The following is a 56,657-nucleotide window of genomic DNA, read 5'->3' as shown; positions in this document are numbered from 1 at the left end:
CGGTCAGACGGTTCGTTTTGGGCGATGAAACGGGGTTTTGTGCGGTGGGAGTGGAGACACTGCTGCTTCGGACACTCCTTACGAAGGCGGGAATCCCGTTAACGGAGTTTCCTCAGCTCTTCGAGAGCGACATCCAAATTCTCAGACATCATCGTTATCGAGGTCTTTATCGGCGAAGGTATAGGCTCTCCATTGTAAATCAAAGTTGATCCAAGCTCCAATCTCGTAAGTGCCAATCGAAATTCAGGATCGATCGTCTCAATTTGAGAGATTCGCGAACTGAAGTTGCGAACACACGTCGCATATACCCCCAGCTCCCGACGGAGTTGCGGCTTATTTAATTTCGCGGAATCACCGATCAGCTCGGACGCAGCGCTATGGAGCCTTTCCGCAAGGCTGATACAATCTTCGATCAAACGTGATCTGCGAACAGCTTCGAGTTCTGCCTGCTGGTCTTCTATCCTATCGGCACGCTTGGACTGACTGATCGCGATCCACGAAGCCGCAAAGACTGACAACAGACCGCCAGCTGCAGAAATCCACGCTGGCAGATCTGAACTCACTCAGCGGCATCCCGCACGAAGTAGCTCGCCAGTTCGACGTGGGTGGACCAGCGGAACTGGCCGACGGGGCGCAGTTCGACGAGGCGGAAGCCTGCCTCGATCAGGCGCGCGCCGTCGCGTGACCAGCTCGACGGGTTGCACGAGATGTAGACCACGCGGTTCACGCTCGAATCCGCGATGCACTCCACCTGCTCGCGCGCGCCGGCGCGGGGCGGGTCGAGGAGGACGGCTTCGAACTTGGACAGTTCATCGGCCATGAGCGGGTTGCGGAAAAGATCGCGGTGGGCGCTGAAGACCGGGCACTGGGCGCGGTCGGCGCCCGACTTGCCGGCAAGATGCACGTCGCGCGCGGCTTCGGCGGCAAAGACCTTGCAGGTTGGCCCCGCCAGCGCGAGGGCGAATGTGCCAAGGCCGGAGAACAGGTCGGCCACGGCGGCCGCATCGCCGATCCATTCGCGCGCGGCCGAGACGAGCGCGTCCTCGCCGTCCTTGGTCGCCTGAAGGAAGGTTCCGGGCGGAAACGGCACCGGCGTATCGCCCAGCGTCACAGTGACGGGCGCGGGCTCCCACACGGTCTCGTAGCCATAGCCACCGTCCATGGTGAGGCGCGCGAGGCCGTGGCTTTGCGCGAAGTCCAGCATCGCCTCGGCCGCGGCCAGGCCCTCGGCGGTGAGGCCCTTGACGCCCAGGTCCACGCCCTGGTCGACCAGCGTCATCTCGATGTCGCAGGCCATGCGCGGCATCGCGTTCGGAGAGGACTTGGCGTTCTTGCCCCCCTTCCCGCGCGGGCCCTTCTTGACCGGCGCGGCCTTGCCCATGGTGATGAGCAGCTTGCGGATCGGGCCCAGCAGCGCGGTGATCTCGGGGACGAGAACCGGGCACTCCTCCAGCTCGACGAGCCGGTGCGACTTGGCTTCCCGAAAGCCGATGACGATGCGCCCGCCCGAGCTTTCGGCGCGCAGCGACGCACGGCGGCGCGCGCCCGGCGGCGAAAGATAGGGCGCCGTAATCGTCTCCGCGCCCAGTTCCTGAGAGGAGGAGGCGTTGGCCACGCGCGCCTCGACGAAGCCCTCCAGCGTTTCGGCATCGAGCTGCTGGAGCTGGCAGCCCCCGCAGCGTCCGAAGTGCTTGCAGGCTGGCTCGATGTGGTGCGGTCCCCATTCGAGGGTACCATCGGCGCGCAGGATATCGCCCGGCGCCGCGCCCCAGGCAAAGCGGCCCGAGGCGGTTACACCGTCGCCCTTGGAGGCGATTCGCAGGATTTCTTCGTTTTGCTCGTTCACAGGCAGGCCGCTAGCGCAGCCTGTATCGTTTCGGCAAGCTGCGATGCGGTGAAAGGCTTGGGCGCAAGCCGCGCGGCCTCGCCGTGGAGCCATACGCCCTCGCACGCTGCCACGAACGGATCGAGGCCCGTCGCAAGGCGGCTGGCGATGGTACCCGCGAGCACGTCGCCGGTTCCCGCGGTCGAGAGCCAGGCCGAGGCGCGCGGTGCGCAGGCCAATTGCCCCTCCGGCCCGGCGATCACCGTGTCCGGCCCCTTGGCGACAATCACCATGCCGCTCGCGCGGGCCAGCGCCACGGCGCGTTCGATGCGGGTGGTGCCTTCCTCGCACGCAAACGCGCGTTCGAGCGCGACCAGTTCGCCCTCGTGCGGGGTGGCGATGAGCGGCGCGCTGCGTTCGGCGAGAAGGCGCGGGCCCAAGAGCACCAGCGCATCGGCGTCGAGGACAACCGGCACCGGATCGGCCAGAGCAATGGCCAATCGTTCCCGCGCCGCGCCGTCGCGGCCAAGACCGGGGCCAACCAGAATCGCGGCGTTGCGGTGGTCGGAGAGAAGGTCCGAAACAGGTCCGGTTTCGACGACAAGATCGCTCGGGCAATTGCGCTTGTCGGCGGCGAAGAGCTTGACGTAGCCCGCCCCGGCCCCTTGCGCGGCGGTGCTGGCAAGGATCGCCGCGCCCGGCATCGCGCCGCCCACGACCGCAAGCAGCCCGCGCGTGTACTTGTGCGCGTCGGCCGGGGGGGCCGCAATCTCCGGCCGCGCGATGGCCTGCGCCGCGTCCGCAACCGGCGTCACACCGATGGGTACGAGCCGAAGTGCCCCCATGCGCGCGCTTGCGGGCATCAGGAAGTGCGCAAACTTCCACGCGCCAAGCGCGAGGGTCAGGGTGTAGGCGGGCAGATCCTCGTTCAAGAGCAGGCCGGAATCGGACGCAATGCCGCTGGGCATATCGACCGCGACCGCCTTGGCATGGCGCGCGGCAAGATTGGTTACAAGCTCGCGGTGCGCGTCCTCCAGCGGGCGCGAAAGGCCGCTGCCGAAAAGGCAATCGACGAAGACCTCGCCGCGCGGAAGGTCGCCCTCACCCTCGTGCACCTCGCCCTGGTAGAGCGCGCGGGCGATCTTCGCCGCTTCGGTTGCGGGCGCCATCGGCGCGATGACCACGACCTGGCCGCCGCGCCGCCGCAGGCTTTCGGCGATGACATAGCCATCGCCGCCGTTGTTGCCCGGCCCGCACAGCACGCTCACCGCATTGCCGCCCGAGACGCGCCAGACCCAGGCCGCCGCGCCCTGCCCGGCCCGCTGCATCAGTTCATCGACCGAAATGCCGTCAGCGATCAGCGCCTCTTCGGCGGCGCGCATCTGCGCAACGGTCAGGATCTGGTCGGAGGAGGCGTAAGTATCAACGTGGGTCATGGCTCTTCATCGTTACCGGAAAGAGATAGCGGTCGGCCCCCAGCGTCACTTCCATACGGTCCTCGCCCAGCCGCGCGACGATGGCGTCAGCCCCGTCGCTGGGGGCAAGCCCGGATCCATCGGTCTGGACGTCGAACCGGCGAAAGCCCCCATCGGGGTGGCGCACCACGAGGGTGAGGACACCGCCGCGCACCACGCGCTCGACCGCGCAGACGGGTTTGAGCTCTGTCGCCCCCGCCAGCGCGCAGGGGATGTGCTCCTCGCCCTCGGCCACCTCGGGCGGCGTATCGGAGGAGGAACAGGCCGCAAGCCCGCCCACGGCAAGCAGCAGGGCAATCATGCCCCTGCCGCCTGCCCTGGACCGGCTGCGTGCCATGCGCGTTATCCTCAGCCGCGCTTGAGCTGGGTGACGTCGCGCACCGCGCCCTTGGCGGCGCTGGTGGTCATCGCCGCGTAGGCCTGCAGCGCGGCGGAAACCTTGCGCTTGCGCGGGTGGACCGGCGACCAGGCGTCCGGCCCGCGGGCGTCCTGCGTGGCGCGGCGCGCGGCCATTTCCTCGTCGCTCACCATCAGGTTGATGGTGCGATTGGGGATGTCGATCTCGATCGTGTCGCCGTTCTCGACAAGGCCGATCTCGCCGCCCTCGGCCGCCTCGGGCGAGACGTGGCCGATGGAGAGGCCCGAGGTGCCGCCCGAGAAGCGCCCATCGGTGAGGAGCGCGCAGGCCTTTCCGAGGCCCTTCGACTTGAGGTAGCTCGTCGGGTAGAGCATTTCCTGCATGCCCGGCCCGCCGCGCGGACCTTCGTAGCGGATCACGACGACGTCGTTTTCCTTGACCTGGCCGCCCAGGATCCCGGCCACGGCCGCGTCCTGGCTTTCGTAGACGCGTGCGGTGCCGGTGAACTTGAGGATGCTCTCGTCCACGCCCGCCGTCTTCACGATGCAGCCATCGCGCGCGATGTTGCCGAACAGCACGGCAATGCCGCCATCCTGGCTGAAGGCGTGCTCCTTCGAACGGATCACGCCGCCTTCGCGGTCAAGGTCGAGTTCCTTCCAGCGGTTGGCCTGGCTGAACGCGGTCTGCGTCGGCACGCCGCCGGGCGCGGCCTTGTAGAAGTTCTGCACGCTTTCATCGTTGGTGCGGCTGATGTCCCAGCGGTTGAGCGCATCGCCCAGCGTCCGGGCGTGGACCGTCGGGCATTCCGAGTGCAGCAGGCCCGCGCGGTCAAGCTGGCCCAGGATCGCCATGATGCCGCCTGCGCGGTGCACGTCCTCCATGTGGACGTCGGCCTTCGCGGGCGCGACCTTGGAGAGGCAGGGAACCTGGCGCGAGAGACGGTCGATGTCGGCCATCGTGAAATCGACGCCCGCTTCCACGGCGGCGGCCAGAAGGTGCAGCACGGTGTTGGTCGAACCGCCCATCGCGATATCGAGGCTCATCGCGTTCTCGAAGGCTTCGAAGCTGGCGATGGCGCGCGGCAGGACGCTCTCGTCATCCTGCTCGTAGTAGCGCTGGCACAGGTCGACGGCGAGACGGCCCGCTTCCTTGAACAGGCGCTCACGGTCAGCGTGGGTGGCGAGCGTCGAGCCGTTGCCCGGCAGCGAAAGGCCCAGCGCCTCGGTCAGGCAGTTCATCGAGTTCGCCGTAAACATGCCCGAGCACGACCCGCAGGTCGGGCAGGCCGAACGCTCGATCGCGGCGACTTCCTCGTCGGAATAGCTCTCATCGGCCGCGGCAACCATCGCATCGACGAGATCGAGCGCGGTTTCCTTGCCCTTCAGCGTCACCTTGCCCGCTTCCATCGGGCCGCCCGAGACGAAGACGACGGGGATGTTGATGCGCATCGCGGCCATCAGCATGCCCGGCGTGATCTTGTCGCAGTTGGAGATGCAGACCATCGCATCGGCGCAGTGCGCGTTGACCATGTACTCCACGCTGTCGGCGATGAGATCGCGGCTGGGCAGCGAATAGAGCATGCCGTCATGGCCCATGGCGATGCCGTCATCGACCGCGATGGTGTTGAATTCCTTGGCGACACCGCCCGCAGCCTCGATCTCGCGCGCGACCAGCTGGCCCAGGTCCTTGAGGTGGACGTGGCCCGGCACGAACTGCGTGAACGAGTTGACGACAGCGATGATCGGCTTGCCGAAGTCGCCATCCTTCATGCCGGTCGCACGCCACAGGCCACGCGCGCCTGCCATGTTGCGGCCGTGGGTCGACGTGCGGGAACGAAAGGCGGGCATGGGTACACTCCGAAAGGTCTGGCCAGCTGCCTGGCCGCAAGGTCTGGGCTATGCGCGCCGGGACGATCTCCCGCGCGCGGATCATGGGGCGCCCCTACGCCAAAAGGTGGAGCGCCGAAAGGCATAAAATTTCACACGAAGGGCCGAAGGCTTGCCGGATCGTACACAAGCCCCCTACCACCACCGGGCCCCGTGCCTAGCTCTCGGGCGCGTCTCCGAAGCGGTTGGGGCCCGCCGTCCCGGGCAGCGCCAAGAAAATCAGCAGCGTTGCCAGCGCACCCAAGTAGCCCAGGTTCGACAGCATCAGGAGCGCGAAGCGACCAAATCCCGGCACCTCCCCCTGCCGCGCGGCGGAAAACAACGGATAACTGAGGGCAAGTCCCATGACATAGAATGGAACCGGAAGGAGCGCCCAGCGGCCCGTCCGGTTGCCGTCATGGAGCCGCCGCACCACCGCCGCCCCAAGCAGGATGACCGCAATCAGCGTCGCGACGGCCCCCAAGGTGAGCACCGCGGCCATGTCGGGCATGAATTCGGGGTGCGCCCCCTCGATCTCTATGCGCACGTGCCCCGGCCCGCGCGAGATCGTGGAGCTTTCGGGATGTTCGCGGGCAAAGCGCTCCATGCGCGCGAATGTGGCGGAAAAGATCGGCACGGCCACTGCGGCGGCCAACGCGACAAGGCCTGCAGCGACAAGCGCGAACCACAGCCAGAAGCTGCGCTGCCCCTCACGCCCGGAGAGACGCCCCAGGTTGCAAATATGATAGGCTATCATGGATGCCCCTCGTCCGATGCAAGGCAGGGTTAGCGGGCCCCGGCTGCACCGTCCAACGCTTTCGCATTCCTAGGGAATGTCGCGCATTTTGCATCGCAGCAGATAGTTCGCTATCCTTCCTCCATGGAACCCGTCGATCGCCTCGTACTGGAACCGGAAGAGCAGGAGTGGCTGGACCTTGCGCGGGTCTGGATCAAGGGCCACTTCGCCAGTGATCCCGAAGATGCCTATTCCTCGGTTGACGGAAAGCTGGCCGTGGTGCGCGCGAACCTTGCGCAAGGCTGGGTCGGCCCCGACGACACCTGGAAACTGCAGTCGCTGGGCATCGCGATGGGCGATGCGCTCGCGCAGGATCTCATGCTCGACTGGGTGACCATCGACGACGAGTTCGGACGCCAGCCCGCGCTGCACTGGCCGGGCACCTCGATCGTGTGCTTTCCCCTCACCATGATCGCCCAGCGCGTCGAAGAGGGCGAGCATGTCGATATCGACACCATGTACGAGACGACCCGCGTGCAATTGAACGAAATAGCGTTCTCGGGCGATGTCGAATAGGCATTGCGATATACCGGCACTTGTATTTTCGCATGCTTCGTGTATATAAGGCGTCAAGTCGCCAATAATCGCGGTGACGATTGCCGAGACATCTCACGATTTCGGCTTTCCCCTCTCGCCAGTTGAATTTGCCCTGGAGCCAAGCTCCTCGCAGATTTTTCATCTGCCACGGCAACCACTTGGCGACAGACGCGTTCACAACACGCCGGAGCCTGATCCACCCGGACAGCTCCACCTTCCAGCGGACGTTCCGACCGTTTGCGCAGCGCTTTGCGTGCCCGACCGCACCAGATGGGTCCATCCCGGTTCGGCTCGGTCTTGCAACACAGCTGCAAACAGGCTGTCATCCAAACGTCCACGAAGGCTGCTACACAGTCCTTGAAGACACCCGCGCCCGACACGGCGCACAGACCATTGAAGAAGGAGGCAGGACGAACCTGCCGCACGAAACGAATATGAAGTACAAGAACATGCACCTCGAGAGGAACTCCGCCCTGCCCCACCACCGCGCGATGGTTCGCGCCAGTGCGGCGCAGGATTCCAAGGGCAGCCCCGCGCTGATCCCGACGTCCGAACTCCAGCGGCTCGTCGCCGGGATGGTCGACTGACCAGGCCCAGCACCTGCCCCCTCGGACACAGCCGCTTCATCCGCCCATCCCGCCCCGCCAACCAGGAGAACACGACATGGACCTCAACAAGGCCTACGCCGCGCACCAGCGCGCCCTGATGGCGGCGGGCATGGCCACCGACCCGCAGGCGCGCCGTGAACGCCTCGCCGATGCCGCGCGCATCGCGACACGCATCGGCAGCTTCCAGCAGGACCTCGGCGCCGCCGCGGCCCAGGCCTGGATGCACACGCCCAGCGCCGCACCGGCCCACCTCGAAGCCGGCCTGCACGGCGCCGCCGCGCGCTAACGCACGGCCGGAACCTGCAAAGACCAGAAGACGCGGACGGCCCGACCGGCCCCCGCGTCGCTAGCGGCACGCCCTGACGCAGTATCATAAGGCGCCGGAAGCACGACTTGCCGGCGCCTTATTCGTGCCGTCTGCACACCCGCCTAGTACAGATCGCTGCGCAAGCGGCCGGAATGGCGCGCCTCCTCGAGCCAGTCCTCGGACATCGATGCACGCAGAACCGCAAGCGCGGCCTCTCCCATGGCAAGCCGACCGCACAGCACCACGGCCCCAGCAGGGGTCAGGAAATCGCGAAGATCGGCGCTGTTGGCGGCAAGGATGTCGGGAACGCGCACACCGTCCTGACGCGAGAGAGCCAGATCGAGGCGGTGAAAGCGGCCCTCCTCGTGCCACGCGCGCATTTCGCCAAAAAGACCGGAGGCATCCGCCTCACCCCGCTCACCAAAGATGAGCCAGCACGCCCGGCCACTCGCCATGGCCTCGAGCAGGTGCGGGCGCAGCCCCGCCCAGCCCGAGCCCGCGCCGATAGCCAGGAGTGGGCCTGTTCCCGGCGGTGGCCGGAAGCCCGCATGAGCGCGTATCCGGGCGCGGACACGGCCCGTCCCCACAGGCAGCGAGGTCAGCAGCCCCGAACCGCGCCCGGGCACCCCCTTGTCGATCACACGGCGCACAAAGAGAACTAGCTCCTCTCCGCCGCACCGGTTGGCGATCGAATAATCCCGCAGGTGCCCATCGGGCGTATGAAGTTCGAACAGGTCGCCGATGCCCCACGCGGGAAGGAGGCCATCTTCGGGGCGCAGGGTCAGGCGAAACAGACCTTCGCTCGCGCCTGTTTGCGCCCCCTCGCCGACGGGCCCGGCCACGCACGCACGCGAGTCGATCCGCCATTCGCGCGGCGCGCTATCGAGTTGACCTTCGGCCATACCCCCGACACCTTCGCGCCGCAGCACCGCGTCCCACTGCGCCAGGTCATCGGGGGCAAGATCGTCCACCGTGACATAGGCGGTCACCTCGGCAGCCATGGCCTCGCACCAGGTCCTGAGGCGCTCCCCGAAGGCGCAGAAGTGCGTATAGCGTCGATCCCCCAGCGCCAGGATGGCCACCTGCACTCCGGTCAGATCGACGTCGTCCTCTGCAAGAGCGCGGTCAAGATCCCCCGCATCGTCGGGCGCATCGCCGTCGCCACTCGTCGCGACCACGAAGAAGACCCGGTCTGCTCCGGCAAGATCGGCCAGGTCGAGACGGTTCGCACACACGAGCCGCGCCTCCGGGTCCACACGAAGCACGGCCGCGTGCGTCGCCTCGGCTATTTCCTGCGCATGCCCGGTCTGGGAGGCGTAGACGACGAGGTGGGATGCCCCGCCAAGCGCCACGCGCGGGCGCTTGCGCAGGCACAGCCAGGTCAGGCCCAGCCATGGAGCGATCAGGGCAGCGAGAATGAGCCAGTCGGTGAAGGTGTCACGCATGGGCCGGAAATGTCCTCAAGGCAGGAGCGCAAGGGTGCGGTGGCAGGCGATCAGCCCCTCGGGGAAACACGAACATGGCCCAGCTCGCGGTGGCCCTGCGCGGAGGCGGCACGGACCTGACCGCCCCGGATGACAACGGGCACGTTCACGACTTCGCGGCCCGCCTTCTCGCGTGCGGCCTCGACCACAAGTCGGTAGGTGCCGTCGCCCAGCCCGGCGAGGCCCTTGATCGCGATGGTATGGCGTCCCGCCGCGCGGGTAGGCGCGGAGATGCCGTCCGCCGGCATGGTCATGTCCCGCCCGCGCTTGCGCCACCACGTGCGCAGTTCAGAGAGCCAGCGCGACCCGATTCGGCTCTGGTCATGGAGTACCGCAGAGACCGCCAGGGGCTTGCCGCTGGCCTCCTCCAGCCAGGCCGCAAGGTAGGGCTTGCGATAGTTGGGGTCCGAAACGCGGGGAAGCTCAATCGTGACCGCCCCGCTCTGCGCCTGAACACCGGCAGGAAGCGTGAATGCGGCCGCCGTCAGGGTCGTGGTGGCCAGGGTGGTCTTACGCATCGAATTGCTTTCCTTGAATTTTTGGTGAAGCCGGAGCGGTGCGGAGGCGCGGAATGCCCCGGCCGAACATGGCGTGGAGACGCCCGGGTGCCCCGCTGCCGTTCTCACCCAACTGGCGCGGCCCACCCTTAATATGCAAATGCGAGTCACTTGCATTAATGCAAGGTAGCTATCCAGAGCTGGAATTGAAGTCAACGTCCAGCCGGCCCACGGCGCAGCAGACCCACCCGCCTGAGCCTGTCGCAATTTCGGTGCGACGCCATCACTTGGGCCCGGCAGCTACCTCCCGAATACTTCCCGGCGGCTCCTAACAGCGTGACGCGCGAAAGCGGGCCCTGGTATTCGCGCCTCCTGCAAGACCGGCTTCGTCGGGAGCTCCCGGCACCAGCCCAGCCGATTGGGCAATCGCCATAAATGCTCTTGCGAGTCATTATCACATATGTGTACGTGAACGCCGCTAATGCGAATCACTTGCACTATTTTGACAGCCCGCCAGCATTCGGGCTCAGGGGGAAACACATTGCGACCTGACCTTCGTTCCGCCGCCACTCTTGGCGTTTCGGTTCTTGCTCTCGCGTCCATCGCGGCGCCCTCGCTGGCCCGCGCCCAGGACACGGACGAGCGGTCTGCCGAGCAGGCACGCGAGAAGGCGGACGGCGAATTTCTGGGCACGATCGACATCGGCGAAAGCACGCGGGCCATCCGCACCGACACCGCCACGCCTATCACCTCGATCAATCGCGAGGAAATCGAGGATCGCCAGGCCAATACGATTGCGGAGCTGATCGATTCGATCCCCGGTGTCACGATCGTCAACGGCTCGACACCGATCGGCTCGGGCATCAACATCCGTGGCTTCGGCGCGACCGGCACCTACGGCACCGACCAGAAGGTTCTCGTCCTCGTGGACGGCGCGACCAATGGTTCCGAAGAGCTCTACCGCATCGGCACCCAGCTCTTCACCGACCCGCTCCTCTACAAGAGCGCCTCGGTGCTGCGCGGGACGGTGGGCAGCTTCGAGTACGGGTCCGGCGTGATCGGCGGCACCGTGATCCTCGAGACCAGTGACGCCTACGATTACCTCGGCGGAAAGACCGGCTTCACGGTCAACCAGAACCTTTCGGGCGCCAGCAACGGCGGCGGCTTTGCCACCTCCACCACACTGGCCGCGATGCCCAGCGAGAACGTCGAGTTCCTGGCCAACTACAGCTACCGCACGAGCGGCAACCAGGAAGATGGCCACGGCGAGCGGATCGAGAACAGCGCCTTCTCGCTCCCCAGCTTCCTTGTGAAGGGCGCGGTCCACTTCGGCGCGGACAACGCGCATACCCTCAAGGCCAGCTTCAGCCAGACCACGACGGCCGAGCGCGACAAGCCCTACGACAGCTTCGGCACGACCGGCGGCGTCTTCGGCAACGTCGATCGCGACACCAAGTCCAGGAACCTTGTCGTGGGCTACTACTACGAGCCCCTCGGCACCGACGCGATCAACCTCAGCCTGGTCTACACCCGCGCGCAGCAGGACATCGAACAGTCCTACATTCCCTACTCCTCGCCCGTCTTCGGAGAGGTGGGGACCCCGGTGACCGATGCCGACCAGCGCTATGTCACCTCCAAGGTGACGCTCAAGAACGCGGCGCTCTTTGCAACCGGCAGCGTCCGCCACAACCTGCGCGTCGGTCTGGAGTACATCGACAAGGACCGCCTGGACGCGAGCTCCGCGCCGGGGGGCACGGACCGGCGCATGGCGGCCTTCGCCGTCGATGAAATCGGCCTCTTCCGCGGCTTCACGGTGACGCCTGCGGTCCGCTGGGAAACCTCGAACGTGAAGGGCGAGCTCGATGACGGCTCGAACGCCAGCTACACCAACGAGGGCCTGATGGGCGGGGTCTCGGCGCGTTACGAACTGCCCTTCGGATTCTCCGTCTTCGGGTCCTGGGCAAAGACCCGTTCGATGCCGATCATCGATGACCTCGAAAACGTCGCCTACATGAACCAGCCGGAAAAGAGCCGGAGCTGGGAAGCGGGGGCGGCCTTTGACCGCACGGGCATCTTCACGCCGAATGACCGCTTCGCCATCAAGGCCAACTATTACGACACCGACCTGACCGACAACACGTCATACTCGGGCGTGGCCGAAGTCTATCTCGAGGGTGTCGAGATCGAAGCCTCCTATGCAACGCCGAGCGGCTTCTATCTCGATTTCAATGGCAACATCGTAAGCGGCACCCAGCTTTCGACCGGGGGCGCGCTGAGCGACTGGGGCAACCTGCCCCAGAACACTTACCAGCTCGCCCTGGGCAAGCGCTTCGGGGACCACCTCGACGTGCGCTGGGAAGGCGTGCTGGCCGAGGATCTCGATACCGATGGAACGGTCGAGCAGGGCTACGACGTGCACAACCTGCGCGCCTCGTTCTCGCCCGAAGTCGGCTTCCTCAAGTTCCTCACCTTCCGGGTCAGCGTCGAGAACATCTTCGACACCTACTACGTGCCCGCGCTCGCCACGCGCCCGGCCCTGGGGCGCAATTTCAAGGGCGCGGTTTCCGTCCAGTTCTGAGCGACAAAGGAGGCGCAGGCGATGTATCCGGCACAGGCATCACGGTGGGATCGGCAGCGACTGGCGGGGCTTGCCGGCTCGGCGCTGGTCAACGGCGGGATCCTCGCGATCTTCGTCGGCCTTGCGAGTGGGGCCGTGCACGATACCGGCGCGGGCCCCTCGCTGACCGTGATCGCCTTCAGCCAGGCCGGGGAGACACAGGGCGCGGCCCAGAGCGCCGAGACATCTGCCGCCGAGCCCTCCGCGCCGCGCCCTCCGCGCCCGCAAATGGCGCAGCCGGAGGTTTCCCAGACCGCTCCTGCCCGCAGCGCGCAGCCCCCTGCCCTCCCCGACCGGGCGCACGAGGCCCCGCAGCGCGAAGATCGACCCGTGCGCGCGGACCTCGCTCTGACGCCCCCCGCCGTGCGGATCGCAGCTCCGGCCCCTTCACCAGGTTCCGCCAGCCCGCACGAGGCCGACGCCAAGCCCTCCGAGCCCGGAGCGGCCAGCAGCCGCGCACAGGTCAGCACGAACCCAGGCGAAAGCCGGGCGCAGGTCGGCGGCGGCGCGGCGAAATACGCAGCTGCCGTCATGCGCCACCTCATGCGCTACCGCAGGCAGAACACGGTCGGGGCGGGCGCGGCCTACATTCATTTCACCGTGATCGAGGACGGGCGCTGCCGCGACATCGGCGTGGCGCGCAGTTCCGGCTCGTCGCGCTTCGATCACGCCGCGATGCAGCTGGTGCGCCGCGCCGCGCCCTTCCCCCAGCCCCCGCACGGTGAGCCCCGCAGCTTCAATTTCGAGATCACCGGCTCGTGAGCCGTCCCCCAACACCAGGAGGTTTCCCATGACAGTCCCAAGAGGCACCCGCTCCGCGCGTACGCCCCTGGCGCTGGCCGCCTTGGCCGCGCTTCTTCCTCTTCCGGCGCTGGCCCATACCGGGTTCATGCTGCCCAATGTCTTCGTCGCCAACACCGAGCGCATGGTGACGCTGGAAAGCGCCTTCACCGAAGACTTCTTCCATCCCGAGATCGCCCTGGAATCGGAGGATTTCCATGTCATCGGGCCCGACGGCGAACGCACCGCCTTCGACCGGATCTCGGGCCACAAGCAGGTCACGATCCTCGAGGCCGGGATGGAGGGCGAAGGCACCTATCGCTTCACCAGCGGCGTGCGTCGCGGTCGGACCGGCAAAATGGCCATGGCCAAGGGCGAATGGGTGCCGGTGCGCGGGGACGACCTTCCCGAAGGCACCGAATACGTGAAGACCAGCCAGACCGAGACCGTCTCGGACGTCTATGTCTCGAAGAAGGGGCCGACCCGCGCGCCGGTCGATGTCCATGTCGGGCGCCTGGAAATCCACCCGATCACGCATCCCAGCGATCTCTATGTCGACGGACCCTTTGCCTTCGAGGTGCTGTTCGATGGCAAGCCGCTCGCAGGCCAGGAACTGAGCCTGGACAGGGGCAACGCGCGCTACGAACAGGTCAAGCCGCACAGGGCCCTGACCACCGACGCGGACGGGAAAGCCGAACTCCGCTTCGAGGCCCCCGGTGTCTACATCCTGATGACCCGCCACCGCGCCGATGCCCCGGCGGGGGCCGAGACGGATATCCGCAGCTACACCACCAGCCTCACCTTCGAGGTCCAGTCCTGATCCTTTTGCGCACGGCGCGCCCCCACACACGAAGGAAGTATCCCATGACAACGAAGACAACCAAAGCGGCGCTGGCCGCCCTCACCGCCCTCGCAGCCCTGAGCGGGCCTGCGCTGGCCCAGGACGGCGACAGCGTCACCATCGGCACGCGCGCGACCGCCAGCGGCCACAGCAAGACCAGCTTTCTGGAGACCTATGACACAAATGGCGACGGCAAGGTCTCGCTGGCCGAGTTCACCGCCGGGCGCGAGGCGAAGTACAAGTCCTTCGATCTGGATGGCGACGGACAGGTCTCCGAGGCCGAGTACGTCGAAGAGTATCGCGCGCGCCTCGATGCCGAACTGGCGCGCCGCCGCAGCCTGCAGATCCGGCAGACATACGTGCGCTACGGCGTGCTCGACACCGATCACGACCAGAACATGAGCCTTGCGGAATTCCAGGAATCCGGCAGCCGCATGTTCAAGCGCCTCGATACGAACGGCGATGGCGTGATCGACGAAAAGGACACCTCGGACCACTACTGATACCAGCCATCGGCGCACGAACGGCGTCCTGCCGGAGCCCCGGCCCTGGCAGGACGCGAGGAGACTGTCCGGCCCCGAAGCGGCCGTCGCGAGGCCTATTGCTTGGGAAGATAGCGTTTCAGGCGCTCGGGCCGCTGCGGGATCGGGACATCGGGATCAAAGACCGCCACCTTTGCCCCGCTCCTGGCGAAGATCTCCTGCAGCAGGGCAAGCGGGTTTCGTGTCATTTGACCCGTCGTCAGGCGATCTCGAGAGCCACCTGGTTGCACACCCGGATAAGGCGTTCGGCCCATTGCGCCTGCCCCTGCTCGTCCGAAATCAGGTCCTGCCGGATCTCGAGATAGAGGTAGGGGCGCCCTTCGCTTTCGACGTGGCGTTCGATGGCTGCGTTGTAGATCTTGCCCGAGTAGGGCTCCTGATCGCCAACGACGAGCCCCTCTTCCTCGAACAGGCGCGTGGCGATGCGCGCGCCGCGATCGTCCACATCGTAGAGAACTCCGCAGTGCCAGGGCCGGGTCTCGTCGGGCCTCGTTGCCATCTGCGGGGTAAAGCTGTGCAGGATCAGCGTGAGCTGGGGCGGTTGCTCGTTGAGGAGCGCAGTCAGCGCGTCATGGAAGGGATGGTGGAAGCGCGCGAGGCGCGCCTCGCGGTCGATGCCGACATTGCCGGGAATGGCGCGGCCATCGCTCGTCTCGGGGATCGCGGCGGGATCGTCCACGGTGCGGTTGGTGTCGCAGACAAGGCGGCTGACATTGCCGAGCAATGCGGCGGTGCCGGGCCGCGCGCACATCCGCTCGGCAATCTCGGCAACGCCGATGTCGATGGCGATGTGCTCGTCCATCAGTTCAGGCGCGATGCCCAGGTCAATATCGCCGGGCACGCGGTTCGAGGCGTGATCGGCAACGACAAGGATGCCCCCGAAGCGGGGCGTGCCGACGATGCGGTAGCTTTCGGTCTCGGTCGTGGTCTGCATGGCTCTGTCCTAACGCAGCTTGCCCGCCATTTGCCACCAGTTCCCGTGCATTTGCGCCAGTTTTTCCGCCGCTTCGTCGCGCGCATCAAGACTGTCGTAGAGCGCAAAGCAGGTCGCGCCCGAGCCGGACATGCGCGCAAGGAAGGGGCCCGTCGCCTCCAGCGCGGCCAGCACGTCGCCGATCACGGGGCATATTTCGAGCGCGGGGCCTTCCAGATCGTTGCGGCCCTCAAGGGCAATCGCGCGCAGGGAACCTTCGGTCGGCATGGCGCCCCGGTCCACGCCGTCCCAGGCCTTGAACACAGGCCCTGTCGGCACCGCCTCGCGCGGGTTGACGAGAAGCACCGGACAGCCCGCCAGGTCGTTTTCGTCAACTTCGGCAAGGTCGGTGCCCGTGCCCGTCCCGATGCAGGCGCGCGAGAGGACGCAGGCGGGCACGTCCGCGCCCAGCTTTGCCGCGCGCGCGTGCCAGTCTTCGGGCAAGCCGTGCGCGCGCTCGACCATGCGGAACACCGCGCCCGCATCGGCGGAACCACCGCCCAGCCCCGCCGCAACCGGCAGGCGCTTTTCCAATGTCACCGACCACCCCTTACCGTGCGGCAAGGTGCCCAGCGCCTGCGCGACGATGTTGTCGAACGGGTTCATCAGGCTCCCGACGAATTCACCGCGCACTTCCAGCAGGTCCTCGCCCGCCGGGGTCACGGACAGCCGGTCGCCATCGTCGACGAAGGCGAAGAGCGTCTCCAGTTCGTGGTACCCGTCCTCGCGGCGGCGACGCACGTGGAGGGCAAGGTTGATCTTGGCGTAGGCGGTTTCGTTCATGCCCCTGTCCCTGAAACGACAGGAGCGCCGGGGCAAGCCCCGACGCTCCACAATCGTCCGTCATCCGGCGATAGGCCCGATCACATGTTGGGATAGTTGGGCCCGCCCCCGCCTTCCGGCGTGACCCATTCGATGTTCTGGGTCGGGTCCTTGATGTCGCAGGTCTTGCAGTGGACGCAGTTCTGCGAATTGATCTGGAGCTTGAGGGCATCGCCGCCCGCGCTCTCATCCGCCACGAACTCGTAGACGCCTGCCGGACAGTAGCGCGCCTCGGGCCCTGCGTAGACCGGCAGGTTGACCTTGGTCGGGATCGCCGGATCCTTGAGCTGCAAGTGGCAGGGCTGCTCTTCCTCGTGGTTGGTGAACGAGTAGGAGACGCTGGTCAGGCGATCAAAGCTGATGACACCGTCGGGCTTGGGATAGTCGATCGGCTTGTAGAGGTCCGCGCGCTGCAGGCACGAGGCGTCGGTGTGGTGCTTCATCGGCTTGGTGATGCCAAAGCCGAAAAGCGTGCGCAGCCACATGTCCGCACCGGCGAGCACCGTGCCCATCTCGCCGCCCCACTTGGCGACGAGCGGCTCGGCGTTCTGGACGAGCTTCAGCTCATCGGCGATCCAGCTGGAGCGAACGGCATCGTCGTAGTCCTGCAGCGTGTCGTGCGCGCGCTCGGCCTTCACCGCCGCGGCGATGCTTTCGGCCGCGAGCATGCCCGACTTCATCGCGGTATGGCTGCCCTTGATGCGCGGCACGTTGACGAAACCGGCCGAGCACCCCGCCAGCACGCCGCCCGGGAAGGCCAGCTGCGGGACCGACTGCCAGCCACCCTCGTTGATGGCGCGCGCGCCATAGGCCACGCGCTTGCCGCCTTCCAGGATCGCCTTGATCTCGGGGTGCTGCTTCCAGCGCTGGAATTCCTCGAAGGGGTAGATGTAGGGATTCTTGTAGTCGAGCGCGGCAACGAAGCCCAGGGAGACCTGCCCGTTGGCCTGGTGGTAGAGGAAGCCGCCGCCCCAGGCATCGTTCTCCGACAAGGGCCAGCCCTGCGTGTGAATGACGCGGCCCGGCACGTGCTTGTCGGGATCGATGTCCCACAGTTCCTTCATGCCCAGACCATAGATCTGCGGTTCGCAGTTGGCTTCGAGGTCGTACTTGGCCTTGAGGCGCTTGGTCAGGTGCCCGCGCGCGCCTTCACAGAAAACGGTGTACTTGCCCAGCAGGTTCATGCCCGGTTGGAAATCGCCCTTGGGTTCGCCATCGCGGCCCACGCCCATGTCGCCGGTCTGCACGCCAATGACCGCGCCATTGTCATCGTAAAGGATCTCGGCGGCGGGGAAGCCGGGGAAGATCTCCACCTCCAGCGCCTCGGCCTGCTCGGCCAGCCAGCGGCACAGGTTGCCCAGCGAACCGGTGTAATTCCCGTGGTTCGACATGAACTTGGGCTGGATCGCGTGGGGGATCGAGAACTTCTTGCCGCGCGTCAGGTGCCAGTGCCAGTTATCGGTCACCGGAGTTTCTGCCATCGGGCAGTCCATCTCGCGCCATTCGGGCAGCAGTTCGTCGAGCGCCTTGGGGTCGAACGTCGCGCCCGAAAGGATGTGGGCGCCGACCTCGGAGCCCTTTTCCAGCACGCAGACCTGAATTTCGGGATCGACCTGCTTCAGCCGGATCGCGGTCGACAGGCCGGCAGGCCCGCCGCCGACAATGACGACGTCATAGGGCATCTCTTCGCGTTCAATCATGGGGTCCCCTGATCCAATACACCGTTTTTGTTGCGCGCTTTACTCCCTTTGCCTTGATTGCTCGGTGCCGACAGGTCAATACCCCCCGCAATGGATCACGGGTCAAACCAGCACTTTCTGTCAGATATCACGAGCGCGCTCGACTGGTGGAGACTGGCGGGCGTCGATTGCGATTATGTCGACGATCCGCAGGACTGGCTGGCGCCGCCCGAAGAGGAACTCCCTCCGCCCAGCGAGTGGAGCATCGCGCGCGCCGAGAACGAGGCGAAGGCCGCCGCCGCGCCCGAGAACGCCAGACGTATCGACACCGAGGCTCTGCCTGCAACGCTGGAGGCCTTCGCACCCTGGTGGAAAGCCGAGCCGCTGCTCGCCCCCGGCTCGCTGGAAACGCGCATCGCACCTGTCGGCAAGGCGGGCGCGCAGGTCATGGTGATCGTCGAGGCTCCCGAGCGCGAGGACCGCGAAGGGCTGCTCACAGGCCCCCAAGGCCAGCTGCTCGATGCAATCCTCGCCAGCGTCGGAATTTCCCGCGAGGACGCCTATCTCGCCAGCGCCCTACCCCGCGCGATGCCCGCCCCCGACTGGGCCGAGGCGCACGCACTGGGCCTGGGCGATGTGCTGATGCACCACATCGGCCTTGTCGGCCCGAAACGGCTTTTCGTGCTAGGAGGGAACGTTCCGGCGCTTTTGGGCCACGAATCACCGCAACGGGCTGCCGTTTCGCGAAAATTTAACCATCAAGGAACATCGATACCCTTGCTCGCTTCCTGGGGTCTGGACTCGCTGCTCAACCGGCCGCGCACCAAACCGGTCCTGTGGAAGGCGATGCTCGACTGGATCGCCACCTGACAGGCCCTCCCCGCGACATGAAAGGGGAACCGGCAGGCGGCGGGACAGGGCAAGGCGAAACACGCCGCACGAGGCCCCACAAGGACCCGGCGGCACATATGCGAAACGGCATTTTTTCGGGGTACGCAACGTGAAACGAGTTTGGGGAACAGCACGCAGCCAGGCACAGGTCCGAAAGGCCGCCGGTGCGCGTGATGCGAACGCAGGCACGATGACCAGGACGCTCAACACGGCGGCGCTGGGCGCCGCAGGGCTTGCCGCGCTGCTGTGCAGCGTGGGCACCGCACACGCGAACAGCGCCGCGGTGGACTATTTCCGCAGCCGGGGGACCACCAGCGTGGTGCCCTCGCTGCTCAGCCACGACGACCGCGACTACTACCGCGAGTACTTTGCGGCGGTCGAGGCCAAGGACTGGACCAAGGTGCAGCGCATGCTGGCCCAGCGTCCGGAGGGTCCGATGCACCAGGAAGCCCGCGCCGAGTACTACCTCGCCGCCGGCTCGCCGAAGATCGAAGGGGCCGACCTTGCCGCCTGGCTGGCCGAGGGCACCCAGCTTCCCGGCGCCGACCAGATCACCCGTCTCGCCCAGCGCCGCGGCATCTCCTCCACGCCCGCGCTTCCCAGCGAGCAGAGCTTTGCGCGCCTGCCCACCCTGCCCAAGCGCGTGCGCCCCTCCTCGATCAGCGACGGCACCATGCCCGAGGCGATCTCCTCGGCCATCGTCGACCACATCAAGGCCGACGATCCGGCGGGCGCGCGCATGCTGCTCGACGGGGTCGATGCCAGCCTGTCGGGCTCGGCCCGCGCGGAATGGCGCCAGAAGGTCGCGTGGAGCTATTACATCTCCAACCAGGACGCGCCCGCCTATGAAATGGCGCAGTTCGCCACGCAGGGCGTTGGCCCCTGGGTCGGCGAGGCCTGGTGGACCGCCGGGCTCGCGGCCTGGCGCATCGGCGACTTCGACGGCGCGGCCGACGCCTTCGCCAACTGCGCCAAGTCGGCCGAGAACGACGAACTCAAGAGCGCGGGCTACTACTGGAACGCCCGTGCGCTCACCCGCGCGCGCCGCCCCGAACAGGCCGCCGATGTACTGCGCATGGCGGCCGCGCGCCACGAAACGCTCTACGGCATGCTCGCGGCCGAGCAGCTGGGCATGCAGCTTCCCTCCCAGCACGCGCAGGCCGACTTCTCACAGGCCGACTGGCAGAAGCTGCGCTCCGTTCCCAACGTGCGCACCGCCGTCTCGCTCGCCGAGATCGGTGAGGATGGCCTTGCCGACGAAGTGCTGCGCCACCAGGCCCGCATTGGTGAGGCTTCGCAGTACGCCCCGCTTTCGCGCCTCGCGCGCGATCTCGGCCTCCCCCAGACCCAGCTGTGGATGGCCTACAACGCCCCGCGCGGCGGCCACCCGGACCCGGCTTCGCGCTTCCCCACGCCCAAGTGGACGCCCGCCAACGGCTGGCGCGTCGACCCGGCGCTGGTCTACGCCCACGCGCTGCAGGAATCGATCTTCCACGCCAGCATCGTCAGCCCGGCGGGCGCGCGCGGCCTGATGCAGATCATGCCCGCCGCCGCGCGCGATCACGCCGCTTCGCTGGGCGTCTCGGGTTCGGCGAGCGACCTCAACAAGCCCGACATCAACCTTGCCTTTGGCCAGAACCACCTGCTCATGCTTCAGAACGACAGCGGCACGCAGGGGCTGCTGCCCAAGGTCATGGCCGCCTACAACGCCGGGCCCGTGCCGGTCCGCCGCTGGAACAGCGAAGTGCGCGACGGCGGCGATCCGCTGCTGTGGATGGAGTCGCTGCCCTACTGGGAAACGCGCGGCTACGTGAATATCGTCATGCGCAATTACTGGATGTACGAGCGCCAGGCGGGCGGCGAATCCGAAAGCCGGATGGCGCTGGCCCAGGGCATGTGGCCCACCTTCCCCGGCCTGTCGGGCTCGAAGGGCGTGCGCATGTCGGCCAAGGGCGAGCTCGACACACCCCAGTCGCTGCACACAGGCTCCGTGCGCTTTGCCGACAGCCGCCGCTGACACTCGCTGAAACACCAGGACCCGTACCGCCTTGGCCATCGACACCGACCGCACCTTCAAGCCCATCAACATCGCGCTCCTGACCGTCTCGGACACGCGCGGCCCCGAGAATGACACCTCGGGCGACATCCTCGCCGAACGGATCAAGGGCGCCGGGCACAAGCTGGTTGCCCGCGCGATCGAGCGCGACGATGCCCAGCGCCTCGTCAGCCGCCTCAACGACTGGATCGACGACCAGGGCATCGACGCCATCGTCTCGACCGGCGGCACCGGCCTTACCGGGCGCGACGTGACCCCCGAGGCACTCGACAGGGTGAAGGAAAAGGACATCCCCGGCTTTGGCGAGCTGTTCCGCTGGATCAGCTACCAGACCATCGGCACCTCGACCGTGCAGAGCCGGGCGATGGCCGTGCTCAGCCGCGGCACCTACATCTTCGCGCTTCCCGGCTCGAACGGCGCGGTCAAGGACGGCTGGGACGGCATCCTCGCCGAGCAGCTCGACGCGCGCAACCGGCCCTGCAACTTCGTGGAACTGATGCCGCGCCTGCGCGAAGTCTGAGCAGACCAAAGAGATATGTCCGAGGGCCATCGCCCTCGGGCTCCCCGAACTGTCCACCTCACCTTCCACGCTCCACCGTGGCTGAGACAGGTGAGGTCGCCCATTTTGGGGGCAAGGGGTAATAACCCCTTGGAAAACTTCCCTTACTCCCTTTTAGCGCACAATTAAGTGCACCGTGTCCTCGTGGCATCCACCAGCGCAAGCGGCCGAGCCCCGACCTGGCGGTGTTGATATGGCTGTGGATATCCAGTTGATGACACGAGGATAGCGTGTCGATAGCAGGGGATAACCACGCGCCCGGCATGGCCGCCTGCGCCGATCAAGACGATTGCCGATCCCCCCTGATTGCAGGTAGGCTTGCCCCGGCGCCGCCTGGCGCTGTGGCTGGAGACCGCCTTGGAGCCTTCCCCCGACCCGTGCGCCCCTGCTCCCGATCCGGGCGATCCGGCCTCCTCGCTCCATGCGCTTGCGCAGGCGCTCGGCCTTTCGCGGCACTGGCGCGATGTCGAGGGCCGTGACCAGACCGTGTCGGATACCGCGCTCGCCCGCATCGTCACGGCTCTGGGGTACCCTTGCGACACCGATCAGGCGATCGCCCGCAGCCACGCGCGCCTTGCCATTGCGGCACGCAGCCTGCCCGCCATGCTCGTCACCGAGGTCGGTCGGCTAACCCCGCTTCCTGCCAGCCTCACCCACGCGCGGCTGACTTCCGAGAATGGCGAGGAGCAGGACATCGCGCTCGAAGCCGGGGTCCTGCCAGCGATCGACACACCGGGTTACCACCGCGTCAGCCTCTACGGCCACGAGCTGACCCTCGCGGTTGCGCCGGCCCGCAGCCCGACGCTGGCCGACGTCCTGCCTGAAGCGCGCCAGGGAGAGCGTCTCTGGGGCCCGGCGGTGCAGATCCCGGCCCTGCGTTCGGCGCGAAGCGGGCCGCGCTACGGCACGCTCGCCGATCTGGCCGAGGCCGTGGAGCTCTTCGCCGCGCGCGGGGCCGACGCGCTGGCGATCAACCCGGTCCACGCCCTCTTTGCAGGGCTGGGTGCAGGGTACAGTCCCTATTCCCCTTCGAGCCGCCTCCACCTCAACACCGCGCTCGCCGCGCCCGAACTGGCAGGGCTCCCTCCGCTCGATCTGCCCGATGACAGCGAGGCTGCCTTCATCGACTGGGAAAAGGCCCTGCCCGCCCAGCACGGCGCCCTGCGCGCGCTGTTCGACGGGCTCGATTCCGCGACGCGCGCGCGCATCGCCGCCAAGACCGCTGGGGATGAAAGCCTCCAGCGCCAGGCCCTGTTCGACGCGCTCGACACCCACCACCGCGCCAAGGGGCGCACGCGCTGGCAGGATTGGCCTGCCAAGCACCGCGATCCCCACGGCAAGGGCGCCGCGCACTTTGCCGAAACCCACGCCGAGGATGTCGCCTTCCACGTTTTCACGCAGTGGCTGACAACCAGGGGGCTCGACGCCGTGCAGGCGCGCGCGAAGGCGGCGGGCATGGCGATCGGGCTCGTCGGTGATCTGGCCGTGGGCGTCCACAGCGCAGGCGCCGATGCCTGGGCGCTGCAGGGCGCGATGCTGGAGGGGCTCACCATCGGCGCGCCGCCCGATCCGCTCGGCCCGCTCGGCCAGAACTGGACGCTGACGGGCTTTTCGCCGCAGGGCTTGCAGCGCACCGGCTATGCGCCCTGGATCGCGATGCTGCGCGCGGCGCTCTCGCGCACCGGCGCGCTGCGCATCGACCACGCCTTCGGCATGGCCCGGCTCTGGGTGATCCCGGAAGGCGAAGGTCCGGGCGAAGGCGCATACCTCGCCTACCCCTTCGAGGACATGCTGCGCCTCGCCGTCCTGGAAGCCCACCGCGCAGGCGCGCTCCTCATCGCCGAGAACCTGGGCACCGCGCCCTTCGGTTTCCTTGGTGCGCTGGAGGAACGCCGCCTCCTCGACATGCGCGTGCTGTGGTTCGAGCGCGCCGCCGACGAAGGCTTCATCGGCGCGGGCGACTACCCCGCCGACAGCGTGGCGATGACCGGCACGCACGACACCGCGACCATCGCGGGCTGGTGGCGCGGGCGCGACCTCGACTGGGCGCAGGACCTGGGCCGCCTGCCCGAAGCCACCACGCGCGCGGACGCCGAAGCCAAGCGCGCGTGGGACCGCGGGCTCCTGTGGGCCTGTCTCACCCACGACGCCGCGCCGCGCCCCGAGCCCTGTGATCCCGCCCCGGTCCTGAAAGCCGCCCTCGCCCATATCGGCAGGAGCCCGGCCGGGCTCGCTATCGCGCCGCTTGAGGACATCCTGGGCGAAAGCGAACAGCCCAACCTGCCCGGCACCGTCACCGAGCACCCCAACTGGCGCCGACGCCTGACGCGGCCACTTGGGGAATGGCTGGAGGAGGCGCCAATCAGCGAGAGGATCGCGGCGCTGGACACGGCGCGCAAAGGTCCGGCCGATCCGCCGTCCGGTTAGACAGATCGGAAAAAGATGATTCCGAGGGCCATCGCCCTCGGGCTCCCGGAACTGGCGAGCTCACCTCTCGCACGCTGCCCTGGCTGAGAATGGTGAGGTCGCCGATTTCGGGGTCAAGGGGCGATGGCCCGCTTCAAAGCTTCAGCCCCAGCGAGAACCCTACCGAGGTTTCCGCCAGCGACACGTCCGCCTCGCCGCCGCCGAACGGCGCCGGGATCGAGCCCTCGCCGCGCACCGTCTGGCGCGGCGCGCGCATGGCGTAGCCGGTCACCTCGGCGCGGTCCGAGAGGGCGAACGTCGCGCCCAGCGTGTAGTGGCTGCGCACGACGCCCGGCGCGAAGATGTTGAGGAGCGTCTGCGCGCGCGGCACCGGGTTGTCCGAGCGGCCATAGCCTGCGCGCAGGGTCAGCCTGTCGGACGCGGTGTAGACAGCGCCCAGCTTCCACACGTCAACATTGCGCCAGCCAAAGCCGGGGCCGCCGTCGGACCCGAAAGGACGCCCCTGGAAGAGCACGTCGATGGGATTGCCGACCGCCGCGACACCCCCATAGTTGATGCGCTTGTAATCGGCGCCCAGCGTCAGCGCCGGAACCGGCGTGAGCGCGGCGCCCAGCCCCCAGGCCTCGGGCACATCGAAGCTGCCGCCATCGGCGAAGAGCCCGGCGTAGCGGTCGAAATCGCCGGTCTTGACCTTGGACTGGTAGAACCCGCCGACCTTCAGGAACGGCGTGAGCTGGCCGAGATAGCCGAGGCGAACGCCTACGCCCGCCGACCAGTCCGTGCCCCGGTTGGTGAAGTTGGCAGGGGCCTGCGAATAGCCCGCGAAAGGCTGTGCGCCGGTCATCTCGAAGCCCTGCAGCACGATCACCGGCGACACGCCGAGCGAATGGCCGGGTACGACCTCGACCGCCAGTGTCGGCGAAATCTGGATCTGCTGGAGGTTGACGCCGGCGACCCCTTGTGCCCCGAAGCTGGCGAAGGGGTTGGCCTTGTAATGGGTGTTCATGCCCCCGTTGCCGTTGATCGCGAGGCCAAGTGCCACACGGTCCGACAGCGGGCGGACATAGCCGATCTCGGGGAGCACGAAGGGATTGCTCCCATTGCCCGAATAGCGCCCGTCGAGCCCGGCACCATTGCCCGCGATCTCCGCGCCCCGGTCCGGCACGAAGATCTCGACGCCGATGTCGAGACGGTGGCCGAGCGAGGTGGCCGCAGCCGGGTTGGCGGCAATGGCGAGCGCGTCCTGCGGCATCGCGATGCCGACCCCGCCCGCGCCTTTTGCCTTCGCCCCCGAACCGTTGAGGAAGTACCCGTCGGTCGCCTGCGCGGGGCTGGCGAAAAGGACAAGAGCGGCGGCGGAGACGGCAAGGGCCGCGCGCGGCGCGCGGGCACCGGCGGGGCGGGTCACGAAGGTCAACATGGAAGGTACGGCGATCCCTGAAAACGGTAGGCAACCGGGATCGAACACCGCCCCGGCTTGAGGGGGCCTGCCCTAACGAATTGCGACCTCCGGGAAAGGAAGATTCCCTTGTTGCCCGTAAACCGCGAGAGAGCGTGTCCTGCGGGCAACAAGGAGCGGAGCAGGCGCCCTGCCCCGACTTCTCGATCAGGTAATGACGTCGGGCGCGGTGCGGCCCGTAAAGCGGGCAATCCCGGCGACAGCTTCGGCCGCATCGATCTGGGCCTTCAGCATCGCGCCGGTCTCGGCATCGAGATCGCCCGAGGGGGGCACGTAGTTCTCGAGGTAAACGCGCAAGGTCGCCCCCGCCGTCCCGGTCCCGGAAAGGCGGAAAACCACCCGGCTGCCGCCCACAAAGAGGATGCGGATGCCCTGGTTGGCGCTGACCGAGCCGTCGACCGGATCGGTGTAGGAGAAGCTATCGGCTTCCCCGACGACGAGATCGCCGAACTCCTGCCCGGGCAGCGCCTCCAGTTCGTCCATCAGCGCGGCCATGAGCGCGTCGGCGCCCTCCTTCTCGATCCCTTCGTAGTCGTGGCGCGCGTAGTAGTTGCGCCCGAAGCGGGCCCAGTGGGCCTTGGCGAGGTCATCGACCGAGATTTCGCGCACGGCGAGGATGTTGAGCCAGAGCAGGACCGCCCACAGGCCGTCCTTTTCGCGCACGTGATCCGAGCCGGTGCCAGCGCTTTCCTCGCCGCAGATCGTCGCCATGCCGGCATCGAGGAGATTGCCGAAGAACTTCCAGCCGGTCGGCGTCTCGAAGGCGGGCACGCCCAGCGCCTCGGCGACGCGGTCCGCCGCCGCGCTCGTCGGCATCGAGCGGGCAATGCCGGTCAGGCGGCCCTTGTAGGCGGGCGCGCATTCGATGTTGGCGGCCAGCATGGCCAGCGAATCGGACGGGGTGATGAAACGCCCACGGCCGATGATGAGGTTGCGATCGCCATCGCCGTCGGACGCCGCCCCCAGATCGGGCGCGCCCTCGCCCATCATCAACTCGTAGAGGTCCTTTGCGTGGATCAGATTGGGATCGGGATGGTGACCGCCGAAGTCTTCCAGCGGCGTGCCATTCACGACTGTGCCCTCGGCAAAGCCCAGGCGGCCTTCCAGGATCTCCTTGGCATAGGGGCCGGTCACTGCGCTCATCGCGTCGAAGCGCATGGTGAAACCCGAGGCCACGATCTTGCGGATCGCGGCGAAGTCAAACAGGTCCTCCATGAGATCGGCGTAGTCGGCGACCGGATCGATGATCTGGACGTTCATGTCGCCCACTTCGACGATGCCCACGGTGTCGAGATCGACGTCCTCGGCCTCGATCGTCAGCCAGCGGTCGATCTCCTGCGTGCGGGCATGGATCGCGCCGGTCACGCCTTCAGGTGCCGGGCCGCCGTTGGCAATGTTGTACTTGATGCCGAAGTCCTCGTCCGGTCCGCCGGGGTTGTGGCTGGCCGAGAGGACAAGACCGCCGCTTGCCTTGTACTTGCGGATCACGTGGCTGGCCGCCGGGGTCGAGAGGATACCGCCCTGCCCCACCAGCACGCGCGCATAGCCGTTGGCCGCGGCCATGCGGATCGCCTGCTGGATCACGGTGCGGTTGTGAAAGCGTCCGTCCCCGCCCAGGACCAGCGTCGCCGCCTCGCCCTTTTCGACCACGTCGAAGACCGACTGGATGAAATTCTCCGCATAGCCCGGCTGCTGGAATACCTTCACCTTCTTGCGCAGGCCGGACGTTCCCGGCTTCTGCCCGTCGAAAGGCGTGGTGGGCATGGACAGGATCTCGGTCAAAACAGTCTCTCCAGACAACAGGAAGGCGTGCGCCACAGGGGAATAAATCGAAAGCCCCTGAATGTTCCATCCTGCAGATGGCATTTCTTTTTGTTTTTTCGAAGACTATTTGGAGAATTTGCGTGCACCCCGCGCATCCCGCCGACGGGATGGTCGCCATGCGCGGTCAGTTGCGGACCGGCTCGCCGCTGTGCCGGCCGGCCGTGGCCCTACTCCAGGACGGATAATCGCCATGGCGCCGCTGGCGCAGGACATGGCGCACGAAGCCCACCCAGGCAAAGAGCACGCACAGGTAGAAGGGCAGTGTCGCCATGACATCGTAGGGCCCTCGCCCAAGCTCCCCTTCGCCATCGAGATACCGATAGGCGTAGGAGAAAACCGAGATCAGCTGGGCTGCGGTGAGCCAGAGCGGGTAGACCCGGTTCGCGTAAAGCGCCACTGCGCCCAGCGCGACGAGCAGCGCCAGGTCGATGACGACATGGCCCAGGTCCACCCCGCCCACAACGACTGCGCCGCCCACGAGCGAATGGTAGCCGACGTGGAACACGATCATGGCCCCAAGCAGCCCGGCCACCAGCTTCTCCGGCACCGCCCCCCAGCGCAGCGCGGCCAGGAACAGGATAACGATCATCGCCGTCTGCAACTGGACCCGCAGGTCCATGAGTGTCTCGAACATGTCTGGGGCTCAGAACAGCTCGGCCAGCGAATGCAGCACGCCCAGGCCCGCGCCCGAGACCAGCAGCAAGCCAAAGGCGATCACCACGATCGCGGCCAGGCGCCCAAGGCGCGCATTCTCACCATCGAGCAGGGCCGGCACAGGCCCTGGCGTCCGCCCTCGTCCCGCCCACGAAACCACATTGGCGGCGCGGCCCCCGTGAAGGCCGACAGCCACACGTTCGGCCTGCGCCGAGGGCAGCTGCACCCTGATGGTCTGAAGTTGCCCCGCCTCGTGCCCGGCGCCAAGGTCACGGCCCGGCCAACGTTCGCAATCGCGGCAGGCGTCGGCGTCCATGCACGCCTCATCCGGCTTAGCCACAAGCTCGGCCGTATCTGCCCCCGGCCGCGCGGGGACTTGGTCCTGGTCTTGGTCTTGCTCTTGCTCTTGCGCAGCGGCGGCCACCGTCGGGCGGCTCTCCCCGGCCTCTCCCCGGCCCTGGGCTTGCTCTTCATCCTGCTCGTGGCGGTATTCGCGGTAGGCGCGCGCCAGTTCAAGGCGCGACAGCGATCCCGCGCGGGCACGGACGGTTTCAATTCGCTGGTTTACCGCACTGACGGAGATGCCGAGTTCATAGGCAATCTCCTTGCTCGTGAAGTTTTCCCCCACCAGCGCCAGCACTTCGTGCTGTTTGTCGGTCAGGTTCTCAAAGACATCATTCAGTTGGAAAGCACTTTCACATGCCGACACGATCTCGCCCACCCAATACAGCCTCGCTCACCTGGCTTGTGTAAGAAGCACAACCCCCCTCTCTCTCCAGAAGAGCAGCGTACCCCAGAGCCCCCCTCCGACCGCCGCCAACCAGAACGATTGTTTCGGTCATTAAACTTCTGCACCGTGATGAATTCCAAGTTAAATTCAGGAAATCCATGCAACAAAAGCCAGCTCACAGGGGCGCGCCTGGACTTAGATGAAACACTTGTCGGCCACTTGTCCAGACCCAAATTTCGATTGCAGAAACGACGAAGTGAAACTTTCTGTGGGTCGAGACGAGTAGTGCGAACTCGTGAACCGTAACTTCGCGGTTGCACTTCAGCAACATAGGGGCTCCTGCGGACAGCCCGCCCGTTCCACGCAGAACGGCCTTGGTCCCCGTCACGACGAAGGGCCCGCCTCCTTGTCTGGAGACGGGCCCTTCGTCGAACCAATCCGTGGTCCGGCACGCCCCGCGTCGGCTTGCGCCGAAGCCGGGCCGCCGGGCCGGGTCTTATTCCTCGCCCATGCGCAGCGCGGCGATGAAAGCTTCCTGCGGGATCGAGACGTTGCCGTACTCGCGCATGCGGGCCTTGCCCTTCTTCTGCTTTTCCAGAAGCTTCTTCTTGCGGCTGATGTCACCGCCATAGCACTTGGCGGTCACGTCCTTGCGCATCGCGGCGATGGTCTCGCGCGCGATGACCTTGCCGCCGATCGCGGCCTGGACCGGGATCTTGAAGAGGTGGCGGGGGATGAGGTCCTTCAGGCGCTCGCACATGCCGCGCCCGCGCTCCTCGGCGACCGAGCGGTGGACGATGAGCGAAAGCGCATCGACGGGCTCGGCATTGACGAGGATGTTCATCTTGACGAGATCGCCCTCGCGAAGGCCGATCTGCTCGTAATCGAAGCTGGCATAGCCGCGGCTGATCGACTTCAGGCGGTCGTAGAAGTCGAACACGACTTCGTTGAGCGGCAGCTCGTAGGACACCTGCGCGCGGCCGCCGACGTAGGTCAGGTCGGTCTGGATACCACGGCGGTCCTGGCACAGCTTGAGGATCGCGCCGAGGTATTCGTCGGGGGTATAGATCGTCGCCTTGATCCACGGCTCCTCGATCGTCTCGATCCGGTTGGGGTCGGGATAGTCGGCCGGGTTGTGCAGCTCGATGGTCTTGGCATCCTCGTTCTTCGAGTGCGAGAGCTGGATGCGGTAGACCACCGAGGGCGCGGTGGTGATGAGGTCGAGGTCGTATTCGCGGCTCAGGCGCTCCTGGATGATCTCGAGGTGCAGGAGCCCCAGGAAGCCGCAGCGGAAACCGAAGCCGAGCGCCGCGCTGGTTTCCATCTCGTAGGAGAAGGACGCGTCGTTGAGGCGCAGCTTGCCGATCGAATCGCGCAGCTTTTCAAAGTCGGCCGCATCGACCGGGAAGAGGCCGCAGAAGACCACCGGCTGGACTTCCTTGTAGCCCGGCAGCGGGGTGGTCGAACCGTTCTTCACGGTGGTGATGGTGTCACCGACCTTGGCCTGTTCGACTTCCTTGATCTGCGCGGTGATGAAGCCGATCTCGCCGGGGCCGAGTTCGGGCAGATCGACGCGCTTGGGCGTCATGCAGCCCACGCGGTCGATCAGGTGCTCGGTCCCGCCCTGCATGAACTTGACGCTCAGGCCCTTCTTGATGACCCCGTCCATCACGCGCACGAGGATGACGACGCCCAGGTACGGATCGTACCAGGAATCGACCAGCATCGCCTTGAGGGGCGCATCGCGCTCGCCCGTGGGCGCGGGGATCTTGGTGACGATGGCTTCGAGCGTCTCCTCGATGCCGATGCCCGACTTGGCACTGGCGAGCACCGCCTCGGAGGCATCGATGCCGATGATGTCCTCGATCTCGGCGCGCACCTTCTCGGGCTCGGCGGCGGGCAGGTCGACCTTGTTGATGACGGGCACGATCTCGTGGTCGTGCTCGATCGACTGGTAGACGTTGGCCAGTGTCTGGGCTTCCACGCCCTGCGCCGCGTCCACGACCAGCAGCGCGCCCTCACAGGCGGCGAGGCTGCGGCTGACCTCGTAGGCAAAGTCGACGTGGCCCGGCGTGTCCATGAGGTTCAGCTCATAGGTCTTGCCGTCCTTGGCGGTGTAGGCCAGGCGCACGGTCTGCGCCTTGATCGTGATCCCGCGTTCCTTCTCGATGTCCATGTTGTCCAGGACCTGGGCGGACATCTCACGCTCGGTGAGGCCACCGGTGTACTGGATCAGGCGGTCGGCCAGCGTCGACTTGCCATGGTCGATGTGGGCAATGATCGAGAAATTTCGGATCAGGGAAAGGTCTGTCATGGAATCGCCGTTAGCAGCGGTTTGACGCGCTGTCAGCCTGCCTTGCGCAGCGAGCGTGCAGGATTTTCATCCGATCCGCCCTTCGGGGGCGTAAACAGCACCGCGCCGTTGGCATCAAGCGCGAGCGGAACCACGAATTCCACGCCCATGCGGTCCTCGCGGCTCCAGCGCGCATGGGCGCCGAGCAGGTAGTCCCGAGCCAGATGCACGGTAAACTTCGTGCCCACCGGCACGTTCCACAGGCCCTCGATCATGGCGCCTGTCTGCGAGATGTTGCGGATGGTGCCGTTGTAAGCATGGTCACCATGTTCGAGCACGACCTTGCGCAGCATGGTCTGGCGCGGGGCGCGGCTGGAGCGAGGCCCCTGTGCGACCGCCTCCAGGCCGCGGGCCAGGCGGGCATTGGCGTTGGCAACGGTCAGCGGCTTCTCATAGATATAGCCCTGCACGTGGCTGCAGCCCAGCATGCGCACGAGATCCAGCTCGTCGAGGGTCTCCACCCCTTCCGCCGTCGTCTCCATGCCCAGCGCCTCGGCCAGGCTGACAATGGACGAGATGATCGCGCCGTTGCGGCTGCCCTTGATCGTTGCGCCGCGCACGAAGCTCTGGTCGATCTTGATCTTGTCGAAGGGCGCCTTCTTCAGATAGCCGAGCGAGGAATAGCCGGTCCCGAAATCGTCAAGCGCCAGGCGCACGCCCACGCCCTTCAAGGCGCTGAACATCGTCTCGGTCGACTTGTCCTCGCCCAGGAACACGCTTTCGGTGATCTCCAGTTCAAGGCGGCCCGGCGCGATGCCCGCTTCGGCAATCGCACTCGTCACGATTGCCGGCAGAGCCGGGTTGGCAAATTGCAGCGGCGAGACGTTGACCGCCACGCGCACGCTCTCGGGCCAGCGGGCGAGGTCGCGGCAGGCGGTGCGCAGCGCCCACTCGCCGATCGGCGCCACGAGCCCGGTATCCTCGGCGATCGGCACGAACTTGGCCGGAGAGATATAGCCGTGGACCGGGTGCTTCCAGCGCAGCAGCGCCTCGAAGCCGGTGATTGTCTCGGTCGTGGTGCGAACCTGGGGCTGGTAGTGCAATTCCAGCGCGCCATGGGTGATGGCATCGCGCAGGTCCTCCTCCATCTGCTGACGCTCCTTGGCGTCGGAGTGGAGGTCGTCGTCGTAGAAGTGGTGACGCCCGCGCCCGCCGCCCTTGGCCGCGTAGAGCGCAAGGTCGGCGTTGCGGATGATCTCTTCGGAGCTCGTACCGTTCTGCGGGCACGAGGCAATCCCCACCGAGGCACCGATGACCACGCGCGCGCCCTCGATCGAATAGGGCTGCGAGAGGTTCTCGATGATCCGGCGGGCCAGGTTGGCAAGCCCCTCGGTGACGTGATGGCCGGGCAGGATCACCTCGAACTCGTCGCCCCCCAGACGCCCCACGCGGCCATGCTTGCCCACGGTCGCGCGCAACCGGTCGGCCACCTGGCGCAGCAGCGCATCGCCCGCCGGATGGCCCATCGTGTCGTTGACCTGCTTGAAGCGGTCGAGGTCAAGCAGGAACACGGTGCAGGCGCGGCTGTCGAGCCGGGGCGCGGCGAGGATCTTCTCCAGCCACTCGGACATCTGGAAACGGTTGGCAAGCTCGGTCAGCGAATCGAAACGCGCAAGCTGGGTGACATGCTGCTGCGAGCGGCGGGTCTCGGTGAGGTCGGTGCCCGAGCCGCGAAAGCCCATGAAATTGTCGAACTGGTCAAGCACCGGGCGCCCCGAGATCGACCACCAGCGCTCGTCCCCGGGGGCACCTGTCGTCGCCGCACGGACCGAGAGGTCCTTGAACGAGGAGCGGGTCGAGAGATGGAAGACGAGCGTGCGCTCGTTCTCGTGGCCCCGAAGCAGGAACAGCGCCGAAAGCGGACGCCCGACAAGATCTTCGGGCGTCGTCTTCAGGAGCGCGCAGATATGCGCCGAGACATACGTGAGCTGGCCGCGCCGGTCGGTCTCCCAGAACCAGCCCTGCCCGGTCTCCTCGTATTCGTTGAGCAGTTCCTCGGCGCGGCGCTGCTCGCGCTCGCGCTCGGAGCGCGCCTCGATCTCGGCGCGCACATGTTCACTGCGCTTCACCGCGAGGTAGAGGCCGATCGCGGTTCCGCCCAGGAGAAGCATGAACGAGGGCACCGAGCCCGAAATGGTCCAGGCCCCGCCCCACAACGCAACAGTGGCCACGATGATCGAGGTCAGCCGTCCTTCGAGCAGAACAGTGGCCATGAGGATGAGGATGACGAAGCAGCTGGCGGTCGTCTCCCAGCCCAGTTCGGGCACGCGCTCGGTCCAGCGCGCACCGACATGGCCGAACAGCGCCATGGGCACTCCGATCGCGAAGATCAGCAGGAGATAGCGCTTCCAGCCGGTGCGGCCGATGTTCTGCTCCAGCCGGAACAGGCGCGTGCCGGCCAGGCAGATCGCAAAGCTGATGGTCAGAAGACCGGCGGAGAGCGGGCTCGGGAAGCTGTGCGAAAGCAGCCCCATCGTCATCAGGATCGAGCCCATGCAAATGACGATCAGGATCCAGTTGGCCGGAAGCAGATAGAGGAGCGGATCGCTGGTCGCAGCCATGCCTTCGGCGGCCACCGCGAAATCGCCGGGTTTCGCGCGCGCAGCCGCCACCTTCCCGGGCATCGCAGGCGTGCGTCGGCGGGCGCCGGAATCGCTGCGGGCGGCAGTGTCGCCCGAGCCTTTTCCAGCGCCTTCAATCGTTTGCCGTCGCGTTTCCGATTGCGTGGCACGCGCACGAGGCGCAGCGCTCCGGCGACCGGGTCCCATTCTGCTCATGGGATGGTCTTGCCGCAAAGCAATTGCGAAACGGTTAAATGTGAACCACCTGCGCCCATTTCGCAGGCCATATTCGTACGAAAATTCCCCAAGATGCGCCGGATCGAAGCGTTAACGCGCCCGAGCCGCCGCCCTCCCCCATGCAAAAGGGCCGGGAGGACAATGCCCTCCCGGCCCTCGAATGCCGTTCCTGAACGATTGTCTGTGGTCAGACGCGCATGGGCATCAGGACGTAGAGCGCGGGGCTCTTGTCGTTCTGTCGGATGAGCGTGGGCGCCCCGGCATCGGCGAGGTGCAGCTCCACCGAATCGCCGTCGATCTGGCCCAGGATGTCCTTGAGGTAGTTGGCGTTGAAGCCGATCTCGAAGCTGTCCGCGCCATAGCCGGCGGGCACTTCCTCGGCCGCGGTGCCGTTGTCGGGCGAGGTCACCGAAAGCGTGATGCGGTCGGTGTCGAGCGCCATCTTGACCGCGCGGGTCTTTTCGGTGGCGATCGTCGCGACGCGGTCCACGCCTTCGAAGAAGGCACGCGGATCGAGCGTCAGCAGCTTGTCGTTCCCGGTCGGGATGACGCGGGTGTAATCGGGGAAGGTACCGTCGATCAGCTTGCTGGTCAGCACGACGCCGATCTCACCGCCGAGCGTGAAGCGCACCTTGCTCGCCGACATGTCGATCAGCACGTTGGAATCGAGCGATTCCTCCAGGAGCTTGCGCAGTTCGGCGACGCATTTGCGCGGCACGATCACGTCGGGCATGCCATCGGCCCCGTCGGGACGCGCGATGGTGAAGCGGGCGAGACGGTGGCCGTCGGTCGCCGCAGCCTTCAGCTCGTCCTCGGTGACGTGGAAGAAGATGCCGTTCAGGTAGTAGCGCGTTTCCTCGGTCGAGATCGCAAAACGCGTGCGGTCGATCATCTGCGCCAGCGTGGCGGCCGGGATCTCGAAGCTGGTCGGCAGCTCGCCTTCCGCGATCATGGGAAAATCGTCGCGCGGGAGCGTGGGCAGCTGGAAGCGGCTGCGGTCGGCCTTGACGACGAGGCGGTTGTCCGCCGCCGCCAGGCTCACCTCGCTGCCGTCGGGCAGCTTGCGGGCGATGTCGAACAGCAGGTGTGCGGACACCGTGATCGCGCCGGGCTGCTCCACGTGGTTGGCGTTGAGCGTCTCGACCACCTGGAGGTCGAGGTCGGTCGCCATGATGCGCAGCGACGAGGTGCCCGATGCCTCGATCAGGACGTTCGAGAGGATGGGAATGGTGTTGCGGCGTTCGACAACGGACTGCACGTGGCTCAGGCAACGCAGCAGCGTGGAACGTTCGATGGTGGCCTTCATAACAGCCTCAGGTCCCCTTTGGTCGGCCCGGGAATGTTCATAATCCCCAAAAACAGGACAAATATCTCTAACGCGCGCAAGCCACGCGGCAAGCGGGAACTGGTCCGCAGAAGGTGAATCTGGGGATAATTCGGGGGAGTTTCATGCTTTTTTCGCATGAGGGCACCGGCAAGATTGATCTTGCACTGCAGCAAGGAAGCGCCATGTTCGCTTCAAAGCCCCTGAGATGCCAGCGAAACCACGGGAGTCGAAGCGACGTGTCGAGTACCCTTCACATCCAGCGCAAGGACCACAACGGCGCCCTTGCCACGATCGACCTCGAGGACTGGAAAAAGGCGGTCGCCACCATCGAGGACCTGCGCCTTGCCGATGGCGATGCGCAGCAGATCAACCCGCGCACCCACGAGATCGTCTCGATGCCCAACCGGGGCGGCGACGTCGAGATCTGGCGGCCGGACTGCGAGGACTGGCTGCGCGTGTTCTGGTACTCGCCCGCGGGCTATATCAGCTTCCCCGCCCCCGAACCGGGCGTGCGCGAGGAACTGCACCGCCTCTCGCTGGCGCGCAGCCTCGCGCTCAAGCTCGACGCCAAGATCTACAACGACGAGGGCGTGGAGACCGACTAGCGCGCCTCGCTCGCCTCAGAGATCGGCGCAGACGGAAGCTCCGCGCTGTCGAGGTTCTTCACCTGCCCCTGCGCGTCGATCACGAAGAGCCCCGATCCGAAATCCGGCCCCTCGGTGATGATGTGCACCATGTAGGGCTCGCCCGGCACGAGCGGCGGCGGCGGCGGCGCGCCTTCGCCAGCAGCGCCCAGCGCCTGCCCGTAGGCGAGCGGGAACGTGGCCGAACAGGCCTCCGGCGGCACCTCCTGCGACCAGACCGGCGCGCTTTCGAGCCCCGAGCCGTCGACACCCACGCCCATGACATCCTCGTCCGGGGCAACCGGGGTCACCGCGACCTGGCGCACGCAGCCCGGATCGCTCCAGCCGCCCCAATTGCCGGGGAAAAAGACGATGGAATCGCCCTCCTTCCCGGCCACAAGGTCGTAATACTGGGTGCAGCCTGTCAGCAGCAGGACAAGCGCAGCTGCGGCAGGACGCACCCGGTATCGCATCAGATCATCACCATGCCGCCATTGACGTGCATGGTCTGGCCGGTGACATAGCCCGCTTCCTTCGAGGCGAGGAACACAGCGGCCGCGGCGATGTCATCGCCCTCGCCCATGCGGCCCATCGGGATCTTCGCGTTGAGCGCGTCCTTCTGGGCGTCGGGCAGGACGTCGGTCATTGCGGTGCGGATGAAGCCGGGCGCGATGCAGTTGACGGTGACGTTGCGGCTGGCGAGTTCCTGCGCGAGGCTCTTCGACATCGCGGTGATGCCGCCCTTGGCCGCGCAATAGTTCATCTGGCCGGGGTTGCCGGTGGTGCCCACGACCGAGGTCACGTTGATGATGCGACCAAAGCGCGCCTTCATCATCGGCTTGGTCACGCCGCGCATCAGGCGGAAGGTCGATTCCAGGTTGATCTTGATGACCTGGTCCCACTCCTCGTCCTTCATGCGCATGGCCAGGTTGTCGCGGGTGATGCCCGCGTTGTTGACGAGAATGTCGATCTTGCCGAGCGCCTCGAGCGCGGCGGGGACCAGCTTCTCGACCTGCTCGGCGTCCGAGAGGTTGCAGGGGATGGCGACGTGGTCGACTTCCTGCGGAGCCTGCGGGGTGTGCTCGTCCAGCTCGTCGCGGAACGCGCGCAGCTTGTCCGCGTTGGAACCCGAGATCGCAAGGCGCGCGCCCTGCGCGGCCAGCTTGCGGGCAATCGCCGAACCGATGCCACCGCTGGCGCCGGTCACAAGGGCGGTCATTCCGTGAAGGTCAAACATGTCATTCCTCATTGGTTCTCAAGGCTTCCTCGCGAGGAAGCGCACGACGGCGCTTTGCCCGCGATGGTATTCGCCTTCCGTGATCTCGCGCACGACTTCCTCGGCGCAAATGGGTTCAAGCCCGGCGAATTCGGCCAGCAGGCCCGCGCGGGTCATCGTCCAGTCCTTCTGCGAGGGCGGCGGGCCGCCTGTGCCGGGCTGGGTGTACTTGTCAGGAGTATAGGCTTCGAGCAGGACCGTCCCGCCCGGTTTCAGCGCGCCGACCACGCGGGCGTGAAGATCGCGGCGCAGGCGTGGGGGCAGGTGCGCGAAGATCGCGACCACGCTGTCCCACATGCCCGTGCCCATGTCGTAGTCCGCAAGGTCCACCGCGCACGTCGTAATCTCGACGCCCCGCTCGGCGGCAAGCTCGCGCGCGCGCTGGAGCCCGACCGGCGACTGGTCGACCGCCGTCACATCGAAGCCCTGCTGCGCCAGCCAGACCGCGTTGCGCCCCTGCCCTTCGGCAAGGCACAGGCAGCGCCCCGCCGTCAGGTCCGTGGCACGCTCGACCAGAAAATCGTTGGGCTCGGTGCCATAGGCATGGTCGGCCTGGGCGTAGCGTTCATCCCACATGGGAGCACACTCCTTCAGGTATGAGGGTTGCCTTGCGCCGACCAGCTATAGCGCCTCAAAGAGACTTGGCCAGTTCCTCGATCTCGGCCATGCTCGAGGCGGTCAGCACGTTAACGTCGCCCGCCGAGCGCTTGATCATCGGCCCCACGACCTTGCCGCCCAGTTCGACGAAATCGGTCACGCCCGCCTCGGCCATCGCAATCGCGCTCTCGCGCCAGCGCACGCGCCCGCAGACCTGCTCGACAAGGAGGTACTGGATCGCGGGCGGATCGGTGACGATAGCCGCCGTCACGTTGGCAAAGAGCGGCACGCTGACCGCGCCGGGGCGCGTTTCATCCAGCGCCTTGGCCATCGCGTCGGCCGCGGGCTGCATCAGCGGGCAGTGAAACGGCGCGGAGACCGGCAGCAGCACGCCGCGCTTGATCCCGTGGTCCTTGACCATGGCGACCGCGCGCTCGATCGCGCCCTTGTGTCCGGAGAGCACGACCTGGCCGGGATCGTTGTCGTTGGCGACGGTGCAGACCTCCACCTCGCCGTCAGGGCCGGTCGCGGCCGCTTCGGCAAGCGCGGTGGCCTTGGCGATGTCCGCCCCCAGCAGCGCAGCCATGGCGCCCACGCCGACCGGCACGGCGGCCTGCATCGATTCGCCGCGAAGCTTGAGGAGACGCGCGGTGTCGGCGAGGCTGAAGGCCCCTGCGGCGCACAGCGCGGTGTATTCCCCCAGCGAGTGCCCGGCCACGAAATCGGCCTTGTCGGCAAGGCTGATGCCGCCGTCCTTTTCGAGCACGCGCAGCACGGCGATGGCGTGGGCCATAATCGCGGGCTGGGCGTTGGCGGTCAGCGTCAGCTGGTCCTCGGGACCTTCGGCCATGATCTTGAAGAGGTCCTGGCCGAGCGCGTCGTTGACTTCCTCGAAGACCTCGCGCGCGGCGGCGCTGGCCTCAGCCAACTCGACGCCCATGCCCACTTTCTGGCTGCCCTGACCCGGAAAAACGAACGCACGCATCAGCAAAATCCTTTCATCCCGGCCGTGTCTGTCCATGGTGAGTGCCGGGGAAACTCGCTGCGCTTAGTGCGCTCCGCGCCCAAGGGCAAGCCATCGGCGGCGGGCTTCACCGCGCGCTGGCCTGCCCGAAGGGCACGATCGTGTTGGCCGCATCGTGGCCGATGTCGGCCTCGCCCAGATAGGCAATGGCGTGGCGCTGGCACCAGTGCCGCGCGATCTCGTCCGCGCTGGCGCCAAAGGGCCGGTCGTTCTCGGGCACCGCGCTCACCCGGCCCAGACGCAGGCCCGCAATGCCGCCCAGGTGCGCGGTAAGGTGAAAGAACAGCCGGTCGACCGCATAGAGATACTCGGAGACTTCCTCGACCATGACCACGTGGCCCGCAAGGCCCGGCATCAGCGGTGTGCCCGCCAGCATGGCCAGCGTCATCAGGTTGAAGGCGACGACGGGGTGCTTTTCGCGCGCAAGGCTGGGTTCCACGTGCGCCTGCCCGGCCCCGGTCAGCCAGCCGAGCGCGCGGCGGATCGCCTCTTCCCCGCCCTCGCGGCGGATGTCGGCCAGCATCGGGCCGTGAACGGGGCGTCCGATCCGCGCGCGGTAGAGCCCGCCCAGAAGATAACCCGCATCCGAATAGCCCAGGAACACCTTGTCCTGCGCGGCATGGTCCATCGCCGCGAGCGCGTCCTCGGCGACGCGGCACGCGCCATAGCCGCCGCGCGCGAACCAGATGGCATCGATGGCGGGATCGTTCGCGCATTCGACAAGGGCTGCGGTGCGCTGCGCATCGCTTCCGGCAAAATGCCCCTCCTCGGCAAAGCATTGCTCATGGACAAGAAGCTCGACGTCCGGAAACTCGGACGCGGCCAGCGCGTGGACGCGCGCGGCATCCTCGCGGGTGATCGGGGTGGACGGTGCACAAACAGCGATACGCATGGTGATGTCCTTCCTATCCATGTTGTCATGCGCTGCAAGGGCGCATACCGATAGCGCCATGACCCAAAGCCCCGAGGCCGCCGCCGCCGTTCCCGCCACTGCCCCTGCCACTGCCCCCGCCACGCCCACGACGCCCGCGGACCTGACGGCGAATCCCTGGTTCTTCTGCGGCATCGGCGGGTCGGGCATGCTGCCGCTGGCGCTGATCCTCAAGGGGCTGGGCGCCACTATCGCGGGTTCGGACCGGGGCCGCGACCAAGGCCGCAGCCCGGAAAAGTTCGCCTGGCTGGAAGAGCTGGGCTTCACGCTCCACCCCCAGGACGGGAGCGGGATCACGCAAGGCGCCCAGACCCTCGTCGCCTCGGCCGCGGTGGAAGATACCGTGCCCGAAGTCGTCCGCGCCAAGGAACTGGGCTGTGCGCGCATGAGCCGCGCGCAGCTCCTCGCCACGCTCTTCAACGCGGCCGGAGACGGCATTGCCATCGGCGGGACCTCGGGCAAGTCGACCGTCACCGGCATGACCGGCTGGATCCTCACGCAGACGGGCGCCGACCCCACGATCATGAACGGCGCGGTGATGAAGAACTTTGTCTCCGAGGACGCGCCCTTTGCCAGCGCGCGCGTGGGCAAGGGGGCGGCGTTCGTCTCCGAGGTGGACGAGAGCGACGGCTCGATCGCGCTCTACCGCCCCAAGGTGGCCGCCCTTCTCAACGTCAGCCTCGACCACAAGTCTATGGAGGAGCTGCGCCGTCTCTTCGGCGATTTCCTGGCCTCAGCCGAGATCGCCGCGATCAATCTCGACGATGCCGAAAGCGCCGCGCTCGCCCACCGCGCGAAGGCCGCGATCACCTTTGGCATCACCAGCCCCAACGTGCGCCTGCGCGCCAGCGAGATCGTCGAGGGGCCAACCTCGCTCCAGGCCACGGTTCACGACCGGCTGGAGGGCACGCACCACGCGCTCACGCTGCAGGTGCCCGGCCGCCACAACCTCTACAACGCGCTCGCCGCGATTGCCGCCAGCCACGCCGCCGGAGTGCCGGTGGCCGAGGCGGTGGCCGCGCTTTCCAGCTTTGCAGGGCTCGCCCGCCGCTTCGACATCGTGGGCACCTCGCCTTCGGGGATCACCGTCATCGACGACTTCGGGCACAACCCCGACAAGGTCGCAGCCACCCTCACGACGCTGAAATCGCACCCTGGGCGCGTGATCGCCTTCTTCCAGCCGCACGGCTATGGCCCTTTGCGGCAGATGGGTGCCGAACTGGCGGGGGTGATCGGCCGGAAGCTGGGTGCAAACGACGTCGCGATCCTGTGCGATCCGGTCTACTTCGGCGGCACGGTCGACCGCAGCGAGGGCAGCGAGCGGATCGTGCGCCTGATCGAGGAGGCCGGCGCGCGCGCCGAGTACGTTCCCGAACGCAGCGCCTGCGCGGACCGGATGGCCGAGATCGCGCAGGCCGGCGACCGCATCGTCGTCATGGGCGCGCGCGACGACACGCTGACGGTCTTTGCCCGCGACCTGCTCGCCCGCCTCGCCTGAGCAGGACGTTCGAGCCAGGTCGCCGAGCAGGCAGCCCTTCGCGCGAGCCGGACGACCTCAGGAAATGCGCGCCAGCGGATGGTAGAAGCCGCTCTCGATCCACGCGCCCGCCTTGGCTTCGAACACCTTGACGTGCGGCGCACAGGTGTGGGCATCGAAGGTCGCGCGGTCACGCCACTGCTCGGTGATCACGAAGCGACGCGGGTCGTCGAGGTCCTGGTGCAGATCGTAGCGTACGAAGCCTTCTTCCTGATGGACCTGGGGCACAAGCTCCAGCAGCGCGTCGCGCAGCTTGTCCTCGCAGCCGGGCTTGGCGATGTTGAAGGCCACGCAATAGACAGGCTGGGTATCGGTCGTGCTCATGGGTCATTCCTTTGTGCAGGCAGAGGGGGGAGCCGCCTCTTGCGCGGTGCGGCGCATCCGCGTGAAGAGAGGCCGTTCTTTCAATCACCTAGCTGGGTAGCGCAGGGGAAAACGGACAGCCCTGCCCGGCTCCACGGCGCGATGAGAAGTTCTCACCCTGCCCTGTCGGGAACCCCGGCCCGCTCGCGCGAGGGCGCGGAATAACGCCCCCTCGCGCGCCAGCCCCGCAGATATCCCTAAGGGCCCCCAACCCGGCCTTAGCAGGCCCGCCGCTAGAGGGGCGATGCCACGAACATTCGGGAGCGGATATGTCTTTACCTGCACAAGGTTCGCCGGTGTGGGGGCGACTGGCCAATGGCGGCCTGTCGCGCCTGCAGACGAGCCACCTGGGCACGCAGATGCTCATGAAGAGGCTGGAACTCAGCCCGGCCCCGGCCAGCGCCAAGGCCACCGAAATCTATAACTATTTCGTCAAGTGGGAGAGGTCCCTTGCAAATGAAGTCGCCCAGCTCAATCGTCTCTGAGGGCGGGGCCATCAACGGCCTCCTGCCTGTCGACACCGTTGTCGATCTCATCAAGGCCGGGGCCAGCCTCAGCCTGGCCGGCCGCAAGGCCGCGCTCGACCGGCTGCCCGCGGGCAACTGGATCGCGGGCACCTCGCCCTACTTCATGACCGCGGAAGGGGGCCGGATCGTCGATGACGACGTGCTCTTCGTGACCGACCTCGGTGCGATCGGGACGGTCACCTTCGCCACCTACGAGGCGCACGAACTGGAGCGTATCTCGGGCGAGGCACCCGACAACGGCCTAGCGCTTGCCATCATTCCGGGCGGCTCGGCCTGCCACACCGAATTTGCCAAGAACGCGGCGAACTACCCGCTGGCCTTCATGCGCCCGACCGTGGGCTGGATCTCGGGACATGACCTGCTCAAGGAAGGCCATACCCCCTGGGTCTACGACGGCCAGGTTGCCAAGGCCTTCCCCGACCGCGTCGCGGTAGCGCAGCTCACCCTGCCCGACGGCGAGTGCCCGGTGATCGAGATCGTCAACATCTTCGCGCCCGACGGCGGCGACGTGATCCACTTCGAGGAGACCGGCTTCACGCCCGAGTGGTGCACCGTCAACGGCACCCGCCAGCGCTTCTGCGACTACGTGCTGGCGCGGGGCCGGGAGGGATGCGATCTGCCGTTGGTGGGCAACTACGGCGGCGCGCACGTCAACGCCTCACTCAAGACCATCGATAGCGATGCCGGCACAGTCGAACTGTTCGCGCCCGTCTTCCCCGGTGTCGACTACGCCTTCGCCGCGCCGGTGGCCGACTATGCGGGCGATTTCCGCCAGGCCCTTGCCGAACATCCCACGGCGGGCACGGTGTGGTCGTGCAACTGCATCCTCAACTTCATGTTCGGCAAGCTGGAGGGCGTGGCCATCGGCGGCGCGGCCGGACCCGTCACCTTCGGCGAGATCGCCTACCAGCTGCTCAACCAGACCATGGTCGTTCTGCGCAAGGAGTGATCCCTTCTCCAGTCCCCGCACACGGCCACGGCGCGCCGGGAGACTTCGGTTTCCCGGCGCGCATTGTTTCGTCGTCTCGCAGCGCCTTTACCGTGCGCGGCACCGCTTCGCGTAAGCCTACCTAGAGCGGTTTTCGACCGTTCTGAATCGGTCTGGGATTCCCTTCGGGCGCGATTTCTGATTCAGAATCCGTGCTGGTGAAGGAGGCCGGCATGGATGGCTCTTTCGATGGATTTGCGCACTCGGCTGTTGGCAGCGGTGGACAGTGGATCGAGTTGCCGTGCTGCGGCGGCCCGGTTCGGTGTTGCACCATCAACGGCGGTCCGTTGGCGGGCACAGCAGCGCGAGACGGGTGACATAGCCCCAAAGCCGCGCGGCGGGGATATGCGCTCGCGGCGGGTGGAAGAGCGGGCAGCGGACATTCTGGCCATTTGGGAGGAGCGCAGGGACATCACCCTCGAAGAACTACGTCTGGCGCTTGCGGACAAGGGAATGGCCGTTTCCGTAGCCGGGCTACATCGCTTTTTTGTTCGCCGTGGCCTGACGCGCAAAAAAAGACAGGCCATGCGATAGAGCAAGATCGACCAGACGTCCTGAAACAGCGTCAGGACTGGTTCGAGGGTCAACTCGATCTCGAACCGGAGCGCCTGGTCTTCATCGACGAAACCTGGACCGCGACCAATATGACCCGCAGCCACGGACGTTGCCCGAAAGGCGAGCGACTGCGGATGGGCTTCCCGCACGGGCACCGCAAAACCACCACTCTCGTCGCTGGCCTGCGCATGACTGGCATGGTCGCGCCCATGGTGCTCGATGGACCGATTAACGGTGACTGGTTCGAAGCCTACGTCGCTCAGGTCCTCGTCCCGGAACTGCGGCCCGGCGACGTCGTCATCATGGACAACCTGTCGAGCCACAAGCGCGCATCGGTGCAGGTGCTCATCGAGGCTGCAGGCGCAACCCTGCGCTTTCTCCCGCCCTACAGCCCAGACTTCAACCCGATCGAGAAAGCGTTCTCCCGCTTGAAGGCCATGCTCCGTAAAGCGGGCGAGCGAACGGTCAGCGGCCTGTGGAGCTTGATCGGCAAACTCGTCGATATCTTCCAGCCTCAGGAATGCGCCAACTACTTCAGATCGTGCGGCTATGAACCAGAATGATCGAAAACTGCTCTAAGCCCTTGCTTACGCTAAATTCCACAAGGTCGCCTAGGACCAAGGCTTCGAAATCCAACGAGGCCATGGCATGTCTGAACCGACATCGAAGATGGACATTTCCGAGCGGCTGGAAATGTTCGCACTGACGGAAACCGACCATTCCCGGTTCGGCGGGATCGCGCGGCTTATCTCCCGCGTCGGGCCCGCCGTCCTCGACAAGTTCTATTCCGTAGTGCGGGCCGACCGGCGCCGATCCGCCTTCTTCAAGTCGCAGAGCGTCATGGACCACGCCCGTGCCAAGCAGCTCGACCACTGGGTCGACCTGTTCTCGGGCCGGATCGACAGCAATTACATGGCGCGCGCCGAACGCATCGGGCAGGTCCACGCCCGCATCGGCCTGCCGCCCACGTTCTACATCGGCGCCTATGCGCAGATCCTCGCCGAAGTGATCGAACGCGACATCACCGCCGGGATTGCCGGTCCCCTGATGAAGACCCGCGCCAAGCGGCTGGGCACCCTCCTCAAGGTGGCGCTGCTGGACGTGGACATCGCCACCTCGGCTTATCTTGCCGCGCAGGATCACAGCCGCGAAACCACGCTCTCCTCGCTGTCCGTCGCGCTCGAGACCGTCGCGCAGGGGGATCTCACCACCCAGCTGGGCGAACTGCCCGCCGGTTTCGAGCAGATCCAGTCCGACTTCGCCGCGATGTGCGACTGCATCGCCCAGACCCTGGGCGCGGTCGCCGCCTCCTCCGAGCAGATCCGCGTCGGTGCCTCGGAAATCCGGGCGGCGAGCGATGACCTCTCGCAGCGCACCGAAAGCCAGGCCGCCGCGCTCGAGGAATCGGCCGCCGCGCTCGACCAGCTCACCAACGGCGTGCAGACCTCCGCGCAAGGGGCGAGCGAGGTCAACCGTTCGGTCTCCGAGGCCGAAGCCGAGGCGCGCGAAGGCGGCCAGGTCGTCGAGGAAGCGGTCGAGGCGATGGACGGTATCCAGAAGTCCGCCCAGGAAATCGGCGCCTTCGTCAACGTCATCGATTCGATTGCCTTCCAGACCAACCTCCTCGCGCTGAACGCCGGGGTCGAGGCCGCCCGCGCCGGCGATGCGGGCAAGGGCTTTGCGGTCGTCGCCAACGAAGTGCGCGCGCTCGCGCAGCGCTCGGCGGAAGCGGCGCAGAACATCAAGGACCTCATCGGCTCGTCCGAACAGCAGGTCGGGCGCGGCGTCGCGCTCGTGGGCCGTACCGGCGAGGTGTTCCGCCGCATTGTCGACAAAGTCTCGGGCATCACCGGGCTCGCCGCGCAGATCTCGGAGAACTCTCAGAACCAGGCCGGGCAGCTGGGCCAGGTCAATTCGGCCATTGGCGACATGGACCGCATGACCCAGCAGAACGCGGCCATGGTCGAGGAGACCACCGCGGCCGCACGCAACCTCGCCCAACAGGCCGAGGACCTTGCCAAGCTGGTGCGCATGTTCAAGCTGGATATCGGCACGACGGGCGGGAGCCCCTTGAGCGTCGTGCCGCCTGCCTCGGCGCCGGCGCCGCGCGCCCTTCCCGAACCGGCGGCCTACTCCGCGCCGCGCACCTCGGGCGCGCTCGCGCTCAAGCCCGAAGAAGCCACCGACGCCGACTGGGCCGAATTCTGATCAGGACGCGGCCGGCGAGGTCGAACCGCGAACAGCGCGCTTCGGACCGATCCGGCCACGATCACTCTTGCAAAGCGCGCGCTCAGATCCGCGCGACAATTTCATCCATCGCGCGAAGCCCCTTCTCGGAGATATGCACGATCGATCTGCGCCCGTCGCGCGGATCGTCCAGCCGCGTCAACAAGCCCTGGCGCAACAGCACGTTGAACCAGCGCAGCGCCGTTGTCGGAGCCACGGCCGAGGCGATGCAGACCGACTTCACGCTGCACTCGCGGCCCTGCTGGTGCATCGCGTAGAGATCCAGAAGGATGTCCCAGGTCGGCTCCCCGAACAGGTCCTTTCCCAGGATCTCGTCGCGCAGACGGCGCACGCGGTAGAGGTTCGCGACCGCCTCCAGCCGTGACTTCGGCGTTGCCGGTGCATTCGCGCCTGCCTCCTCCTGCACCTCGAGAAGTTTCGTCAGTTCGTCAATGGCGGCGCGCGCGCGCATCATCGCCACATACCCGTCTTCATTCCGATTATCCATCGACATGCCCACACCACTCTCTCCGAACCACAGTAATTAAATGCAGTTAAGCACGAATGGGCGAATCGTCTGAATTAAATAAAAACAAGGTTAATTATAGACATATGTCCTAATTTCGCACAGCCATTATGTATACTATTAAACGATCAGTGCGCCGTTTCGCCGCCCTCATCCCTGGCGAACATGTGCAAGGCAAGCGCGATGATCGTGCCCAGCACCAGCCCGAGCAGCGCCGACACCACGGCGTAGGACACCCAGCCGGTCACCCCGCCCAGCGCCCCCGACGCCTGCGCCACCGCGTGCTCGACACCGTGGGCAAAATGCGCCGGAGCCGGCAGGCCCAGCTCCTCAAGGCCATGGAGGATGATGCCCCCGCCGACCCACAGCATCGCCAGCATACCCACGAAGCTCAGCACCTTGAGTACAATCGGCATCGCCTTCAGCAGGAAACGCCCGACGGCCTGCGCCATTTCGGAAGGCTTGCGCGCCAGGTGCAGGCCGACATCGTCCATCTTCACTATGAGGGCGACCGCGCCATAGACGCAGAAGGTGATGACGAGGCCGACGATGGCCAGCGTGATCGCGCGCGTGACCAGCCCCTCGTCGCTGACTTCGGACAGCGCGATCGCCATGATCTCGGCCGAGAGGATGAGGTCGGTACGGATCGCGCCCTTGGTGCGCGCCTTCTCGAAGGCGACCGGGTCCTTGATCTCGTCCTCCAGCGTCTCGCCGTGCTTGGTGCCCGAGAGCTTCTCGATCACCTTTTCCGCGCCCTCGAAGGAGAGAAACAGGCCGCCCGCCATCAGGATCGGGGTGATCGCCTGGGGCAGGAAGGCGCTCAGGACCAGCGCGATGGGGAGCAGGATCACCAGCTTGTTGAAGATCGAGCCCTTGGTGATGCGCCAGATCATCGGCAGTTCGCGGTCGGGCGTGAAGCCGGTGACGTAGCCGGGCGTCACCGCGGCATCGTCGATCACCACGCCCGCGGCCTTGCTCCCCGCCTTGGCCACGCCCGCCCCGACATCGTCGATCGAGGCAGAGGCCGCGCGGGCAATGACCGAAACGTCGTCGAGAAGGGCGACAAGACCGGTGGGCATCGTAAAGGGATCCTCATGAAAAACGGGGCAGAAGGCCCCTCGAGACGACATGCGGGGGATTTTTTCGGCAATCAAGCGAAAGCCGCCGGAACCCGCGCTTTTCGGGGGCCTTCCACCCCATCGCAGCGGCCTTGCGTGCGCCCCCGATCATGAAAAAACGCGAACGGCGCCTTAAAGCTCCCGCCGCCTCACCGTTCTTCCCCATGACCGGAGCGAACAACCAAACGCTCTCACAACTTTCTGAAACTGGGGAATTAAATCATGTCTGTCATCAACACCAACATCTCCGCCATCCGTGCTTCGAACGCCTCGATCGCCGCCAACAAGATGCTCGGCGTGTCGATGGAACGCCTCTCGACCGGCAAGCGCATCAACTCGGCCAAGGACGATGCCGCAGGCCTTGCCATCTCGACCTCGATGACCTCGCAGATCCGCGGCATGAGCCAGGGCATGCGCAACGCCAACGACGGCATCAGCCTTGCCCAGACCGCCGACGGCGCGCTTTCGGAAGTCACCAACATGCTCCAGCGCGTTCGTGAACTGGCCATCCAGTCGGCCTCCGGCACCTACCAGAACACCGACCGCACCGCGATGCAGCAGGAAGTGACCGCGCTGACCGAGCAGATCGACGATGTCCTCTCGCAGTCCGAATTCAACGGCAACACGCTGTTCTCGACCACCTCGGGCACCGACCTGACCTTCGACATCCAGACCGGCGCCAACTCGGGCGAGACGGTCACCCTGACCTCCACCGCGATCAACGGCACGCTGATCGACGCCACCGCGCTCGATGTCTCGACCGCAGCGACCGCCACGACCACGCTCGACAACGTCGACACCGCGCTTGATGAAGTGAACGCCACCCGCGCCTCGCTCGGCGCCGGCCAGAACCGCCTCGAATCGGTGGTCAACAACCTCACCAGCACGGTGACCAACCTCTCCGACGCCCGCAGCCGCATCGAGGACGCCGACTACGCAGTGGAAACGACCGCGATGGCCAAGGCGCAGATCCTCAGCCAGGCGTCGACGGCGATGATCGCCCAGGCCAACCAGGCCCAGCAGAACGTGATGAGCCTCCTGCGCTAAGCGCGGCAAGCCTCAGACCAACCAGGTCCCGAAAGCACCCGGTGGGGAATAGTCCCCACCGGGGCAATCGCGTTGCGGCGTGCGGGCCGATGGCGCTCAGCGGTCGCCGGGCAGATTGTCGGGCGTCGCAACGGCAGAGGCCGGCGCGCGGGCGCCACCCTCCCCCTCTTCCAGCACATCCGCCCGCGTGCGCCCGGCCGGCACGAAGTCCTCCGGGTTGCCCGGTGTCTCGGGCACCAGCCGCCAGACGGTGTTCGACAGGTCATCGCAGATGATGAGCGCGCCGCGCGGATCAAAGGTCACGCCTACCGGACGCCCCCGGGTCAGGCCATCCTCGCCGCGAAAGCCGGTGACGACATCGACCGGATCGCCTGCCGGCCGCCCGTTGCTGAAAGGCACGAAAACGACCTTGTAGCCCACCGGATCGCTGCGGTTCCAGCTGCCGTGCTCACCCACGAAGGCACCTTGGGCAAAGCGCTCCCCCATGATCGGGGCGGAGAACGCGACCCCCAACGCCGCGACATGGGCGCCCAGCGCGTAGTCGGGCTTGATCGCCGAGGCGACGAGGTCGGGCCGCGCGGGCTTGACCCGGGTGTCCACGTTCTGCCCCCAGTAACTGTAGGGCCAGCCGTAGAACGCCCCGTCGCGTACCGAGGTCAGGTAGTCGGGCACAAGATTCGCGCCCAGCTCGTCGCGCTCGTTGGCGACCGCCCAGAGCTCGTCGCTGCCCGGGCGGAAGGCGAGCGCAGTCGGGTTGCGGATGCCGGTGGCAAAGGGGCGATGCATGCCGGTGCGCGCGTCGATCTGCCAGACCATCGCGCGATCCTCCTCCACGTCCATGCCCCGGTCGCCCACATTGCTGTTCGAGCCGATGCCGACATAGAGGAAACGCCCGTCCGGGCTCGCCGCCAGCGACTTGGTCCAGTGGTGGTTGATCTTCTCGGGCAGCTTGGTGACCCGGATCGGCGGCGCATCGGCCCTGGTCTGCCCGTCCCGGTAGGTAAATCGCACAAGCTCGCCCTGGTTGGCGACGTAGATCATGCCGTTCGCGAAGGCGAGGCCATAGGGCGCGTCGAGCCCGTCGGCAAAGACACTGCGCGCCTCGTAGGTGCCATCGCCATCGCCATCGCGCAGCAGCGTCAGGCGGTTTCCGCCCTCCACGGAGGTCTTGCCCTTGGCCTTGATGTAGCCTGCGATGATGTCCTTGGGACGAAGCTTGGGCGCATGGCCGCCGCTGCCCTCGGCAATCAGGATATCGCCATTGGGCAGCACAAGGCTCTGGCGCGGCACCTTGAGGTCGGTGGCGATGGCGGTAATCGTGTAACCTTCGGGAACCTGCGGCCGGGCATCGCCCCAGGACGCGGGATTGGCGATCTCCATGTTGGGCAGAAGCCCGCGCTGCGTGTCGGGAAGTTGCGGGTTCTCGCCATACTCGGGCGCCTCACTGCCGCCCGAACAGGCCGTGAGCGCCGCGCAGGCCGCCAGCGTGCCGAAGCAGGAACGTACCCTCATGCCGTCTCTCCCTTGCGCAGCGTGGCAAAGCCGAACCAGACCGCGACGAGCGCCAGGCCCGTCACCAGGATCGAGAGGACAAGGCCGGTCGGCATCGAGGCCCAGCCGTCCTTGGCGTGGATGAAGGAATTGACGAGCCCGATGGCGAAGGTCACCACCACCAGCACGAGGTAGATGATGCCCCGGCCAAGGCCGCGAATGGTATCCACCAGCGCGAACACCAGCGCCAGCCCCAGGAACAGGAGCGCACCGGCGTTGAGCCAGGAGGCAAAGTTGGTCCACTGCACCTCGTAGCTGGCGGCATAGGCCCAGTCGCTCAGCAGCGTGCCCGCAAAGAGCGGCAGGGATCCGGCCAGAAGTGCAGCGTGCACCGGGTGCAGCGCGCGCGCCGGAGCGGGACGAAATCGATGAGAAGGAGGCATGGCGGCGATCCCATGTCAGGAGGAGGAAATGGCCGGGCTGCGCCAAGGGCGCCGCGCACAGCGACACCCCCTCACAAAGCGGGAACGACCGCCTTGTTCCAAGAACCTCTCAAAATCGCCGTAATTCAATAGACTTGCGGAGGTTTCCTCGCAGAAATAGCGAGGAAAGAAGTAGGTAGATTCAAGGGGTCATCACCCCTTGACCCCCAAATGGGCCACCTCGCCCTTCTCAGCCGAGGTAGCGCGCGGGGCGTGAGGTGGATGGTATCGGGAGCCCGAGGGCGATGGCCCTCGGACCTGATTATTCTTCTTTGGACCGAACTTTAGAATTCGACTTCAAGTTCTTCCATTTCCTCAGGTTCGGCCTTGGCTGCGGCGATCCACTCGGCCATCGGCGCCCACTCGGTGATGGTCTTGCAGTAGGCAAGGCACGGCGCGGAAACGGCGACCGCATAGGTAAGGAAGCGGGTGGCGACGGGCGCGTACATGGCATCGGCCACGGTGGGGTGCTCGCCGAAGAGGAACGGCCCGCCGTAGGTTTCGAGGCACTCGGTCCAGACCGCCTCGACCCGCTCGATGTCAGGACGCGCGCCCGAGAAGACGGGAAAGCTGTCGTGGCGCACCTTGAGGTTCATCGGCAGCGCCGAGCGCAGGTTGGTGAAGCCCGAATGGATCTCGCCAGAGACCGAGCGGCAGTGGGCGCGCGCGATGCGGTCTTCGGGGAAGAGGTGGGCATCGGGGCATTCCTCGTTCAGGAACTCGGCAATGGCGAGGACGTCCCACACGCTCGCCCCATCGTAGGTAAGGCGCGGCACCAGCACCGAGGGCGAGAGCAGGAGCAGTTCGGCCCGGTTGTTGGCGTCGTTGGGCACCGGCTTCTCGATCACCTCGAGCCCGGCCAGGCGGCACATCAGCCAGCCGCGCAGCGACCAGGCCGAATAGGTCTTGCTGGAGATCGTGAGAGTTGCCTTCTCGGGCACCTTGGCCCCTGCCTTCACCTTGCCATCAGGCGTGGACGCCGTCTCAACCATGGCTCGTATCCTTCTTCCTCGTCTGGCCGCTCACCGGAGAGCCTATCACTCCTGCGGGCTTGACGCACTGCGGAAATGCCTCTCTTACGAAAGGCGGTTTCGCTTGCATCCGGCAATGATGCAGCGCAGCATGACGGGTGCATCGTGCCTGCGCAAGGGCGTGGCGTCACCCGGCAACGGAGCGCGGCGCATGACGCGCGGGACACTCGCGGAAGACAAGGGATAAGCCCCATGCTTTACGACGCCTATGAGGCCACCAACGATCTCCTCGCCCCCTCGCGGTTTGCCGCGAAGATGGCGCGGCGCTTCCGCGACGAGGTGCTCGATGGCGCGAAAGACATGCCCTTTGCCCGCCGCCTCTTCGCGCTGGCCGAAGTCTACGAAAAGGCCGCGATCACGCACAAGCGCCCGTCCTACGGCATCGACAGCGTACCCTGCGGCAACCGGGAGACTCAGGTTGTCGAGGAAGTGCTCATGGACCTGCCCTTCGGCGACCTCCTCCACTTCGCCAAGCCCGATGTCGCGGTGCCCCAGCCCAAGGTGCTGATCGTGGCGCCGATCTCGGGCCACTTCTCGACCCTTTTGCGCAACACGGTCGAGACCATGCTGTGCGACCACGACGTCTACATCACCGACTGGAAGAACGCGCGCGACGTGCCGCTGTCCGCCGGCGATTTCGGGCTCGACGACTATATCGACTACATCATCACCTTCCTGCAGGAGCTGGGCGATCCGGTCGCACGCAAGGGGGCCAACGTGCTGGCCGTGTGCCAGCCCTGTGTCCCCGTGCTGGCTGCGGTGGCGATCATGGCGGGGGACGATGACCCCTGCCAGCCGCGCACGATGACGCTGATGGGCGGGCCGATCGACGTGCGCGAATCGCCCACGCTGGTGAACGAGCTTGCGACCACCAATTCCTACGACTGGTTCGCCGCGAACATGATCCAGACCGTACCCTGGCGCCATCGCGGGGCCGGGCGGCGGGTCTATCCCGGCTTCCTCCAGCTCACCGCCTTCATGTCGATGAACATGGGTCGCCACATCGACCAGTTCCGCAAGCTCTACCAGGCGCTCGCCGACGAGGACACCGCCGCCGTCACCAAGATCGAGAGCTTCTACGACGAGTACTTCGCGGTGCTCGACCTCACCGAGGAGTTCTACCTCGAGACCATCGACAAGGTGTTCCAGCGCGCGCTCCTTGCCAAGGGCGAGCTGACCTTCCGGGGCGAGCCGGTGGACTGCGGCGCGATCCGCAAGACCGCCCTCCTCACCGTCGAGGGGGAGCGTGACGATATCTGCGCGGTGGGCCAGACCGCGGCCGCGCACCTCCTGTGCACGAGCCTGCGCCCGCACCTGAAGCAGCACCACCTCCAGCCGGGCGTGGGCCACTACGGCACCTTCTCGGGCTCGAAGTGGGAAAAGCAGGTCTACCCCCAGGTCAAGAACCTGATCCTTGCGATGAACTGATCCCCGCCTGTGCACCGCTGGGACAATTTGTCCCGGCGATCATCGCCTTGCCGCGCGTGACAGGCCCTGTGTTCCACGCTAGGCGCATGACCACCATGTACGCCCTTCGCTCCTTCCTTGCGCGCCGCCTCTGGCTCTTCGCGCTCGTGATCGCGATGGCGCTGGCCATGAAGGCGCTGGTCCCGGCCGGCTTCATGATCGAGAGCGCGGGCGCGAAGGTCCTCACGGTCGAGATCTGCGACAGCCAGGGGCACACCCGCCTCCAGAAGATCGCACTTCCGGGCAAGCCCGACACCTCTTCGCAGCAGCAACAGCACGCGAAGGCGGCGAAGGAATGCCCCTTCACCGCGCTCTCCGCCCATGCCCTGGGCACTGCGGACCCGGCACTTCTGGCGCTGGCGCTCGCCTTCATCCTGGCGCTGGGCTTCGTGCCCACGCCGCCACTGCGGCTGGTCCGAGCCCGCTACTGGACCCCGCCGCTGCGCGCCCCGCCCCACCTGTCCTGATCCCCTGAGCCCCCGCACCACACGTCGGGGCCTCTTCCTCGCGAACATCGCCCCCGCGATGCGCCGCCTCGTGCGGCCACGCAGCGCTGTTCGCCCGATCTTCGCATTCAGGACATCCCATCACCATGCAGACCTCTTTCGTGCGCGCTGCGCGCACCGCTCTTTACGCCAGTACCGTCCTCGCCCCCGCCCTTGGTGCCGCCACCGCCGCGAAGGCCGACGAGGCCCCGCCCCCGCTCACCGTGGTCGAGGGCCACATGCCCGATCCCACCGTGGTCGGATCGCACCTTTCCGAGCAGGACCTCCATGAAAAGGCCGCCGCGGCCAGCGATACCGCGCAGGTCCTTGCGCGCATCGCGGGGGTCTCGGCCAACACCGGCGGCGGCTTTTCGGCCATGCCCGCGATCCGCGGCCTCTCCGAGCAGCGCCTGCGCATCACCGTCGATGGCCAGCCGATCGACATGGCCTGCCCCAACGACATGAATTCGCCGCTCTCCTATACCAACCCGCAGACGCTGGCCGCGCTGACCGTGATCCCGGGCGTTTCCCCGGTGAGCCTGGGCGGCGACACCATCGGCGGCGTGATTGCCGCCGAGAGCGCAGTCCCGGTCTTCGCGAAGGACGGATCGCTTCTGGTGACCGGCCGCGCGGCGGGCTACTACCGCTCGAACGGCAACGCCTTTGGCACCTCGCTTTCGCTGACGCTGGCGGGCGAGAACCTCTCGGCCACCTACACCGGCGCCTACACCCAGTCCGACAATTACAAGGCGGGCGGGCACCTGGGCACCGTCCACTCCAGCGAATACGCCAAGACCGACCACGCGCTCGCCCTTGCGCTGCGCACCGAGGCGGGCCTCATCGAGCTCAAGGGTGGCTACCACTACAGCCCCTACGAAGGCTTCGTGAACCAGTCGATGGACATGACCGACAACCGCTCCTGGTTCGTGCAGGGACGCTTCCGGGGGGAGTACGACTGGGGCAAGGCCGACCTTTCGGCGAGCTACCGCGACACCGACCACACGATGAACTTCCTGGAGGACAAGCTCCCCGGCTCCATGCCGATGGAAACGCGCGTCCACACCTTCACCAGCGCGGCCAGGTTCGAGATCCCGGTAAACGAGCACCATGTCCTGAAAACCGGGCTGGAATACCACCACCAGTGGCTCAACGACTGGTGGCCGCCGGTCGAAGGCTCGATGATGATGGGGCCCAACGCCTTCGTGAACATCAACGAGGGGGCGCGCAACCGCGTGGGCGCCTACGGGGAATGGACCGGCGACTGGACCTCCAATCTCACCACCACGCTGGGCCTGCGCTATGACCGGGTGGAGATGAACACCGGCGATGTCGCCCCTTATGGCACGGGCATGATGCAGGCCGCCGACGTCGCTGCCGCGGCCGCCTTCAACGCCGCCGACCGCCGCCGCACCGACAACAACTGGTCGGGCTCGGCCCTCGTGCGCTGGACGCCAAGCGCGGCGCTTTCGGTCGAACTGGGCTATGCCCACAAGGTACGCTCACCCAACCTCTACGAGCGCTACACCTGGGGGCGCGGATCGATGGCGAGCCGCATGATCGGCTGGTACGGCGATGGCAACGGCTATGTCGGCGACATCGCGCTCGATCCCGAGCGCGCCGACACCTTCAGCGCCGCCTTCGCGCTCTCCCCGGCAAAGGACGTGCACCTGAAGGTCTCGCCCTACTACACGCACGTGAACGACTATATCGACGCGAACGTGATCCGCACGCTCAGTGAACGCGCCGTCCAGCTCCAGTTCGCCAACACCGATGCCGAGTTCTACGGCGTGGATGTCTCGGCCGACGCAGTCCTCCATGGCAGCGCCGAACAGGGCACCCTCCTCACCGCGACGCTGGCCTATGTGCATGGCCAGAACACCGGGGCCGACGCGCCGCTCTACCACCAGATGCCGCTCAACGCCGCGCTTGCCCTCACCCACCGGACCGGCGCGCTGGAGCTGACCGGCGGCGTCGAGTGGGTGGACCGCAAGGACCGCGTCGACACCCGCCGCAACGAGCCCGAGACTTCGGCCTACGCCCTCGTCAATCTGGGCGCGGCCTATACCCTGCAAGGCTGGCGCCTCGGGATCGAGGCCACCAACCTCTTCGACAAGGGCTACTACCTGCCGCTTGGCGGCATGGCGCTGGGCGATCTCGCCGCAACCGACACCTGGCGCCCGGTCGCCGGACAAGGCCGCAGCGTGAACCTGTCGATCTCGACTGCGTTCTGATCGTTTCAGGCCAGACGAGAAAGGGGCGCGCCCGAACCACGGGCGCGCCCCTTTCTCCTTCACTCAGATCACCTGGTCAGTTGGCGAGCGGCGCGGCGGTCGAGGCGTCCACCGGAAGCCCGCCCAACTGGTCGACCAGCTTGGTGTAGGCGTCGAGATAGGCCAGGACGATGATCTGGCCGATCTGCGTATTCTGGTACCCGCTCGCACCGGCCCCGGCGAAAGCCCCTCCAAACGAGGCGCCCGCGCCCGAGCCATTGAAGCTGACATCGGACTTGCGCGCATAGCCCTCGGTCAGGGCCTCCTCGACCGTGGTGCGGGCATTCACCACCGAAAGGGTTACGTTGGCCTCGCCCTTGCGCACGTTGAGGCCTCCGGCCATGCGGCCCACGCCGCGCCCGAAGATGCCACCGACACCGCCGAGCACGCCGCCCAGCGCGTTGCCGCCCGAATTCTTGTTGGTCGAGACGATGTCGGGCTGAAGGAAGTAGTCCGCTGCACGGATCTGTCCCTTGCCGATGTTCGATCCCGCCTGAAGCTCGCCCTGTTCGGCCAGCGCGCGTTCCATCGCGCTGTTCTCCAGCGAGCGCCCCCGATTGACCAGCGTGAAACAGCGCGACTTCTGCACGAAGACGCGCAGGATCGCCTCGGGACTGCCCAGGCTGTACTCGCGCCACCACTTCACGTCCGGCTCGATGATGGACACGGTGCCCAGGTTCTTCTGGCAGACCGGGATCTGCTGCTGCCCCTGCTCCTGCTGCTTGCGCGCCGAGGAGGTCCCTTGCGCGAACGCCGGCGCGGCCATGCCGCACACCGCCGGCGCGGCCAATACCCAAGCCCATTTCGTCATATCGATATCCTTTCCTCCCGCAAAAATGGCCTGACGCACCAATAGCCGCAACAAAATACGAGACATGACGGTGTTTTTAACACCTCTCAAAAGTATAAATTTGCAAATTTATACATGAATTACTTAAGTCCGCCTTGCTCATGGACCCCTGAAAGGACCGGCCCTGCTGCATTCCCGAGGTATTACGGGGCCAGGCTC

At 66.5% G+C, this 56,657-nt stretch carries 52 protein-coding genes; 21 read left to right on the top strand and 31 right to left on the bottom strand.

Annotated features, from left to right (window positions below; translation table 11 throughout):
* Positions 1–98 precede the first annotated feature (98 nt).
* The 6 genes from HT578_RS20940 to HT578_RS20915 all read right to left on the bottom strand — a co-directional run bounded on the left by HT578_RS20940 (position 99) and on the right by HT578_RS20915 (position 6,280).
* Positions 99–563, bottom strand: a complete 465-nt coding sequence (locus HT578_RS20940) for a hypothetical protein (protein ID WP_213501318.1) — start codon at positions 561–563, stop codon at positions 99–101.
* The gene (locus tag HT578_RS20935) at positions 560–1,846 is read right to left on the bottom strand and encodes a class I SAM-dependent RNA methyltransferase (protein ID WP_239026396.1); all 1,287 of its coding nucleotides are present in this window, start codon (positions 1,844–1,846) and stop codon (positions 560–562) included. The genes HT578_RS20940 and HT578_RS20935 overlap by 4 nt, the downstream gene beginning before the upstream one ends.
* A complete protein-coding gene (locus tag HT578_RS20930; protein ID WP_213501316.1) occupies positions 1,843–3,261 on the bottom strand; it encodes an NAD(P)H-hydrate dehydratase in 1,419 nt (472 codons plus the stop codon). The genes HT578_RS20935 and HT578_RS20930 overlap by 4 nt, the downstream gene beginning before the upstream one ends.
* Positions 3,248–3,637 carry a hypothetical protein gene (locus HT578_RS20925; protein ID WP_239026395.1) on the bottom strand — a complete coding sequence of 130 codons (390 nt, stop codon included), beginning with the start codon at positions 3,635–3,637 and terminating at the stop codon, positions 3,248–3,250. Before HT578_RS20925 ends, HT578_RS20930 begins: the two co-directional genes overlap by 14 nt.
* Positions 3,638–3,648: 11 nt before the next feature.
* On the bottom strand, positions 3,649–5,505 hold the full coding sequence (gene ilvD / locus HT578_RS20920) for a dihydroxy-acid dehydratase (protein WP_213501315.1): 1,857 nt from the start codon (positions 5,503–5,505) through the stop codon (positions 3,649–3,651).
* A 196-nt stretch (positions 5,506–5,701) separates the two neighbouring features.
* Positions 5,702–6,280 carry a DUF805 domain-containing protein gene (locus HT578_RS20915; RefSeq protein ID WP_213501314.1) on the bottom strand — a complete coding sequence of 193 codons (579 nt, stop codon included), beginning with the start codon at positions 6,278–6,280 and terminating at the stop codon, positions 5,702–5,704.
* 123 nt (positions 6,281–6,403) lie between these two features.
* On the opposite strand from HT578_RS20915, the gene HT578_RS20910 reads away from it, so the two are divergent.
* The 3 genes from HT578_RS20910 (at position 6,404) to HT578_RS20900 (ending at position 7,750) form a co-directional block, all read left to right on the top strand.
* On the top strand, positions 6,404–6,835 hold the full coding sequence (locus HT578_RS20910; protein WP_148625794.1) for a DUF3806 domain-containing protein: 432 nt from the start codon (positions 6,404–6,406) through the stop codon (positions 6,833–6,835).
* Positions 6,836–7,290: 455 nt separating this feature from the next.
* A complete protein-coding gene (locus HT578_RS20905) occupies positions 7,291–7,443 on the top strand; it encodes a hypothetical protein (RefSeq protein WP_159108113.1) in 153 nt (50 codons plus the stop codon).
* 76 nt (positions 7,444–7,519) lie between these two features.
* Complete coding sequence (locus tag HT578_RS20900; protein WP_213501313.1) at positions 7,520–7,750, top strand: hypothetical protein; 231 nt, start codon at positions 7,520–7,522, stop codon at positions 7,748–7,750.
* A gap of 143 nt (positions 7,751–7,893) precedes the next feature.
* Here the strand turns inward: HT578_RS20900 and HT578_RS20895 are convergent, their stop codons facing one another.
* Together HT578_RS20895 and HT578_RS20890 are read right to left on the bottom strand one after the other, a co-directional pair.
* Positions 7,894–9,216, bottom strand: a complete 1,323-nt coding sequence (locus HT578_RS20895) for an NADPH cytochrome P450 oxidoreductase family protein (protein ID WP_213501312.1) — start codon at positions 9,214–9,216, stop codon at positions 7,894–7,896.
* A gap of 50 nt (positions 9,217–9,266) precedes the next feature.
* The gene (locus HT578_RS20890) at positions 9,267–9,773 is read right to left on the bottom strand and encodes a DUF2271 domain-containing protein (RefSeq protein ID WP_039394476.1); all 507 of its coding nucleotides are present in this window, start codon (positions 9,771–9,773) and stop codon (positions 9,267–9,269) included.
* Between the two features lie 520 nt (positions 9,774–10,293).
* Here HT578_RS20890 and HT578_RS20885 point away from each other — a divergent pair.
* Genes HT578_RS20885 through HT578_RS20870 form a run of 4 tightly spaced genes read left to right on the top strand, consistent with a single transcriptional unit; the run spans position 10,294 to position 14,493 of the window.
* Positions 10,294–12,330 (top strand): TonB-dependent receptor plug domain-containing protein, encoded by a 2,037-nt coding sequence (locus HT578_RS20885; protein ID WP_239026394.1) that lies wholly within the window; start codon positions 10,294–10,296, stop codon positions 12,328–12,330.
* A gap of 21 nt (positions 12,331–12,351) precedes the next feature.
* Complete coding sequence (locus tag HT578_RS20880) at positions 12,352–13,131, top strand: TonB family protein (protein WP_213501310.1); 780 nt, start codon at positions 12,352–12,354, stop codon at positions 13,129–13,131.
* Positions 13,132–13,159: 28 nt separating this feature from the next.
* On the top strand, positions 13,160–13,969 hold the full coding sequence (locus HT578_RS20875; protein WP_213501309.1) for a DUF4198 domain-containing protein: 810 nt from the start codon (positions 13,160–13,162) through the stop codon (positions 13,967–13,969).
* Between the two features lie 44 nt (positions 13,970–14,013).
* Positions 14,014–14,493 (top strand): EF-hand domain-containing protein, encoded by a 480-nt coding sequence (locus HT578_RS20870; RefSeq protein ID WP_213501308.1) that lies wholly within the window; start codon positions 14,014–14,016, stop codon positions 14,491–14,493.
* Between the two features lie 95 nt (positions 14,494–14,588).
* Here HT578_RS20870 and HT578_RS22435 read toward each other — a convergent pair whose 3' ends face one another.
* From HT578_RS22435 to HT578_RS20855, 4 genes are all read right to left on the bottom strand, one after another.
* Positions 14,589–14,720, bottom strand: a complete 132-nt coding sequence (locus tag HT578_RS22435) for a hypothetical protein (protein WP_277884179.1) — start codon at positions 14,718–14,720, stop codon at positions 14,589–14,591.
* 11 nt (positions 14,721–14,731) lie between these two features.
* Positions 14,732–15,466, bottom strand: coding sequence for an N-formylglutamate amidohydrolase (locus HT578_RS20865; RefSeq protein WP_213501307.1), 735 nt, complete (start codon positions 15,464–15,466; stop codon positions 14,732–14,734).
* Positions 15,467–15,475: 9 nt separating this feature from the next.
* On the bottom strand, positions 15,476–16,288 hold the full coding sequence (locus HT578_RS20860) for a 4-(cytidine 5'-diphospho)-2-C-methyl-D-erythritol kinase (RefSeq protein ID WP_213501306.1): 813 nt from the start codon (positions 16,286–16,288) through the stop codon (positions 15,476–15,478).
* An 80-nt stretch (positions 16,289–16,368) separates the two neighbouring features.
* Positions 16,369–18,027 carry an electron transfer flavoprotein-ubiquinone oxidoreductase gene (locus HT578_RS20855; RefSeq protein ID WP_213501305.1) on the bottom strand — a complete coding sequence of 553 codons (1,659 nt, stop codon included), beginning with the start codon at positions 18,025–18,027 and terminating at the stop codon, positions 16,369–16,371.
* A gap of 90 nt (positions 18,028–18,117) precedes the next feature.
* Here HT578_RS20855 and HT578_RS20850 point away from each other — a divergent pair, with 90 nt between their 5' ends.
* The 4 genes from HT578_RS20850 (at position 18,118) to malQ (ending at position 23,939) form a co-directional block, all read left to right on the top strand.
* Positions 18,118–18,876, top strand: coding sequence for a uracil-DNA glycosylase family protein (locus tag HT578_RS20850; protein WP_213501304.1), 759 nt, complete (start codon positions 18,118–18,120; stop codon positions 18,874–18,876).
* A gap of 211 nt (positions 18,877–19,087) precedes the next feature.
* Positions 19,088–20,914, top strand: a complete 1,827-nt coding sequence (locus HT578_RS20845) for a lytic transglycosylase domain-containing protein (RefSeq protein WP_213501303.1) — start codon at positions 19,088–19,090, stop codon at positions 20,912–20,914.
* A gap of 31 nt (positions 20,915–20,945) precedes the next feature.
* Entirely contained in the window at positions 20,946–21,473 is a 528-nt protein-coding gene (moaB, locus tag HT578_RS20840) for a molybdenum cofactor biosynthesis protein B (RefSeq protein WP_039394496.1), read from the top strand.
* A 357-nt stretch (positions 21,474–21,830) separates the two neighbouring features.
* Positions 21,831–23,939 carry a 4-alpha-glucanotransferase gene (gene malQ, locus HT578_RS20835; protein WP_239026393.1) on the top strand — a complete coding sequence of 703 codons (2,109 nt, stop codon included), beginning with the start codon at positions 21,831–21,833 and terminating at the stop codon, positions 23,937–23,939.
* Positions 23,940–24,072: 133 nt separating this feature from the next.
* Here malQ and HT578_RS20830 read toward each other — a convergent pair whose 3' ends face one another.
* The 7 genes from HT578_RS20830 to dnaN all read right to left on the bottom strand — a co-directional run bounded on the left by HT578_RS20830 (position 24,073) and on the right by dnaN (position 35,063).
* Positions 24,073–25,359 carry an OmpP1/FadL family transporter gene (locus HT578_RS20830; RefSeq protein ID WP_213501302.1) on the bottom strand — a complete coding sequence of 429 codons (1,287 nt, stop codon included), beginning with the start codon at positions 25,357–25,359 and terminating at the stop codon, positions 24,073–24,075.
* A gap of 186 nt (positions 25,360–25,545) precedes the next feature.
* Positions 25,546–27,162 carry an alpha-D-glucose phosphate-specific phosphoglucomutase gene (locus HT578_RS20825; protein WP_213504537.1) on the bottom strand — a complete coding sequence of 539 codons (1,617 nt, stop codon included), beginning with the start codon at positions 27,160–27,162 and terminating at the stop codon, positions 25,546–25,548.
* Between the two features lie 184 nt (positions 27,163–27,346).
* Entirely contained in the window at positions 27,347–27,856 is a 510-nt protein-coding gene (locus HT578_RS20820) for a hypothetical protein (RefSeq protein WP_213501301.1), read from the bottom strand.
* A gap of 9 nt (positions 27,857–27,865) precedes the next feature.
* Positions 27,866–28,597: a helix-turn-helix domain-containing protein gene (locus HT578_RS20815; protein WP_239026391.1), complete on the bottom strand. Its 732-nt coding sequence runs from the start codon at positions 28,595–28,597 to the stop codon at positions 27,866–27,868.
* 505 nt (positions 28,598–29,102) lie between these two features.
* Positions 29,103–30,920: a translation elongation factor 4 gene (gene lepA / locus HT578_RS20810; protein ID WP_039394504.1), complete on the bottom strand. Its 1,818-nt coding sequence runs from the start codon at positions 30,918–30,920 to the stop codon at positions 29,103–29,105.
* A gap of 32 nt (positions 30,921–30,952) precedes the next feature.
* On the bottom strand, positions 30,953–33,583 hold the full coding sequence (locus HT578_RS20805) for an EAL domain-containing protein (RefSeq protein WP_213501300.1): 2,631 nt from the start codon (positions 33,581–33,583) through the stop codon (positions 30,953–30,955).
* A gap of 361 nt (positions 33,584–33,944) precedes the next feature.
* Positions 33,945–35,063: a DNA polymerase III subunit beta gene (gene dnaN, locus HT578_RS20800; RefSeq protein ID WP_039394510.1), complete on the bottom strand. Its 1,119-nt coding sequence runs from the start codon at positions 35,061–35,063 to the stop codon at positions 33,945–33,947.
* Positions 35,064–35,320: 257 nt separating this feature from the next.
* Here dnaN and HT578_RS20795 point away from each other — a divergent pair, with 257 nt between their 5' ends.
* A complete protein-coding gene (locus tag HT578_RS20795) occupies positions 35,321–35,689 on the top strand; it encodes a hypothetical protein (protein ID WP_213501299.1) in 369 nt (122 codons plus the stop codon).
* On the opposite strand, the gene HT578_RS20790 is transcribed toward HT578_RS20795, so the two are convergent.
* From HT578_RS20790 to HT578_RS20770, 5 genes are all read right to left on the bottom strand, one after another.
* Positions 35,686–36,180 carry a hypothetical protein gene (locus HT578_RS20790; RefSeq protein ID WP_213501298.1) on the bottom strand — a complete coding sequence of 165 codons (495 nt, stop codon included), beginning with the start codon at positions 36,178–36,180 and terminating at the stop codon, positions 35,686–35,688. The two genes, HT578_RS20795 and HT578_RS20790, sit on opposite strands and share 4 nt — an antisense overlap.
* Positions 36,180–36,944, bottom strand: coding sequence for a 3-oxoacyl-[acyl-carrier-protein] reductase (fabG, locus tag HT578_RS20785; RefSeq protein ID WP_039394519.1), 765 nt, complete (start codon positions 36,942–36,944; stop codon positions 36,180–36,182). The genes HT578_RS20790 and fabG overlap by 1 nt, the downstream gene beginning before the upstream one ends.
* A gap of 18 nt (positions 36,945–36,962) precedes the next feature.
* A complete protein-coding gene (locus tag HT578_RS20780; protein ID WP_213501297.1) occupies positions 36,963–37,559 on the bottom strand; it encodes an SAM-dependent methyltransferase in 597 nt (198 codons plus the stop codon).
* 55 nt (positions 37,560–37,614) lie between these two features.
* Positions 37,615–38,565 (bottom strand): ACP S-malonyltransferase, encoded by a 951-nt coding sequence (gene fabD / locus HT578_RS20775; protein ID WP_213501296.1) that lies wholly within the window; start codon positions 38,563–38,565, stop codon positions 37,615–37,617.
* A gap of 106 nt (positions 38,566–38,671) precedes the next feature.
* Entirely contained in the window at positions 38,672–39,496 is an 825-nt protein-coding gene (locus HT578_RS20770; protein ID WP_213501295.1) for an LD-carboxypeptidase, read from the bottom strand.
* A 58-nt stretch (positions 39,497–39,554) separates the two neighbouring features.
* Between HT578_RS20770 and HT578_RS20765 the strand changes: the two genes are divergently transcribed.
* Complete coding sequence (locus tag HT578_RS20765) at positions 39,555–41,033, top strand: glutamate ligase domain-containing protein (RefSeq protein ID WP_213501294.1); 1,479 nt, start codon at positions 39,555–39,557, stop codon at positions 41,031–41,033.
* Between the two features lie 57 nt (positions 41,034–41,090).
* Here the strand turns inward: HT578_RS20765 and HT578_RS20760 are convergent, their stop codons facing one another.
* Complete coding sequence (locus HT578_RS20760) at positions 41,091–41,396, bottom strand: putative quinol monooxygenase (protein ID WP_213501293.1); 306 nt, start codon at positions 41,394–41,396, stop codon at positions 41,091–41,093.
* A gap of 308 nt (positions 41,397–41,704) precedes the next feature.
* On the opposite strand from HT578_RS20760, the gene HT578_RS20755 reads away from it, so the two are divergent.
* From HT578_RS20755 to HT578_RS20740, 4 genes are all read left to right on the top strand, one after another.
* A complete protein-coding gene (locus HT578_RS20755) occupies positions 41,705–41,920 on the top strand; it encodes a hypothetical protein (RefSeq protein ID WP_039394532.1) in 216 nt (71 codons plus the stop codon).
* On the top strand, positions 41,892–42,911 hold the full coding sequence (locus tag HT578_RS20750; protein ID WP_213501292.1) for a DUF6976 family protein: 1,020 nt from the start codon (positions 41,892–41,894) through the stop codon (positions 42,909–42,911). The genes HT578_RS20755 and HT578_RS20750 overlap by 29 nt, the downstream gene beginning before the upstream one ends.
* A 216-nt stretch (positions 42,912–43,127) precedes the next feature.
* A protein-coding gene (locus HT578_RS20745) for an IS630 family transposase (RefSeq protein ID WP_235054464.1) occupies positions 43,128–44,068 on the top strand; the annotation gives its coding sequence in 2 pieces (ribosomal slippage) (positions 43,128–43,473 and positions 43,473–44,068; 942 coding nt in all).
* Positions 44,069–44,153: 85 nt separating this feature from the next.
* On the top strand, positions 44,154–45,713 hold the full coding sequence (locus HT578_RS20740) for a globin-coupled sensor protein (RefSeq protein WP_213501291.1): 1,560 nt from the start codon (positions 44,154–44,156) through the stop codon (positions 45,711–45,713).
* 82 nt (positions 45,714–45,795) lie between these two features.
* Here HT578_RS20740 and HT578_RS20735 read toward each other — a convergent pair whose 3' ends face one another.
* Both HT578_RS20735 and HT578_RS20730 read right to left on the bottom strand, forming a co-directional pair.
* Positions 45,796–46,239 carry a helix-turn-helix domain-containing protein gene (locus HT578_RS20735; protein ID WP_213501290.1) on the bottom strand — a complete coding sequence of 148 codons (444 nt, stop codon included), beginning with the start codon at positions 46,237–46,239 and terminating at the stop codon, positions 45,796–45,798.
* Positions 46,240–46,385: 146 nt separating this feature from the next.
* Positions 46,386–47,336: a DUF808 domain-containing protein gene (locus HT578_RS20730; protein ID WP_039394541.1), complete on the bottom strand. Its 951-nt coding sequence runs from the start codon at positions 47,334–47,336 to the stop codon at positions 46,386–46,388.
* Between the two features lie 261 nt (positions 47,337–47,597).
* On the opposite strand from HT578_RS20730, the gene HT578_RS20725 reads away from it, so the two are divergent.
* Positions 47,598–48,422 (top strand): flagellin N-terminal helical domain-containing protein, encoded by an 825-nt coding sequence (locus HT578_RS20725; RefSeq protein WP_213501289.1) that lies wholly within the window; start codon positions 47,598–47,600, stop codon positions 48,420–48,422.
* 96 nt (positions 48,423–48,518) lie between these two features.
* Here the strand turns inward: HT578_RS20725 and HT578_RS20720 are convergent, their stop codons facing one another.
* From HT578_RS20720 to HT578_RS20710, 3 genes are all read right to left on the bottom strand, one after another.
* Positions 48,519–49,934 carry a PQQ-dependent sugar dehydrogenase gene (locus HT578_RS20720; protein WP_213501288.1) on the bottom strand — a complete coding sequence of 472 codons (1,416 nt, stop codon included), beginning with the start codon at positions 49,932–49,934 and terminating at the stop codon, positions 48,519–48,521.
* Entirely contained in the window at positions 49,931–50,356 is a 426-nt protein-coding gene (locus tag HT578_RS20715; protein ID WP_213501287.1) for a DUF2231 domain-containing protein, read from the bottom strand. Before HT578_RS20715 ends, HT578_RS20720 begins: the two co-directional genes overlap by 4 nt.
* A 323-nt stretch (positions 50,357–50,679) precedes the next feature.
* Positions 50,680–51,387, bottom strand: coding sequence for a glutathione S-transferase (locus HT578_RS20710; protein ID WP_213501286.1), 708 nt, complete (start codon positions 51,385–51,387; stop codon positions 50,680–50,682).
* Between the two features lie 231 nt (positions 51,388–51,618).
* On the opposite strand from HT578_RS20710, the gene HT578_RS20705 reads away from it, so the two are divergent.
* The 3 genes from HT578_RS20705 to HT578_RS20695 all read left to right on the top strand — a co-directional run bounded on the left by HT578_RS20705 (position 51,619) and on the right by HT578_RS20695 (position 55,609).
* Positions 51,619–52,854 (top strand): polyhydroxyalkanoate depolymerase, encoded by a 1,236-nt coding sequence (locus HT578_RS20705; protein WP_213501285.1) that lies wholly within the window; start codon positions 51,619–51,621, stop codon positions 52,852–52,854.
* A gap of 86 nt (positions 52,855–52,940) precedes the next feature.
* The gene (locus HT578_RS20700; protein ID WP_213501284.1) at positions 52,941–53,360 is read left to right on the top strand and encodes a DUF2946 family protein; all 420 of its coding nucleotides are present in this window, start codon (positions 52,941–52,943) and stop codon (positions 53,358–53,360) included.
* Positions 53,361–53,485: 125 nt separating this feature from the next.
* Complete coding sequence (locus tag HT578_RS20695) at positions 53,486–55,609, top strand: TonB-dependent receptor (RefSeq protein WP_213501283.1); 2,124 nt, start codon at positions 53,486–53,488, stop codon at positions 55,607–55,609.
* A 76-nt stretch (positions 55,610–55,685) separates the two neighbouring features.
* Here the strand turns inward: HT578_RS20695 and HT578_RS20690 are convergent, their stop codons facing one another.
* Positions 55,686–56,459: a CsgG/HfaB family protein gene (locus tag HT578_RS20690; RefSeq protein WP_213501282.1), complete on the bottom strand. Its 774-nt coding sequence runs from the start codon at positions 56,457–56,459 to the stop codon at positions 55,686–55,688.
* Positions 56,460–56,657: the final 198 nt, after the last annotated feature.

It is taken from the genome of Novosphingobium decolorationis (assembly GCF_018417475.1).
GTDB classification, from domain to species: domain Bacteria; phylum Pseudomonadota; class Alphaproteobacteria; order Sphingomonadales; family Sphingomonadaceae; genus Novosphingobium; species Novosphingobium decolorationis.
The sequence above is the reverse complement of the archived record's forward strand: the minus strand, read 5'-3'. Positions and strand labels throughout refer to the sequence as shown.

Bases quoted from the DNA above. Each gene is read 5' to 3' on its own strand.
- HT578_RS20805 (WP_213501300.1), bottom strand. From the start codon at position 33,583: ATGCCCGGGAAGGTGGCGGCTGCGCGCGCGAAACCCGGCGATTTCGCG.
- HT578_RS20705 (WP_213501285.1), top strand. From the start codon at position 51,619: ATGCTTTACGACGCCTATGAGGCCACCAACGATCTCCTCGCCCCCTCG.
- dnaN (WP_039394510.1), bottom strand. From the start codon at position 35,063: ATGAAGGCCACCATCGAACGTTCCACGCTGCTGCGTTGCCTGAGCCAC.
- HT578_RS20910 (WP_148625794.1), top strand. From the start codon at position 6,404: ATGGAACCCGTCGATCGCCTCGTACTGGAACCGGAAGAGCAGGAGTGG.
- HT578_RS20830 (WP_213501302.1), bottom strand. From the start codon at position 25,359: ATGTTGACCTTCGTGACCCGCCCCGCCGGTGCCCGCGCGCCGCGCGCG.
- HT578_RS20875 (WP_213501309.1), top strand. From the start codon at position 13,160: ATGACAGTCCCAAGAGGCACCCGCTCCGCGCGTACGCCCCTGGCGCTG.
- HT578_RS20900 (WP_213501313.1), top strand. From the start codon at position 7,520: ATGGACCTCAACAAGGCCTACGCCGCGCACCAGCGCGCCCTGATGGCG.
- HT578_RS20765 (WP_213501294.1), top strand. From the start codon at position 39,555: ATGACCCAAAGCCCCGAGGCCGCCGCCGCCGTTCCCGCCACTGCCCCT.
- HT578_RS20695 (WP_213501283.1), top strand. From the start codon at position 53,486: ATGCAGACCTCTTTCGTGCGCGCTGCGCGCACCGCTCTTTACGCCAGT.
- HT578_RS20790 (WP_213501298.1), bottom strand. From the start codon at position 36,180: ATGCGATACCGGGTGCGTCCTGCCGCAGCTGCGCTTGTCCTGCTGCTG.
- HT578_RS20715 (WP_213501287.1), bottom strand. From the start codon at position 50,356: ATGCCTCCTTCTCATCGATTTCGTCCCGCTCCGGCGCGCGCGCTGCAC.
- HT578_RS20870 (WP_213501308.1), top strand. From the start codon at position 14,014: ATGACAACGAAGACAACCAAAGCGGCGCTGGCCGCCCTCACCGCCCTC.
- HT578_RS20855 (WP_213501305.1), bottom strand. From the start codon at position 18,027: ATGATTGAACGCGAAGAGATGCCCTATGACGTCGTCATTGTCGGCGGC.
- HT578_RS20930 (WP_213501316.1), bottom strand. From the start codon at position 3,261: ATGACCCACGTTGATACTTACGCCTCCTCCGACCAGATCCTGACCGTT.
- HT578_RS20820 (WP_213501301.1), bottom strand. From the start codon at position 27,856: ATGTTCGAGACACTCATGGACCTGCGGGTCCAGTTGCAGACGGCGATG.
- HT578_RS20845 (WP_213501303.1), top strand. From the start codon at position 19,088: ATGACCAGGACGCTCAACACGGCGGCGCTGGGCGCCGCAGGGCTTGCC.
- HT578_RS20740 (WP_213501291.1), top strand. From the start codon at position 44,154: ATGTCTGAACCGACATCGAAGATGGACATTTCCGAGCGGCTGGAAATG.
- HT578_RS20710 (WP_213501286.1), bottom strand. From the start codon at position 51,387: ATGGTTGAGACGGCGTCCACGCCTGATGGCAAGGTGAAGGCAGGGGCC.
- HT578_RS20770 (WP_213501295.1), bottom strand. From the start codon at position 39,496: ATGCGTATCGCTGTTTGTGCACCGTCCACCCCGATCACCCGCGAGGAT.
- HT578_RS20865 (WP_213501307.1), bottom strand. From the start codon at position 15,466: ATGCAGACCACGACCGAGACCGAAAGCTACCGCATCGTCGGCACGCCC.
- HT578_RS20850 (WP_213501304.1), top strand. From the start codon at position 18,118: ATGGATCACGGGTCAAACCAGCACTTTCTGTCAGATATCACGAGCGCG.
- HT578_RS20925 (WP_239026395.1), bottom strand. From the start codon at position 3,637: ATGGCACGCAGCCGGTCCAGGGCAGGCGGCAGGGGCATGATTGCCCTG.
- HT578_RS20860 (WP_213501306.1), bottom strand. From the start codon at position 16,288: ATGAACGAAACCGCCTACGCCAAGATCAACCTTGCCCTCCACGTGCGT.
- HT578_RS22435 (WP_277884179.1), bottom strand. From the start codon at position 14,720: ATGACACGAAACCCGCTTGCCCTGCTGCAGGAGATCTTCGCCAGGAGC.
- lepA (WP_039394504.1), bottom strand. From the start codon at position 30,920: ATGACAGACCTTTCCCTGATCCGAAATTTCTCGATCATTGCCCACATC.
- HT578_RS20895 (WP_213501312.1), bottom strand. From the start codon at position 9,216: ATGCGTGACACCTTCACCGACTGGCTCATTCTCGCTGCCCTGATCGCT.
- ilvD (WP_213501315.1), bottom strand. From the start codon at position 5,505: ATGCCCGCCTTTCGTTCCCGCACGTCGACCCACGGCCGCAACATGGCA.
- HT578_RS20905 (WP_159108113.1), top strand. From the start codon at position 7,291: ATGAAGTACAAGAACATGCACCTCGAGAGGAACTCCGCCCTGCCCCAC.
- HT578_RS20700 (WP_213501284.1), top strand. From the start codon at position 52,941: ATGACCACCATGTACGCCCTTCGCTCCTTCCTTGCGCGCCGCCTCTGG.
- HT578_RS20750 (WP_213501292.1), top strand. From the start codon at position 41,892: ATGAAGTCGCCCAGCTCAATCGTCTCTGAGGGCGGGGCCATCAACGGC.
- HT578_RS20755 (WP_039394532.1), top strand. From the start codon at position 41,705: ATGTCTTTACCTGCACAAGGTTCGCCGGTGTGGGGGCGACTGGCCAAT.
- fabG (WP_039394519.1), bottom strand. From the start codon at position 36,944: ATGTTTGACCTTCACGGAATGACCGCCCTTGTGACCGGCGCCAGCGGT.
- HT578_RS20825 (WP_213504537.1), bottom strand. From the start codon at position 27,162: ATGCCCACCACGCCTTTCGACGGGCAGAAGCCGGGAACGTCCGGCCTG.
- fabD (WP_213501296.1), bottom strand. From the start codon at position 38,565: ATGCGTGCGTTCGTTTTTCCGGGTCAGGGCAGCCAGAAAGTGGGCATG.
- HT578_RS20735 (WP_213501290.1), bottom strand. From the start codon at position 46,239: ATGGATAATCGGAATGAAGACGGGTATGTGGCGATGATGCGCGCGCGC.
- HT578_RS20760 (WP_213501293.1), bottom strand. From the start codon at position 41,396: ATGAGCACGACCGATACCCAGCCTGTCTATTGCGTGGCCTTCAACATC.
- HT578_RS20780 (WP_213501297.1), bottom strand. From the start codon at position 37,559: ATGTGGGATGAACGCTACGCCCAGGCCGACCATGCCTATGGCACCGAG.
- HT578_RS20730 (WP_039394541.1), bottom strand. From the start codon at position 47,336: ATGCCCACCGGTCTTGTCGCCCTTCTCGACGACGTTTCGGTCATTGCC.
- HT578_RS20915 (WP_213501314.1), bottom strand. From the start codon at position 6,280: ATGATAGCCTATCATATTTGCAACCTGGGGCGTCTCTCCGGGCGTGAG.
- HT578_RS20880 (WP_213501310.1), top strand. From the start codon at position 12,352: ATGTATCCGGCACAGGCATCACGGTGGGATCGGCAGCGACTGGCGGGG.
- HT578_RS20725 (WP_213501289.1), top strand. From the start codon at position 47,598: ATGTCTGTCATCAACACCAACATCTCCGCCATCCGTGCTTCGAACGCC.
- HT578_RS20890 (WP_039394476.1), bottom strand. From the start codon at position 9,773: ATGCGTAAGACCACCCTGGCCACCACGACCCTGACGGCGGCCGCATTC.
- HT578_RS20720 (WP_213501288.1), bottom strand. From the start codon at position 49,934: ATGAGGGTACGTTCCTGCTTCGGCACGCTGGCGGCCTGCGCGGCGCTC.
- HT578_RS20690 (WP_213501282.1), bottom strand. From the start codon at position 56,459: ATGACGAAATGGGCTTGGGTATTGGCCGCGCCGGCGGTGTGCGGCATG.